Here is a 57,671-nt window from a genome sequence, read left to right on the forward strand (position 1 = left end):
AATATGTTTTTGTTTCCTGCCAAAATTGGTTCATCTGAATTCCTTTACTGTTTTTAAATAAAGATAGTATAAAAACTGGTTTTCAAACTGATTTAAATCTACAAAATGTGATTCGGTTTCCTAAACATCCGTTTGAGCCTAGTACCTTCTTGAATTTAAAACTTCGGAAAATATCTGGAAAAATTTCAAAGAACAACACGTTAAAAAAAGAGGTAGCAAACTCTAAATTAAAGCCTTACTCTATTGAAACAAGAGACAAAAACAGCAAAATAGTTGTGTAAAAAGCACTATTATTTTCATAATTTTTGGATTTTAAAAAATTTATTCGACACTAAAATTCGTTTTAGAAAACAAAAACAAAATCGCAACTAATTTATTAATAAGCACTTATAAATTATTTTTCTTCCCCTTTTACTTTTAAACCAAAGGTCGTATTTCAACCTTGAAAAACTCAGTCCGTCCAATTCTGGTGGTACGGCACGTGATTTGATGTATTTTTGTAGGCCCATAATTGTGTTCTTCACGAATTAAAATTTGACTTATGAAAAAATTATTTTCGCCAATACTAATTGTTATTTTTACAATACTATTTACTGCCGTTTCCTGTAAAAAGAAAAGCAATACTGATTTGCCTATAAATCAAACGAGTACAAATACCATTGAAGTTGCTTTTGACAGTACGCAAATCAAAACCTTCTTTGAAAAATATCCAAAACTGAAAAATTATCAGGGCGATGTAGAAAAATTATACCGCAAACATCAATTTCATTACATCTGGTTTGACAAAGATGGACTTAATGAATTTGCAGGTTTGTTGTACAATAAAGTGAACAATTTGACTGTTGAAGGAATCGAAACCGTGATTCCTTACAAGAAAAAATTAGATGATATCTATGACAATCCGGAGGAAAATCAGAAAGCGAGTATTGACACTGAACTGTTGAGTTCTTCGCTGTATTTTTTTTATGCTGATAAAGTATACGATGGTATCAGCACTCAAAAAACGAAAGATTTAGGCTGGTTTTTGCCAAGAAAAAGACAATCGTATGTCAATTATTTAGATTCATTGTTAATCAATCCTTCGCTTATCAACAAAGATGAAAAAGGGGTTTTGAAACAATATTACCTGCTTAAAGACGTCTTGCAGGAATACCGTAAAATAGAAAAAAAAGGCGGATGGAAGACCATTGCGTTAGATCCAAATGTCAAATCGTACAAACCTGGTGATAGTGCCGCTACAATTTCGCAAATCAGAACGCGTTTATTGATTACAGGTGATCTTAGCCGAGATTCTAAAAGTGCTGTATATGATGATGAATTAGCTACAGGAATTTTGAAATTTAAAAAGAGAAGTGGCAATACCATTAACAAAACAATTCTGCCGGAACATATCAATTATATGAACGTTCCCGTTGCAGCCCGTATCAAAACCCTTATGGTCAATATGGAACGCTGTAGATGGATTTCGAATGACATTACCAAATCCAAGGAACTAATTGTTGTGAATATTCCAGCTTATGAACTGACTTTTTTCAGAAACGGAATCCCGGAATTACGTTCCAAAGTTGTGGTGGGAAAAACGATGCATAAAACCGTTATTTTTAGTGCCCCAATGAAATATATTGTTTTTAGACCGTACTGGAATGTGCCCGCAAGTATTCTAAAGAAAGAAATTCTTCCTGCCATCGAAAAGAATCCAAATTACTTGGCCGAACATGATATGGAGTGGAAAGATGATTATGTGAGACAAAAACCCGGCCCGGAAAATTCATTGGGACTTGTAAAGTTCTTATTCCCTAATTCGAATGCGATTTATTTGCACGATACGCCATCCAAAAGTTTATTTGGTAAAGAAGACCGTGCGTTCAGCCACGGATGCATACGTGTAGCCAAGCCAAAAGAACTTGCTGCGATGATTATGAAGAACGATAAAAAATGGAATCCTGAAAAGATAGAAACAGCAATGAACGGTGGGGAGGAATACTGGTACACGCTTAAAAACAAAATTCCAGTCTATATTGGTTATTTTACTGCTTGGATAGATGATGATGGCGTAGTTCATTTCTATGAAGATATATACAACAAAGATGAAGCATTGGCAACTTTACTGTTTGATAAATAAAAGACAACCTTTTTCTCCAATGAATAACTACAAAAAAAATGACGCTCTCTTGTAAAGACAGCGTCATTTTTTTGTTTGCCAAAAGGCAACTATTTAATATGCTTTCTGTTTTTCGAAAGCGGTGTCCAACATTTTTTTAATTTTATCCAATGCACCTTGAAATGCTTTCTCTGTAGTATCAGCGTGATTGGTAACCGCTACAGGTTGCATGTTTATTGGACGGGCTTCGATAAGGCATCGTTTGTCGTTGACTCCGAATTTATCACTGTTTTCGTCTGCAAGATGCACTTCTAAGCGGGTTATCTTATCTTCAAAACGCGCCAAAGCTGTTGCTAATTCCTCCGCAATATACGTTTTCAAACGAGCGTGTCCTTCTACATTGTTGTCTGTGTTGATCTGTACTGTCATGTTTTTATTTATTTAATGTTGTCTTTCAAATTTACCGATTGCAGTACAAAAAAACGACTGAATTAATAAAACATTGGGAAAAGAAATAGCAGAAAAATGGAATTTAAGGAAGGGAATGAATTGCTAACGGCTCGTATGTTTTTGGAACGTTGTTATGACATGACTCAATCAATTGCAAAACAATCAAAAGCATTACCCAAGATTAGAGATTTTAGTTGGGATGTTGTTTGTAGAAAGCCCTTTTTCTTTCAATGTGTGGACGCGGAAAAGATTTCCACGTTAGCATTATTTAGGTAGATGTTAGCCATTTAGTAATTATTGATTTTTGATCTGGACAACTCTTTTATTAGATATAAAAATTATCTTGTCACAAACCTTATTAAGGTCAGCGAATATTAAAAATCAGATTTTTCTAGTTAATGCAATCAAATATTAAAAAAAGAACTAATTTTCAAACTAGTTTAAATAATAGATAAACAAGAAGGAAAGACTAAATAAAACTTATCCAAAAAATAAGAATAAATGAAAAATATTGAAGTTGTAGCCGCTATAATTATATATGAAAATAAAATTTTATGTGTTCAGCGAGGTGAAAATAAACTGGATTACATTTCAAAAAAATACGAATTCCCCGGGGGGAAAATCGAATTGGGTGAAACCAGAAAAGAAACAATAAAAAGAGAAGTATTAGAAGAGTTAGAAATGGAAATTGAAATTCAAGAAGAATTCTTAACCGTTACACATGAATATCCCGACTTTATTTTAATAATGCATAGTTTTATCTGCAAATGTGATAATCCAAAACTAACTTTAACAGAGCATATTGATTATAAGTGGTTAAAAAAAGATGAATTAGAATATTTAGATTGGGCTGCCGCTGATATTCCAATTATGAAAAAATTAATGACTTACTAAGATGAGTCCAATAAACATTAAATTAACTCAAAGCTTACAAACTGGTTTTATTAATCAAAACGTATCTTCTCACAAGGAATACTTACCACAATTATTGGTAAATGATAAAACTGAAGGAAAAAAAATTCTATCTACAATTATTAACGAATTAAATAATTGCGAAGAATTTTGGTTTTCGGTTGCATTTATCACTACTAGTGGTGTTGCTACCTTAATAGAAACATTAATTACCCTTGAAAAAAAAGGAATTAAAGGAAAAATATTAGTTTCTCAGTACTTAAATTTCACTCAACCTGAAGCTCTAAAAAAAATTTTACAATTTAAAAATATTGAACTAAAAATTGCTGTTGATAATGCATTCCATTCAAAAGGTTATTTGTTTAAGAAAAAGGATATTTACAATTTAATAATTGGTAGTAGTAATTTAACCGCTTCAGCACTTTGCACCAATATAGAATGGAATTTAAAAATAACAGCAACACCGATTAGTCATATTATTTTCAATGCTATTAAGGAATTTACTACTGAATATGAAAAAGCATTATCTGTAGATATTGCATTCATTGATAATTATGAAATATTGTACAAAAAACAAATTGACTATACTAAATCACTTAAAAAGAAATTATTTATTTCTAATATAAAAGAAATAACTCCAAATTTAATGCAGGAAGAAGCGTTAGCCAACATTGAACAATTACGAATTCAAGGAAAAACTAAAGCTCTTTTAATATCAGCAACAGGCACAGGAAAGACCTATTTATCTGCATTTGATGTAAAAAAAGTTAATCCTAAAAAATTCCTCTTCATTGTACACAGACTAAACATTGCTAAAGCCGCCAAAAAAGGTTACGAAACAATTTTTGGCAATTCAAAATCTATGGGGATATACTCCGGAAATCATAAAGAATTAGATGCCGATTTTATATTTTCAACCATCCAAACAATTTCTAGAGATTCACATTTAAAACAATTTAATCCAAATCATTTTGAATATATCGTAATTGATGAAACACATAGAGCAAGTGCTGAATCCTATCAAAAAATATTGAATTATTTCAATCCTAAGTTTTTATTAGGAATGACGGCAACACCCGAAAGAACAGATGGACTTGATGTTTTTAAGCTTTTTGATTACAACATAGCTTATGAAATACGTTTACACAGAGCATTAGAAGAAAAAATGCTTAGTCCATTTCATTATTATGGAGTTACAGATATAACGGTTGATGGAAAAATATTAGATGAAGATTTTAATTTCAATTTTCTCGTTTCTGAAGAACGAATAGACCGAATAATTGAAAAAGCTAATATTTATGGTTGCGATAATGACAAAGTCCGTGGATTAATTTTTTGTTCCTCGAATAATGAATGTCTAGCTTTATCAAATGGTTTTAATCAACGAGGCTATAAAACTATTGCACTTTCAGGTGATAGTTCCGAAGAACAAAGAGCTCAATCAATAAAAAATCTTGAATCAAATGAGAAAGAAAATCAATTGGATTATATATTCACTGTTGATATTTTCAATGAAGGTATTGATATTCCAAGTGTAAATCAAATAATAATGATTAGACCTACTCAATCTGCTATAGTCTTTATACAACAACTTGGACGTGGGCTAAGAAAGATTGACAATAAAGGATATTTAACGGTAATAGATTTTATTGGGAATTATAAAAATAATTTTTTGATTCCTATTGCATTGTATGGAGATACAACTTATAATAAAGATTCGATAAGAAAACTCATCTCAAGTGGCAGTGATTTAATCCCTGGAACATCTACAATCAATTTCGATCAAATTTCAAAAGAAAGAATATTTGAATCCATAAATTCTGCTAACATGACATTGAAAAGAGACTTGGTAAAGGACTATACTCTTTTGAAGTTTCAGTTGGGACGTATTCCTATGATGATCAACTTTTTAGAACATGGTTCTAGAGATCCGTTCCTGTATGTAAGATATTCAAAGTCATATTTAAATTTCGTGATAGAATTAGAAGATAATTTAAAATTGCATATTGACATCAGGGAAAAGAAACTTCTTGAGCTTTTTTCAAATGAAATCAATAATTCGAAACGCATAGAAGAGAGTCTAATTTTAAAGCACTTAATTCATTCAAAAAAAATAGACATTGAAAATTTTAAATCCCAAATTAAAAAGGAATATGGATATTTAATCTCTGACGAAACTATTGATTCTTCTTTAAATAATTTAAATTTTAAATTCATAACTGAAAACAAAGACAAGAAACTTGTTACAGTCAATAAAATTTATGGGTTTAGTATATTAGAAAAAGTAGGTGATAAAATTATTATTAATGAATCGTTCTCAAAAACTTTAAATAATTCAATCTTTTTTCAATTCTTAGAAGACAATATTGACTACTCGATTAAAACATTTAATAAATTATTTAAGAAGAATAAATTCATTGAAGGCTTTGTCTTATATAGGAAATATTCAAGGAAGGATGTTTTTAGAATATTAAATTGGGAAAGTAATCCTTTAGCACAAAATGTTGGTGGATATTTGATTAATTCAGACAAAACAAATTGCCCTATTTTTGTAAATTATCATAAGGAAAAAAGTATTTCTAGCACTACTAAATACGAAGATCGTTTTATAAGTAATTCAGAATTTGAATGGATGTCTAAATCAAAACGCACTTTAAATAGTCCTGATGTTAAATCAATACTAAATCACAAAAGCGAGTTGCGTTTACCTTTATTTATTAAAAAAAACAATGATGAAGGGACAGAATTCTATTTTATGGGAGATATGAAACCTACAGAAAACGGATTTGTCCAAACTACTATTCCTGATGATAACGGAAAACTAGTATCTGTAGTTAAAATTAACTTTACAATGAATCATCCTGTTGAAGATTCGATCTACGAATATTTGACAAATGGTAAAGATATAGAATTAAATTCACAAGAAATCATTGAACCAATACCTGTTGTTGAAATCAATTTATCTCCTTTTAGAGTCTTACCTTCCGATGAAATTAATCAATATGTAAATTGCATTCCATTATACGATATTAAAGCAGCTGCCGGTAATTTTAGTGACTTGCAAATTAATGAGGAAACTGAATGGATTGAATTAAGCAAACCTTTTAAATATAATTCAGATTATTTTGTTTGCAAAGTAATTGGAGAGTCAATGAATAAAATAATCCCAAGCAATTCTTGGTGCCTATTTAAAAAAGACACAGGTGGCTCTAGAAATGGAAAAATTGTCTTAGTTCATCAAAGTAACATTCAAGATTCCGATTTCGGAAGAGGTTTCACAGTGAAATCATACGAAAGTAAAAAAAGTATAACGGAAGAAATCTGGTCACATAATTCTATAATATTAAAACCACAATCATATAACCCTACTTTCAAAAGCATCGTATTAGTAGATGATGATGATTTGATTGATTTAAAAGTAATAGGGCTTTTTGTAGAGGTCTTAAATTAACAAAATTGTCACAAAAAAACGCTACTCTTTCGAATAGCGTTTTTTGAATTTCTTATCAATTTATGATGTGAATGCTTTGCCACGTACCTCGCAACTCCTCGCATTGACAATCGTCTGGAGAATCGAATGCCCTAGCCCTGATAGCAGTGAAAATCCTTTTTCTTAACGCTGTCAGGGTTTTGAACCCTGACAGCGTTGAAAAAGATTGTAACGGATAGCAGGAAATAGCTCCTGAAAAAAATTCAGTATAAATTCAGAATAAATCCTGAAATATCCGGTGGCGTCGGGACAGAATAATCCCTATTATTCCAACTCTGGCAATAACACCACTCCCATATTATACAAGGTAAAGGCCTGAATATCGACATTTTCCTGAATGGTCGCCGCAACGGACTTTCCGGCGCCGTGTCCTGCATTGATGTCAATACGGATTAGGGTTGGATTTGTTCCGGTTTGTTTTTCCTGTAATTCGGCAGCAAACTTGAAACTGTGTGCCGGCACTACTCTATCATCGTGATCGCCCGTCGTTACCATCGTCGCCGGATATTGTATCCCTTTTTGTATGTTGTGTACGGGAGAATAACCTTTGATGTAGTTGAACATTTCCTTGCTGTCCTGCGCCGTTCCGTAATCATACGCCCAACCTGCTCCTGCTGTAAAGGTGTGGTAGCGCAACATGTCCATCACTCCCACTGCCGGCAAAGCAACTTTCATCAAATCCGGACGTTGCGTCATGGTAGCACCCACTAGCAATCCTCCGTTTGACCCACCACGAATGGCCAGGTATTGTGAAGACGTATATTTCTGAGCAATCAAATATTCAGCTGCTGCGATGAAATCATCAAATACATTTTGTTTTTGCATTTTGGTCCCGGCATCGTGCCATTTTTTCCCGTATTCGCCACCACCACGTAAATTTGGCACGGCATAAACGCCTCCGTTTTCCATCCAAACGGCATTGGCAATACTGAAACTTGGTGTCAAACTCACGTTAAACCCTCCATAACCATACAACATGGTTTGATTTGTCCCGTCGAGCTTCAATCCTTTTTTGTGGGTGATAATCATCGGGATTTTGGTTCCGTCTTTAGAGGTATAAAACACTTGTTTGGACTCGTATTTCTCACTGTCAAAATCTACTTTTGGTTTTTGATACACCGCTGAAGTTCCGGTTTGTGGTTCGAATGAAAAAGTAGAACCCGGTGTAATGTAATTCGTGAAGGAATAATACAATGTTTTCTCTTTTTTCTTTCCGCCAAAACCACCGGCGGTTCCTACGCCCGGCAATTTAATTTCACGCAGCAGTTTTCCGGAATAATCGTATTGTTTTACTACTGAAACGGCATCTTTCATATAATTAGCAAAGAAATACCCGCCACCTGTTGAAGGAGACAACACATTCTCAGTTTCTGGAATAAAATCTTTCCAGTTTTCCGGTTTCGGGTTGTTGACATCCACGGTAACGATGCGTTTGTTGGGCGCATTCCAGTCGGTTTCTATGAATAATTTTCCACCTTCGTTTTCAATGATGTTGTTGTCGCTCTTGAAATTATCCACAATCGTCACAATAGGACTGTTGGGCTTTGTCAAGTCTTTGATGTATAATTCGTTTCCATACGTAGAATTTGACGCGGTGATAACTAAATAACGATCATCTTCCGTAACTCCACCACCTACGTATCGGCGTTTTTGGTCGGCACCAAAAACCACTTGGTCCTGTTTTTGTGCGGTTCCCAACTTGTGGAAATACAATTTATGCTGATCGGTTTTCGCCGATAATTCGCTTCCTTTTGGTTTGTCATAACTGGAATAGTAGAATCCTTCATTTGCTTTCCAAGACACACCGCTGAATTTTACATCGACTATAGTGTCTTCGATAATTTTTTGAGTGATGGCATCCATGATAATAACTTTTCTCCAGTCGCTTCCCCCCTCTGAAATGGCATAGGCTACTTTAGAACCGTCTTTGGAAAAATCCAAGCCGCCAAGCGAAGTAGTTCCGTCTTTAGAAAACGTATTGGGATCCAAGAACACCTTTTCGGTTCCTTTGGCATCTTTTCTGTACAACACCGATTGATTTTGCAAACCGTTATTTTTATAATAATATGTGAAATTTCCTTCTTTGAAAGGCGCTCCTATTTTTTCATAATTCCACAGTTTTTCCATCCTTGCTTTCAGTACATCACGAAACGGAATTTGAGCTAAATAACCATAGGTCACTTCGTTTTGGGCTTTTACCCAGGCACCGGTTTCCACTGATTTGTCGTCTTCGAGCCAGCGGTATGGATCCGGAAGTTTAGTATCGAAATACACATCCACGGTTTCCCCTTTATTTGTGACAGGATAGGTTATGGGTTTTGGATTTGGATTTTGGCCAAAAGTCGCCATTGCAGATGATACAGCCATTATTAAAAAAGTGTTTTTCATATGTTGATATTTATTGTTTTTCATCGGTCATTTGTAATTGTTTCACCTGTTCGTTATGCTCGAGTCGCATATCATCATTGGGGTTTTCGACCCAATTACCGTCATGCTCATTTCATTAGATTCTGTTTTAGGTTGTTACAAAAATAGGGAAAATAGTTAGTCTTGTAACGGTGAGAAAGTCTTAAATAAAACTAAAAAACGCTACTCTTTCGAATAGGATTTGGGATGAATGAGATTGCTACTATTTTTTTCTTACCACGAATTGCTCGAATTATGCTCTAATTATGGTTTTGGTTAGAGTTGTGGATTTCAGAACTAATACAATTGTGTCCGCACTGCGGACATAATTCAAACTAGCCCACAGAAGCCGCTTACTGAACTGATTTACAGTGGTTTTGCAGGTAGATGATTCTCATCTTCAACTCAATATTTTTGTGCAGACGTTAGATTATTCACTCTCTTTTCCTTGCTCAAAATTCTGTAATTCAATATTCATAGCTTCCAACAACTGTTGTTCCGTTGGCAGGTATAATTTATATTGACTGGCTACAATATTTTTTTCGTTTTCCGGCAGCGTGAATTTCACGACACCTTCATTTTTATTGGCACAAAGCAAAATACCAATAGTTGGATTTTCACGAGGCAGTTTTTCTACTCGGTCGTAATAATTGACATACATCTGTAGTTGACCAATATCCTGATGCGTGAGTTTATCTGTCTTGATTTCGATAATGACGAAGCATTGTAATATTCGATTATAAAAAACTAAATCTGTAAAAAATTCATCGCCGTCAATGTGTATTCTTTTTTGTCTCGCGACAAATGAAAAACCATTTCCCAGTTCCAATAAAAAATCTTGCAAATGCGTAATTATTGCGCTTTCTAAATCTCTTTCGTAATAAGCCGCTTCCCGTTTTAGTCCCAAAAATTCTAAATACATCGGGTCTTTTATAATCTCTTTAGCATCCGAAGGCAGTTTTTCATTTTTAGCTACAGCAAGTACGCTTTCTTTATCATTGCTGATTAAAAGGCGTTCGTATAAGCTACTGTTGATTTGACGTTCGAGTTGTCTTGATGTCCAATTATTCTTTACACTTTCCGCAACATAAAACTCTCTTTTATATTGATTGTCAATTGTCAAAAGGAATTTATATTGTGTCCAACTCAATTGCGTCCGCAGTGCGGACGCAATTGGAAACATTCGATAAAACTGTCGGTATCTCTCTAATTGCCTCACTGAAAAACCACTTCCATATTCTGGTTGTAATTGTTGCGAAAGAAATTTAATTAAATACGTTCCATAGACCGCACGTTCCTTTCCGTCTTGTTCTTCCAAGAAAATACGTTGCCCAATATACCAATACATCAAGGTTCTTTCATTGTCCACCGCTTTAATCGCTTTGTCTTTCGAAGCTGCTATAATGGCTTTAATATCAGGAATTACAGATTGGTTTTGTAGCATTATTATTTTGGTTTATATAATTCATTCGATTCTGTACACAATAATACGAAAAAAGCACTGAAACAGTAATAAATGCTTTTTGTTCTTAAACCAAAAAAAACGCTACTCTTTCGAATAGCGTTTCTTGGTTTTTTTCGCAAGCAAATAAATTACAAATTAAAATTCACACCCAAAACGATGTTTCTTCCAATGTTTGGAATACCATCTGTTTTTAGGCGAGAAAGATGCGCAATGTATCTTTTATCAAATAAATTATTCCCGTTGATGTTAACATCAAAAGCGGTTTTACCCAGTTTTACAGTTCCGCCAAAACCTAAATTCACTAAGTTATATCCATTTGATTCTGTTTCAAAACCGCTTACATTTTTTTGATTGAACGTACTGGAAACATTTAAGGTTGCAAAACCATCTTCTAACCAGTTTTTGATTTTGAATTCGGTTCTAATGGTGTTGTTCCAATTGTTAGCCGGGATTAACGGTAAGTAATCTCCGTTTTGCTTCTCGCCGGTTACAGTTTCCAAACTCGTTTCAAAATGCAACCAATCCAATGGATGCGGATGAAAATGCAGTCCGATTTCGCCTCCATACAATTTAGCGTTATTCTGAATATAATCAAAAACAGCGTTCTCTGCAACCATTTCTCCAGTTGGTGAGGTGTAGATATAATTGTTGATATGATTGTAAAATCCGTTTACAAAAAACTCAAAATGATCCGTTTTGTATTCTAAATTTAAATCCGTTTGCACATTTTGCTCGGTTTCTAAATCGCTATTTCCTACTTCATAGCGATTCGTTCCTTCATGAACTCCATTAGAAGTTAATTCGGCTAAATTTGGCGCTCTAAATCCTGAAGCTACATTCAAACGCAACGTCAAATCATCGGCCAGATTGGTTTTGTAACCCAACGATGCATTAAAACTGTCGTACGATTTATTAATGGCTTCAAAGGAACCTTCTTCGCCTGCGATTCCTTGTGCATCCGTAATAATATTTCTATTATCGAAACGCAAACCGGCTTGCAACACATTCGTATTCCACTCATAATTAGCGGTCCCAAAAACACCAAAATCATTGGTAACCGCATCCGGAATTAAATATTCTTCCCCTGAATTTGTATTGGTTTGGTGCATTCCCTGAACTCCAACAATGGTTTCTATTTTTCCCATTTTTGGTAGATGGTATTTTGCATTATAATTGAATGTCTTTAATTTCATGTGTAAAACCGCCACCTCGCTGTCTTCAAACTCGCTTCGATCATTGGCAATATACCCTAAGTCGACATCCAACTTTGATTTTTCGAAAAAGAAAACATTGTTTATACTCAACAAATGATTAAAAATTCCTTGTTTTGGAAAACCAGTTTTCTTGCTAGACGTTTGCTCCGCAATTCCATCTTCTGGAATTCCTAAATCTAATTCATTGTAATTGTAACGCAGTACACTTGAGAATTTGGCATTGCTGTAGCCAACTCCTGTTTTGAAATCGGTTTCATTGTAACGGGTATTTGTCACTCGGTCACCATCGGCACCCGAGGTCGAAGACCGAACTGGCGAAGCACTTTTATAATCAGAATGGGTGTTGTAACTTCCCCGAGCCATGAATTTCCAATTATCTGTGGAGGTTTTCAAACCCAAAGAGGAATTGCTTCCCGCGGTATTCGAGAAATATTTTTGACTGAAGTTTGTTTTAAAAGTATTCGCATCAGCAAATTTTTCGGGGTTAAAATACAAAACGCCTCCCAAAGCATCGGAACCGTACAATAAAGAAGCCGGTCCTTTAATCACCTCAACACTTTCTATTCCAGAATCGTTCAATCCCAAACCGTGTTCGTCACCAAACTGTTGGTTTTCTATTCGAACGCCTTGCGAATACACCAAAACACGATTGCCGCTCAAACCACGAATTACCGGTTTCCCAATGGACGTTCCGGTAGAAACCTGAGAAACTCCGGGAATAGTCGCCAATCCTTCAATTAAAGTGGCAGTTCCTTTCCGTTGTAAATTTTTGATGCTTTCGTGCTCCACTTTCATTACATTTTGCGATTGTATTTTATTGAAAGCGGTTGAAACAATAACTTCATCCATTTCGAAAATTGCTTCCTCAAGGATAACATCAAGTGTGGTTTCGTTTTGAAGACTGTTTATGGTTTTATTTTGGGTTGCAAATCCTAAGAAAGTAAAGCTGATTTTTACGTTTCTATTTGGAAGATTTGAAAATGCATATTTTCCGTTTTCATCTGTTGTGGTTCCTTTATGCAATTCTGATGCATATACTGAAACACCCTTTATGGGTTGGTTCCTTAAATCGGTTACGGTTCCCGAAAGAGTATTTTGCGCTTGAAGCATTGCCGAAAACCCCAAGAATAGGGCTATAATAAATTTTTTCATTGAAAATGATTGTATAGTTTTTCCTCTCCCCAGCCCTCTCCAAAGGAGAGGGAGCCGAGACCGGAATTATTTAGTAAATAAAACGTGTAAAAAGTGCTGAAATAAATTCAGCAGAAGCTGAAATAAATTCAGCTTACACTATTTACGGGTGGACCTCGGAGGGAATACAAACTGCCGGAAAACGAAATAACCGTCTCCGCTGCAGTAAAAAAATAAGGGATTTCTTCAATACTGGCGTACAATTGATAAGAGAAATCTTTTGGAGTGGTGTAACTTCCCAAAGAGAATTCACAAACGTAACAATGATCTAATTTGTGGTGTTGGTGCGTTATCTCTGTACCGGTAACATTGTATTTATGGTGGCATTGCTTTTCGGAAAGCTGTTTTTGCAAATGCTCATAGGTGTGCAATGACTGAAACAGCATTGAGAACAAGACTGTAACAATCAGAGAAAGACCTACTATGAGTTTATTCTTTTTCATTCGAGCCAAAGGTAACAAAAACAGGAAAAAAGAAAACCATTTGTCTCACAAAATATATTTTTGCGAAACAAATGGTTTCATTTTAAAAATAAAAATCGATTTAAACCAATTTGGCTGCAATCAAATATTCTGCAATTTGTATTGTGTTAGTCGCTGCTCCTTTTCTCAAGTTGTCCGCAACAATCCACATATTCAAAGTGTTTTCCTGGCTTTCGTCACGACGAATTCTGCCTACAAAAACGTCATCTTTTCCTTGTGCATACATTGGCATTGGGTACGTATAAGTGTCATTATTATCCTGAACCACTACGCCATCGGTATGATGCAAAATGTTTCGTACTTCGTTTAGGTCAAAATCATTCGAGAATTCTACGTTTACCGCTTCACTGTGTCCGCCTACAATTGGCACACGAACTGCAGTAGCCGTGACAGCAATTGTATTATCGCTTAAGATTTTTTTGGTTTCACGAACCAGTTTCATCTCTTCTTTAGTGTATCCATTTTCTTCAAAAGAATCACATTGTGGAATCGCATTTCTGTGAATTGGGTACTTATACGCCATCTCACCTGAAACACCTGCGTATTCATTTTCCAATTGCTGCACTGCTTTTACGCCAGTTCCAGTGATAGATTGGTAGGTAGAAACAATTACGCGTTTGATGTTGTATTTTTTATGCAAAGGAGCCAAAACCAATACCATTTGTATCGTAGAACAGTTTGGATTTGCAATGATTTTATCTGCTGCAGTCAATTCTGATGCATTGATTTCAGGAACGATTAATTTTTTGGTTGGGTCCATTCTCCAAGCCGATGAATTATCAATAACAGTAGTTCCTGCCGCCGCAAATTTTGGAGCCCACTCTAATGATGTATCTCCACCTGCAGAAAACAAAGCAATATCTGCTTTCATGTCTACCGCCGTTTGCATGCCCACTACTTTATATTTTTTGCCCTTATACTCAATTTCTTTACCCACCGATCGCTCAGAAGCAACCGGAATTAATTCTGTTACAGGGAAATTTCTTTCTGCCAAAACTTTCAACATCACTTCGCCAACCATTCCGGTAGCGCCTACAACTGCTATTCTCATCTTATATTTTATTACTGAATATTAAATTTGAAGTACAAAAGTAACTAATATTGAAATCAAAACAAGTGGCTTCACAAAAAATAACAAAATGTTATATTTATAACAAATGCTATTAAGAGTAATTATTTGGCTTTAGAATTCCATCGCCAGTCTCAAAATCTAAGGAATAATTTAATAAAGATAAGCATGAAGAAAAATCGCCTTAACTGCGACAGGATTTAGTCCTGAAATTAATTCAGGAAAAATTAGAATAGATAGTGTAGCGGAAATTACTTTTTCAATAAATCTCTAATCTGAGTCAATAATTCTTCTTGAGTTGGCCCAGCAGGAATAGCTACAACAACCACTTCTTTTTTCTTCGCTTTTTCGGCGGCTCTTAATATTACAAAAACAAAAAATGCAATAATAACAAAGTTAATAATAGCTTGGAGTAAATTTCCATAAGTAATCACAGCAGCCCCAGCCTTTTTTGCTGCAGCCAAATCAGGATAACTGTTCCGATCCAAAGTGATGAATTTTTGGGTAAAATCGATACCGCCAGTTATCAAACCTACGATAGGCATTATGATATCATCAACAGCGGATCCAACAATTTTGCCAAATGCACCAGCAATAACAACCGCAGTTGCTAAACTTAAAACGTCTCCTTTCATCAAAGAAGCTTTAAAATCCTTGAAAAATCCCATAATTTATTTAATTTTAGGGTTACTATTTATCTTTGCAAAATGAATTTAATAAAAATTTTACCCCAATTAACCGTCTTTTGCCCAATACTTAATTACTCCCTGTAAAATACCCGTTTCACTCGTTGAGAAATACTCGTTAGAATTTCATAGGGAATTGTGTTTAGTTTCTGCGCCATATATGTCACCGTTGGGCTTTCGCCAAAAACAATCACCTGATCTCCTTCTGCACATTCTATATCAGTGACATCAACCATCAGCATGTCCATACAAATACTGCCAACAATGAAAGCTTTTGATTTGTTAATTATTACATAACCTGAACCGTTTCCCCAGCCTCTGGAAATACCATCGGCATATCCAATAGGAATCGTGGCAATTTTTGTGGGTTTATCCGCAATAAATCGTCTGCCATAACCAACACTTTCGCCAGAAGCAATACGTCTGACTTGTGAAATTACCGATTTTAGTGTACCCACGTTTTCCAACTTCTTCTGCTCTTCAACATCATTTGAAACACCGTAAAGTCCAATTCCCAACCGAACCATATCGTATTGTGAATCTGAATAATTGCTGATTCCCGAAGTATTCAAAATATGTCGCAAAGGTTTTATTTGTAATTCTGTCATCAATTTACACGATAATTTTTCAAATAAATCAATTTGTGAATGTGCAAAATCCTTGAATTCCAAGTCATCACTTGTGGCCATGTGAGACAAAATACTTTTTACCTTAACAGTTTGATTTCCTCTTAAAGTCGCAATCAAATCAGCAATCGTATTGTCCTCAAAACCCAAACGATGCATTCCAGTATCGAGTTTAATATGTATCGGAAATTGATTTAAATTCTTTTGTTCTGCAATCTTAAGGAAAGCATGAAGTCCTTTTAAACTATAAATTTCAGGTTCTAATTGATGCTGAATAATCGCAGGAAAACTGGTCGTTTCCGGATTTAAAACCATAATAGGCAAATGAATTCCAGCACTTTTCAGCGAAATTCCTTCATCGGCGAAAGCCACACCGAGATAATCCACTTTGTGATGTTCTAATAATTTAGCGATTTCAAAACCGCCATTTCCGTATCCAAAAGCCTTCACCATAACCATAATCTTCACATTCGGCTTCAATTTCGATTTAAAGAAATTCAGGTTATGACTAATCGCATTCAGATTGATTTCCAGAACGGTTTCATGTGTTTTTTCCTCTAATAAAGAAACGATTTCTTCAAATTGAAACGTTCTCGCTCCTTTGATTAGAATAGTTTCATTGGCAAAATTCAAATCATCGAATTTTGAAATAAACTCGGCTGTATTTTTATAGGTGATGCAATTGGCAAACTTTTTTTCGAATGCCGTAATGGTTTCTCCAATCCCGATAACACGATCAATTTTATTCGAAATAATCAACTGCGAAACTTTAGTATACAATTCGTCATTGGATAAACCACTTTGAAAAATATCCGAAAGAATCAACGTTTTCCTCTTGTATTGCTTCTGACTTTCGAGAAAATCCAACGCTATTTTCAAGGATTGAAAATCCGAGCTGTAACTGTCGTCAATAATACTACAGTTGTTGATTCCGTTCTTGACCTTCAAACGCATTTCTACCGGATACAACAATTCCATTCGGTTTTGAATGGTTTCTTCATCGTATTTAAAATACAACAAAACCATTACACACGAAATTGCATTTTCGACCGATGCCATATCCTGAAAAGGAATTTTTATATCAAAACGTTGCTTACCAAATTGAACATTCAAAAAGGTCTTGTCTAAAGCACTTTTTTTTGAAACAAAAACATCAGCATCTTTGCAGTCAAAACTCCACGAAAAAATTTTCATTTCGGGATTGATAAAGGTATTGATGATTTCATTTTTATTGTAAATTAAAACTTGAGCATGCTCAAAAAGTTTTAATTTTTCCGCTATTTTATTTTCTAAATTTACAAAACCTTCATCGTGCGCAGAACCAATGTTAGTCAGAATCCCAATCGTAGGCTTGATTATTTTCTCCAGTTTTTCCATTTCATAATGAGTGGAAATTCCGGCTTCAAAAATCCCCAAATTGTGTTGCTCATTGATTGCAATCACGGACAACGGAACACCAATTTGTGAGTTGTAGCTCTTTGGACTTCGAATTATGTTGTAATCAGGGCTCAATAAAAAATTAAGCCATTCTTTAACTATCGTTTTACCATTACTTCCCGTCAATCCTATAATAGGGAAATCAAAAAGACTGCGATAGTTTGCTGCAAATTGCTGTAAAGCAGTCAGCGTATTTTCGACAACAAAGAAATTAGCTTGACCTTCACATTCCAACGGAATATGTGTAACCACAAAATTCTGAACGCCAATTGCAATTAAATCCTTAATGTATTGATGCGCGTCATTATTGGCTCCGACCAATGCGAAAAATAAGGTCTGCGGTCCGTTTTGCAAAGAACGGCTGTCTATAGCAATAGCATCAATAGTCAAATCAGTGTTGTTACCAATGAATGTAGCGGGGACATCTTGAATGCTTTTTAGAATTTTCTGGCTCATGGAATTAGAAAGAGATTGAGGTAGATTTTTTATAGAGATTACTTTTTTAATAGTTTGTATATTTGTAAAACTTCCTCAAAAATAACACTTCTTTTCAAAACGATGACTTAGATCCACTATAATTATGAGCAATTCCGTTTATTTAAGAAAAAGAAACAATAGCAATTGCTTTACTAATTTTCGCAGATTACTTATATTTGTTTTTAGATAAAAATCAGCAGTTTTGAAAAAAATACTCCCATTGTTTTCCTATGTTTTCCATCCGATATTCATACCGGTAATGGCAACACTATTTTATCTTTTTTATAATGGGACTGATTTTGTAAGTCAGGAAAAACTATTTGTTTTTTTTCAAGTTGCGATTGTAACAGTATTTATTCCTGTCCTGGCATTCCTGCTTTTGCGAGCAACTGGAAATATGGATTCGATTATGGCGTTTAAAATATCCCAACGCAAAATTCCATTAGTACTACATTCTTTTTTGCTTATTTTTTTGGTACGAAAAAGCATTACCATAGACCGATATCCTGAACTGCACTTTTTTTTGTTGGGGGCACTTTTGAGCACAATCTTAGCACTTATCCTTTTGTTTACAAATATCAAAGCGAGCCTTCACATGATAGCAATCAGTTCCTTGACGGTATTTATAATTGGATTAAGTATGCATCTCCAAATTCAGAGTACGTTTACTATTGCAACACTGATTTTGCTGAATGGTTTTGTGGCCTCATCCCGGTTAGAAATGAAAGCACACACCAATAATGAACTGATTTTAGGTTTTTTTCTGGGAGCAATACCTCAGTTGCTTTTGCTGGTTCTGTGGTTATAAAATGTAGAATATGATCCCAAAATTTAAAGATCGCATATCAATGGATTCGTCGTTGACCTTCGCGGACTTAAACAACGAATTCAACCCATAATACGCATATAAATTAATCGTGTTGTAACCCGATGAAATATAAGCGCCATACTGAAATTTACTGAAATCTTTATTTCCAGTAACCGACACTTTACCAGTACTTCCATCATAAACAGACTTACCATACAATAAATAACTAAACTTTATTCCGGTGTAAATTCTCCAAAATTTATGACTTTCATAAGTAGAACTCCTCCATCTAAATTCAACAGGTACATCAACAGAGAGTAAGGAGAATTTGTTTTTATTGTACTTTGTATTCGGATCGATAAGGGCATAAACCGGCCCTGCATCCGTTGGCGAAATAATTAAATTCTGATTGTAATTATTATATGTAAAACCAAAACCCGAAGCTATGGCAATAGTTCTGTTTTTATTAATGGGCATATCTCTCAGAAAACCCGCTGAAAACCCGGAAGAAAATTTATTTTGAGACAAGCCTGTTGGCTTATCGACCAGCGTATTATACGTTATCGCAAAATAAAACTGATCTTCTCTATATAAGGAATCAACTTTTACAATTGGAGCCTCAACACCAGTTGTGTTTTCTTGCGAAAAAACATTAAAAACAAATAAAAGCAGGAAACAACTAAGAACTATTCGCATATTGTTTTTTGTTTTAAAATGGCTTGTTGCGCAAAAACAAAAATTGTGGTTTTTTATTTCGCGTGATCGCTTTACAAATATACCATTTTGTAGTATTTCTTACAGCCAGAAAGCATAATTATTGATTTTTACATCCTTCTCAAAGTTGAATAAAAAAAATCCTGCTAAAATTACTTAGCAGGATTGTCATTTTGCAGAGAGGAAGGGATTCGAACCCTCGATATGTTGCCATATACACGCTTTCCAAGCGTGCGCCTTCAGCCACTCGGCCACCTCTCTATTTTATAAGATTGCAAAGAACACGAAAAAAAATGAGTTAGAAAAGTAAAATCTAAAATTATATCATTTCTCCACGTAAAGAAGTTTCAAAAATAGTTTTGAAATCCTTTGCTTCAATATTTTGACCTAACAAATACATTAATTTTGTGATTGCGGCTTCGGTTGTGATGTCTTTTCCAGAGATTACTCCAATTTTCTTCATGCCCGTACTGGTCTCATATTGCCCCATACTGACGCTTCCAGCAGAACACTGGGTAACATTGATAATGTGCAAACCTTCGGCAATTGCTTTCCTTAATAGGTTTAAAAACCAATCCTCTGTAGGTGCATTTCCAGCTCCATACGTTTCTAAAACAATTCCTTTGAGATTTGGAATATTTAAAATAGCGGATAAAACAGCTTCACTGATACCTGGAAACATTTTTATAATCGCTACGTTGTTATCCAAGTTTTTATGAACCTTGAATTCTTTATTTTCATTTTTATACAGGAATAATTCGGAATTTAATTTTAAATGTACGCCAGACTCCACCAATTCAGGATAATTGGGAGATGTAAATGCTTTAAAATGTTCCGCATTAATCTTTGTAGTTCTATTCCCTCGATATAATTTATATTCAAAATAAAGACATACTTCGCTGATAACTGGTTCATCATTGTTTCGTAAAGACGCAATTTGAATGGCGGTGATTAAGTTTTCTTTGGCGTCTGTACGTAAATCTCCAATCGGTAATTGCGAACCGGTAAAAATTACGGGTTTCGATAAATTTTCAAGCATAAAACTCAATGCCGAAGCCGAATAGGACATCGTATCCGAACCATGAAGCACAACAAACCCATCAAATGAAATATAGTTATCCTCAATAATGATCGCAATTTTAGCCCATTTTTCAGGATTCATATTCGAGGAATCAATTGGATTTTCGAAAGAAATGGTTTCGATTTCACAATCCAATTGTTTCAACTCCGGAATGCGCTGTAATAATTTACTAAAATTGAAGGCCGTGAGCGCTCCCGTCTCAAAATCTTTCCTCATACCGATGGTTCCACCGGTGTAGATTAAAAGTATTTTGGCTTTATACAACATCGTGGTATTTTAATTTATTGACAACCGGATTCGCATACATAGCCAGAAAACCGTCTAAGGCAATTGGATTATCATGATCTATCCGCATTTCAAGTCTGCGTTCGAATAATGATTTTTCATTTTCGGTATACAAATGCGAAAAGCGATTGGTCTTGTTTACAATGTCATAAGCAATAAAATTCGTAGGCCACAATTTATAATTGCTCAATATGGCATCGTCAATCACTTGTGCCAATGCTAATATTTGCTTGTTGCAATTACCATTCTCGGAGCTTATTGAATCAATTTCAGCGTCTAGAACCTTCCCAACATGGATATGGATTCTTTTTTTCTGACCCAAAGCTCCACTAAGAATCGTCATGAAATCTTCGTTTTTTTCTTTAATGTAAACTTCATTATTGGCTTCAGCCATCAATTGAGGCATTTTTAAAGCATCTGTGGGATCATATTCATACGAAATAGAAACGGGTACAATTTTTATTTTCTTGAAATAATCCATCAAGTTCTTTTCATCAGAACCCATTCCAAGCATTTTCAAAACGCCAGGATTGGTCTCGTCATTGCCGTCTTTTGTTCTTCCTTCGCGTTGAGCAATCCAGACAGAGCGGTTTTCATGCAGCAATAAATTACCAATATATTCCGACAATAACTTTGAACTTTGCAGCATTTCTCTTGGCGTTAAGCCACGTTGCACCAGAAAGTTCCGATTCAGTTTTGCTAACGTATTCAAAAATGCTTTTTTGACTAAATTATCGCCAATTGCTGAAGCAGTCATCACTAAACCATGCTCAAATAAAGCCGTGTTCAACAACGTTGTGTCTAAAAGAATATCGCGATGATTGGATATAAATAAGTAAGAAGTATTAGGTTGTAAGTTTTCAAAACCGCAAGTAGTAAGTCCTTCGGAGCTTTTTTCTAAAACTTTTTGAACCGATTTGTAAATGAAATTACATTGAAAATCACGTATGGAATGTGTTTTTCCGAGTTGTTCTTTCCAAACTTCATCCGCAACTTCCGGGAAAGTGAAATTCATCAATGCTTTCATCATTGGATGATTAACAACATTCTGAAGTGCTTCGTTTATTTCAGAATCATAAAATGGCCGAATAGCGTCAAATTTCTGCATTTTGGTTCTCAGTTTTTGTGTGGGCAAATGAACAAAAAAAATATCAAAATAAGGTGAATTCTAATTTAAATCCCAAAAATAGCTTTCGAATTCTCCGTGGTTATCGCCGCAATTTCATTTGCCGAAAGGCTGTAAATCTGGGCTAGCTTCTCTACTACGTTTAAAATATAGCTGCTTTCATTTCTTTTACCTCGGAAGGGGACTGGCGCTAAGTAGGGAGAATCTGTTTCCAGAACAATGTGTTTAAGATCAATTTGGTTTAGGAACTGGTCGATTTTTCCGTTTTTAAAAGTCACCACACCACCAATGCCCAACTTCATATTATATGAAATTGCTTGTAACGCCTGCTCATAGGTTCCTGAAAAACAATGAAAAATACCAAATAAATCAACTGATTTTTCTTCCTCTAAAATTTCAAAAATTTCGTCGAAAGCTTCTCGGCAATGAATCACAATGGGTAATTTATAGTGTTTCGCCAACTGAATTTGTCTTTTGAAAGCGATTCGTTGCTGTGGCAAATGGGTTTTGTCCCAATACAAATCGATTCCAATTTCGCCTATGGCGTAGAATTTCCTTCTGGCCAATTCGTTTTCTACATGTTGTAATTCTTCGAGATAATTGTCTTTTACATACGTTGGGTGTAAACCCATCATTAAAAAAATAGTATTGGGATGATTTTTCTCCAAATCATACATCGCTTCCGTGCAGGTAGAATCGATTGCGGGAATAAAAAAACGCGAGACACCGGCATCAATGGCGCGTTGTATCATTTCGTTCCGGTCTTGATCAAATTCCTCTGAATATAAATGAGTATGTGTATCGGTGATGGTTATAGTTGCTTTCAAGTGTAAAGTTTAAGAGCACAAAATTACATGAATAAATGTTGTCGAAAAAATGGTTTTAAAAAGATTCGTACAATTCCTTAAGCAACTCCATGTATCTTTGTAAACAGTTAAAAATTACTGAAATAAATTCTGCATAAATGAAGAACCTCCACGATATTCTCAAAAAAGAAAACTACAAAAAAGTAAAATTTAAAATTACTAAAACGCAACATCTTTTGATAAAAGCAAAAATAAATGGTGTGACAGGGAATTTTATTCTTGATACAGGAGCTTCAAACAGTTGTGTGGGATTTGAAAGTGTCGATTTATTTTTATTGGATGCAAAAAAATCAAAGACGAAAGCCGCTGGCGCAGGAGCCACCGGAATGTTTACGCAACTGGCTTTAAAAAATCAATTGCAGCTTGGTTCCTGGAAAAATTCTAATTTCGACCTCGTTATTTTTGATTTGTCTCATGTAAATGAAGCGCTAACGCAACACAAGGCCAAACCTGTTCATGGTATTATTGGCGCTGATATTTTGATGAAAGGAAAGGCGATTGTCGATTATTACAACCATTATTTGTATTTGTTAAAATAGAAAATCCTGTTTAGCACATACTAAACAGGATTCTTTTATATTCTAAAACCTTAGAATTACAATTCAAACGCTTTTTTAGGATTGTTGTCTAACAATAATTCCATTGGGTTTTCTAAAGCTTCTTTCACAGCAACTAAAAATCCAACTGACTCACGACCATCAATAATTCTGTGATCATAAGACAAAGCTACGTACATCATTGGGTGGATTTCCACTTTTCCGTTTACTGCAATTGGACGCTCAATAATGTTGTGCATTCCTAAGATTCCAGATTGTGGAGGATTGATAATTGGCGTACTCAACATACTTCCAAAAACACCACCGTTAGTAATTGTAAAGGTTCCACCAGTCATATCATCAACTGTGATTTGTCCGTCACGTGCTTTAAGCGCTAATCGTTTAATATCTGCTTCAACACCACGGAAAGTTAAGTTTTCCGCATTGCGAACTACGGGAACCATTAATCCTTTTGGTCCTGAAACCGCAATTGAAATATCGCAAAAGTCGAAAGCGATCTTATGATCACCATCCATCATTGAGTTTACATCTGGGAATAATTTTAACGCTCTGGTTACTGCTTTCGTAAAGAAAGACATGTATCCTAAACCAATTCCACCGTGTTTAGCTTTGAATGCATCTTTGTATTCATTACGAATCAAGTTGATTGGCGTCATGTTTACTTCGTTAAAAGTAGTTAACATAGCCGTTTCGTTTTTAGCGGCAACTAATCTCTCAGCCACTTTACGACGCAACATCGATAATTTAGTACGTTCCGATCCACGAGAACCACCTGTAGGAGTTCCCATTGAAGGCACAGCATTTACGGCATCGTCTTTAGTGATTCTTCCGTCTTTTCCCGTTCCGGTTATAGAAGCTGGCGCTATATTTTTTTCGTCTAATATTTTTCTTGCTGCCGGAGATGGAGTTCCTGAAGCATACGTTGCTACTGGAGCTGCCACTACCGGAGCCGCTTTTGGCGCTTCTGCTTTAACTTCAGCTTTTGGCGCTTCAACTGTTTTTGTAGCTTCAGCAACTGGTGCATCTCCAGCTGGTTTTGCTCCGGCAGTATCAATATGACACACTACTGCTCCTACTGCTACTGCATCGCCTTCTTCTGCTTTTAAAGTAATGATTCCGCTGGCTTCTGCTGGCAATTCTAATGTTGCTTTATCAGAATCAACTTCAGCAATTGCTTGGTCTTTTTCTACATAATCTCCGTCTTTTACCAACCAAGTTGCAATTTCAACTTCCTTTATAGATTCCCCTGGTGATGGGACTTTCATTTCTAAAATCATGTTCTATTATTTTAAATTATGAATTTTAAGTTTTAAATTGTTCTCGAACAACCTATGTTTATTGTGTGAACTGTTTTTTAGCCCTGATTGCAGTGAAAATCCTTTTTATTTTTTTTGAAAAATAAAAAGATTGCAACGTAAAGCAGGTTCCTGGCTCCTAAAAATAATTATTTTAGTGAGATTACTTTGCCACGTTCCTAGCAATGACTATCTATATAAATTTTTATCAAAAACCATTCGCAAAGCATCGGCCTGACGGCGTTTTGCTCTTGTATAACTTCCTGCTGCCGGAGCCGCGTATGCTTTTAGTGACGCCAATCTCCATTTTACTAAATCGAAATTCATCAACATAAAGCTGTACGCTCCCATGTTTTTTGGCTCTTCTTGTGCCCAAACATAATCGTCAGCATTTGGATATTTAGCAATAATTTCTTTTAATTGATCCACCGGCAATGGGAATAATTGTTCGATTCTAACGACCGCAACATCATTTCTACCAAGATTTTCTCTTTCGGCAGTAATATCATAATAGAATTTACCAGTACAGAAAACTAGTGTTTTCACCTCGTCTTTATTCACTGTTTGGTCATCGAATGTTTCCTGGAAAGATCCGTTTGCAAATTCTTCAACGGTAGAAACCACTCTTGAATCACGCAACAAACTCTTTGGTGTAAAAACAATAAGCGGTTTACGGAACGTTGTTTTCATTTGTCTTCTCAACAAGTGAAAGAAATTGGCTGGCGTTGTACAATCCGCAACATACATATTATGTCTGGCGCAGAGTTGCAAATAACGCTCCATTCTAGCCGAAGAATGCTCTGCTCCTTGTCCTTCATAACCGTGAGGCAATAGTAAAACGATTCCGTTCTGGTTATTCCATTTGTCTTCTCCACAAGAGATATATTGGTCAATCATAATTTGGGCTCCATTACTGAAATCTCCAAATTGTGCTTCCCAAATGGTTAATGTATTTGGGTTTGCCAAAGCATATCCGTAATCAAATCCTAAAACTCCGTATTCAGATAACAGTGAATTGTAGATATTGAACTTTCCAGTTGTTCCTTCTAAATTACTTAGTAAAGTTACTTCTTCTTCTGAATCTTCCACTTTTACAACGGCGTGACGGTGAGAAAATGTTCCGCGCTCCACATCTTGTCCGGAAATACGAACATCGTATCCTTCTTTTAAAAGTGAACCATACGCTAAATGTTCAGCCATAGCCCAATCCAGCTTATTCGTTTCGAAAAACATTGTTTTTCTGTCGTTGATCAGTTTTTGTATTTTGCTGATGAATTTTTTGTCTGAAGGTAAGTTACAAATTACGTTTGCTACCTCAGTAAGTCCTGCCACAGGGAAAGTAGTATCAACTTTTTTTAGCATTTCCACATCAGAAACTTGTTCAAAACCTTTCCATTCATTTTTCATGAACGGTGTGATGATAGTTAAATCTTTTTTACGGGATTCTTCTAAGTTTATCTCCAAGTTTGATTTGTATTCTTGCTCCAATCCTTTTACAAAAGTGGAATCAATTACTCCCTCAGCAAGTAATTTCTCCATATAAATGTCCCTTGGATTTTTGTGCTTGGCAATAATTTTATACAATACCGGTTGGGTAAAACGAGGCTCATCACCTTCGTTATGTCCGTATTTTCTATATCCTAATAAATCTATAAACACATCGCGACCAAATTGCATTCTGTAATCCAATGCAAATGACATTGCGTGAACTACGGCTTCCGCATCATCCGCATTTACGTGTAATACCGGTGAAAGTGTTACTTTGGCAACATCCGTGCAATACGTAGAAGAACGCGCATCAAGGTAATTAGTTGTAAATCCTACTTGATTATTGATTACAATATGAATTGTACCACCGGTTTTATAACCGTCTAGTTGTGCCATTTGCACTATTTCATAAAGAATTCCCTGAGCAGCAATTGCGGCGTCTCCGTGAACGGCGATTGGCAATACTTTTGAGAAATCGTTAGGAAAATATTTGTCTTGTTTTGCTCTTGTGATTCCTTCAATTACTGCACCTACAGTTTCTAGATGCGAAGGATTTGGCGCTAAATTGATATTAATTTTTTTACCAGTACTAGTAACTTTATCAGCTGTAAGTCCTAAATGGTATTTTACGTCTCCGTCGAAATATTCCTGGTCGTAATCTTTACCATCAAACTCTCCAAATATGTCTTGGGTTGATTTGCCAAAAATATTGGCCAAAATATTCAATCGGCCACGATGTGCCATTCCCATTACAAATTGTTCCACTCCTTTTTCAGCTGCTTTTTCTATTAAAGCATCTAAAGCCGGAATGATTGATTCTCCACCTTCCAAAGAAAAACGTTTTTGACCTACATATTTTGTATGCAAGAAGTTTTCAAAAGAAACGGCTTGGTTCAGTTTATTCAGAATTGATTTTTTTTCATCCAAAGAAAATTTAGGCTGATTATCATTGACACCTAACTTTTTCTGAATCCACTCCACTACTTCCGGTTTACGGATATACATATATTCCACCCCAATGTGCTGGCAGTATATTGTATCAAGATGTGTTATGATTTCCTGAAGCGTGCAAGGCTGAATATTAATCACCTTTGCAGCATCAAAAATAGTGTATAAATCTGCGGAGGAAAGTCCGAAATTTGTGATTTCTAACGTTGGTGATGACATACGTCTTTCTCGAACCGGATTCGTTTTAGTAAACAAATGACCGCGAGAGCGATACCCATCTATTAATTTCAATACGTTGAATTCTTTTTGAAGCTTTTCAGAGATCAAACTTACATCCGTATTATTAGAGGCAAAATTCGCTATTTGTTCCACAGGGTTTTCCTCATTGTAAGTTGTCATCCCAAAGTCAAAACCTTGAAAAAAACTTCTCCAACTTGGCTCGACGCTATCTGGATTCTCTAAATATTGATCGTATAATTGTGCGAAAAATTCTGTGTGTGCTGCGTTTAAAAATGAAAACCTATCCATAATATTTAGTGAATATACCTTTTTTGTTAAAATAGTCTTGCAAAAGTACGATAATACAATAAATTTATAATTTAATTTAAGATACTTTTACATTGAATATTGTTAAAAAACTAAAACTTATGACTAAGAATTGCTTTTTGAAGGAATCCAAATCATTTTTCACACTAATTGCCGTTTTTTTTTCATGTTGCTTATTTGCACAACAAGATGATTTGCAATCAGAAACGGAGAATGAATTTTGGAGAAATGTCCAATTTGGAGGCGGAATTGGTTTAGGATTTGGTTCCGGTTATACTGATATCTCTTTGGCGCCCAGTGCTATTTATAATTTCAATAAATACGTGGCTTTTGGTGTTGGTGCGCAATATAAATACTTAAAGCAAAAGGATTATTACGCTTCGCATTTGTATGGGGGAAGTTTAATCGGATTGTTAAATCCAATAAATCAAATCCAACTTTCGGCTGAACTCGAACAATTAAGAGTCAATGTAAATTTGGATGGGTCCAATAGCAATTCACAAGATTATTGGAATACCGGATTATTTATTGGTGCCGGTTACCGATCCGGAAATGCGACAATTGGCGCCCGTTATAATGTTTTGAACGATAAAAACAATATTTACGGCAGTGCCTTTATGCCATTCTTCAGAATGTATTTTTAATTATCTGCTATGAAAAAAACCTTTCAATTATTCTGTATATTGTTTGTAAGTTACAGTTTTGCTCAAAATAATATATTACAATCTGGCCCTATGGTGGGTTATTGCGAAATGACGGAGGCGGTGATTTGGCTTCAAACCAACAGAAAAGCTTCGGTGAAAATAGCTTATTTTGCCCTTGACAATCCTAGCAAAATTTTCTATTCTGAGGTCTATTCGTCTTCAAAAGAAGTTGGCTTCACGCACCATATTATTTTAGATCAATTAAGTCCCGGAAAAAAATATAAGTATGAGGTTCTCATAAATGACAAAAAAATCATGTTGCCATACGAAACTTCTTTTTCATCAAAAAAATTATGGGAGTGGCGCGAAGATGCTCCTGATTTTACAGTAGCAATTGGGAGTTGTTCCTATTTTAACGAAACTCCTTTGGACAGACCGGGAAAAGCCTATGGAAGTGAGTATGGAATTTTTGAAAGTATTGCCAAAAAAAATCCAGAAATTATGATATGGAGTGGCGACAATATTTATCTCAGAGAAGCGGATTGGGATAGTAAAACTGGGATTTATCATCGCTATACTCATTCAAGGTCAATAAAAGAAATACAGCCTTTGCTGGCAAAAACACAGAATTTTGCCATTTGGGATGACCATGATTTTGGTCCGGATGATAGCGATGGCAGTTTTTACAACAAATTTCTGACTCAAAAAGCGTTTAAAGATTTCTGGGCAAATAAAAGTTACGGCATGAATTCAGCGCAAAACGAAGGTATTTATTCGACCTTTAGCTGGGGTGACGCTCAATTCTTTTTATTGGATGACCGGTTTTTCAAAACTCCAAACAACAGAATCACCGGCGAAAGAACAGTTTTAGGAAACACACAATTAGAATGGCTGATTAATGCCTTAAGCTTTTCCAAAGCCAGTTTTAAAATAATTGTAATTGGCGGGCAAGTATTAAATTCAGTGGCAGAAAAAGAAAACTACAGCAATTATCCTAAAGAGAAAGAACGATTGTTAAAAGAAATTCTTGATAATAAAATAAAGGGCATTCTGTTTATAAGCGGTGACCGACATTTTACTGAATTCTCTGAGGTTCCTCGAGACAATACCTATCCGTTATACGACTGGACTGTTTCGCCGTTAACTTCTGGCGTTGCATCTGAAAATATCTTAAAGGAAAACAACATTTACAGAATAAAAGGCAGTTTGATTGCGCAACATAATTTTGGAACCCTTTCTTTTTTAGGTTCAAAAGAAAATCGCCAAATGAAATTAACTGTTTTTGATACTGCAGGAATTGAATTATGGAATAAAACAATCTCAAAAAAAGACTTACAATAACTAATACTTGTTCCTAAACCACACTTTTTGCCATTCTCTTTTTAGAATTAAAAAAGATACCTGTTCGGCAAGAACTACTAAATCTGATCCGTCCAGTTTTTTTATTTCTTCTTCAGAAACATCAATTATGTAAAGTAAATTGAGGTATTCGGCAAACTTGTATTGAATGAGTCGATAGATTTTTTCATGCAATAGCAACTTCAATTCGTCAGGTGTACTATTCAAAGAACAATCAATTGCTTCGTTAGCGAGATTGAAATCCTTATTCATTTGTTCGATTAATTTCAAATATAAGTTTTCGCCTTCTGCTTCAGTAAGTAGTAAATCGGTATTTTTTGGAACTATAAACATATCTTTAAAATTTCAATGGCAATATCAATAGCAATTTTCAATATTGTTGTTATGGTACAATTTACTTTTTGTTAATTTTAAATATCAACTTTCAAAGTCAACGTTGCTATTGATTTTTGAAATTGAAATTGAATTACACTTTCCTTCCCATTAAATTTTCACCAAAAGCTTTCAGCATTTCTTTTTTATCGGTACCAATATTCATTTTATCTAAAGTACGGAAAGCCTTCAAAGTAAAATCCTGAATCGCATCCTGCGTTGCCTTTGACGCACCAGAACTATTAAAAAGCACTTTCACTCTCTCTATTTTATTGGTATTATCTTCAGGCTGAACTGAAAACAAGCTTCTCAATTCTTTTGCTTCCTCATCTTTTGAAAAATCAACTGCTTTGAGATATAAATATGTTTTTTTGTTTTCGATGATATCTCCTCCTACTTGTTTTCCAAAGGTTTCTGGATTTCCAAAAGCATCTAGAAAATCATCCTGTAATTGAAAAGCCAACCCTAAATTGAGTCCGAAATCATAAATCAAATTTGCGTTTTCTTCAGAGGTCTCCGCAATAATTGCCCCCATTTTCATGGCTGCAGCTACTAAAACAGCAGTTTTATATTCAATCATTTTCAAGTATTCCGAAATAGTAACATCATTACGCTCTTCAAAATCAACATCCCATTGTTGACCTTCACAAACTTGGAGTGCAGTTTTGCTGAAGAGTTTAGCTAAAGCTTTAAAAATAATTGGTTCGTACTGTTCGAAATATTGGTATGCTAAAATCAGCATTGCATCACCCGATAAAATCCCCGTGTTCAAATTCCATTTTTCATGAACCGTTTCATGCCCTCTTCGCAAAGGCGCATCATCCATAATATCATCATGTACCAGCGAAAAATTATGAAAAACCTCAACAGCCAAAGCCGCCGGTAACGCTTTTTTATAATCTGCGTCAAAAACCTCAGCACTCATTAATGTAAGTACTGGACGCATTCGTTTACCGCCAAGATCTAATATATAATGTATAGGCTCATATAAATTTCTAGGTTCTTTGGTTTCATATTGTGATTGCAAATAATCCGAAAGGAACTCCTGATACTGGTAAATAGAATGCATAAAATAAATTTTTTGGCTAATTTACAGTATTCAATTTGCATTACAAACTCCGTTTCATTATCAAATGTTAAATAAATCAAAATACGTTGGAAACTATTTTGGTATTCAAAGTTTCCATCTTACATTTGCAGTCGAATTTAACCGTTCAAAGCCTAACAGAATTTTTTGAGCGGTTGTACGAATCGATTAAATTTTTAATACACCCGAGAATTATGAAAACTAAATGGACAATTGACTCGAATCAATCTGATGTTCTGATTAAAATGAGACACTCTATAATTGCTTATTTAGCGGGTACAATCAACAAATTCAGCGGACACATAGACATAGAAAATAATGAAATTGAAGACGCATCGATTGAGTTTTCTTTGGATGTAAACAACAAAGACACTAAACTGGAACAAATTGACACGCATTTAAAAATTAATGATTTATTTAATGTCAACGAATATCCAATCATCAGCTTTAAGTCGACTTCATTCGAAAAAGTAAATAAGAATATCAATTTTTTAAAAGGAAATCTGACTATCAAAAACATTACTAAAGCAGTTGAACTAGATGCGGAATTCATTGGAATCAATGCTTACAATGGGGATCAAAAGGCAGGATTTGAAATAACCGGAAAAATTAACCGTAAAGATTTTGGGCTAACCTTTAATTCATTCACTCAAACTAGCGGATTAGCTCTGGGTCAGGATATTAAACTGATTGCCAATTTAGAATTTACCGTTTAAAACTTCAACCGTAGTCGAATGTTAAATAATTACAAAATTAATGGAAACTATTTCAGTGCTAATAGTTTCCTTTGTACATTTGTACTCCATTTTCAAACTTAATTAATTGATTTAAAGCATAATAAACTATTTCAGATTACAAAAAATGAAAGAAAAAATTATAAATAAAGCAAAAGATATGTTTTTGAAACTAGGTTTCAAAAGCATCACTATGGATGATATTGCTGGTGAAATGTGTATTTCAAAAAAAACAATTTATAAATATTTTGCCAACAAAGAATTGTTGATACAAGAAAGCACACAAGTGCTTCACAAGGAAGTTCATGAAATTATCACCGAAATTATTTCTAGAAACTACAATGCTATTGAGGAAAACTTCCAGATTAGGAAAATGTTTGCCGATATGTTTAAATCAACTGATACTTCCCCAATTTATCAACTGAAGAAACATTATCCGGAAGTTTACGAAACGGTTTTAGAGTATCAAGTTCAAGAATGTGAAAGCTGTTTCAAGCAAAATATCGAAAAAGGAATTGCTCAGGGCTTGTACAGAAAAAACCTAAATATTGAAGCCTACATCAAACTTTATTATGCATTGATTTTTAGCATAAACGAAAACACCCGCTCTGAAAGAGAGGCTTTTGCACTAGAAATGGAGGCTTTAGAATACCACACTCGAGCAATGGCAACAGAAAAAGGAATTGCCGAACTAGAAAAAAACTTACTTAATCCAATTACATAATAATGAAAAAAACAGTTCTATTAATAATTTTGACATTTGCGCTTGGTGCCAATGCACAAAATGTAAAATCGCTTACACTGAAAGAAGCTATCAATTACGCTTTAGAGAATAAAGCCGATGCTAAAAAAGCAAAACTGAAAGTGGAAAACAGCGAATACCAAATTCAGGAAGTACGCTCCAGAGCTTTACCACAAATTTCAGCTAACGGTAATCTGACTTACAACCCTGTTTTACAGACAACTGTAATTGATGGAGCAAATTTTGGTCAACCAGGAAGTACTATTCAAGCTAATTTTGGTCAAAAATGGATTTCAACTGCTGGCGTTTCTGTGACACAAGCGTTATTTGACCAATCCGTTTTTACCGGCTTGAAAGCAGCGAAATCTACCAGAGAATTTTATCAAATCAATGAACAACTAACCGAAGAACAAGTAATTGAGCGCGTGGCCAATAATTATTATCAGGTGTATGTGCAAAGACAAAAACTTACAGTCATTGATAGTACATATAAAAATACTACCAAAGTAAGAAACATAATTAAAGGACAATTTGACAACGGATTAGCTAAAAAAATTGATTTGGATCGAATTTTAGTTAAAATTTCAAACATCAATACGCAACGCCAACAAGTGTTGAACGCAGTCCAAATCCAAGAAAACGCGTTGAAATTCTACATGGGAATGCCAATAGAAACTCAAATCGTGATTCCTAATACTGCTTTCGAAGTGAGTCCGCAATCATTGTCTGAAGTTCCGAACACGTCAAACAGAACAGAATATTTGCTTTTGAAAAAACAAGAACAATTGTTGACTTATCAAAAAAAGGCTGTTGAAGCTGGTTATTACCCAACAGTATCATTGAGCGCCGGGTACAATTATATTGGTCAAGGTCCTGTAATGCCTATTGGAGGAAAACCGGCTGATGGCGTATATTGGTCAGATTTCTCCTCAATTGGTTTAAATTTAAAAGTGCCTATTTTTACTGGATTTGGTACCCGTGCTAAAGTAAGACAAGCTGATATCGATTTACAATCCATAAAAGAAGATCTAAACGATACAAAATTATCCCTTGACCTGGCTTTCGCCAATGCAAAAACTCAAATCGACAATAGCCTAACTATCATTAACAATCAAAGAGAAAATGCGCAATTAGCCAAAGAGGTTTTAGATAACACCAGAAACAATTACATTCAAGGATTAGCTTCTTTAACTGATTTATTAGATGCTGAAAACTCATTGACTGAAGCGCAAAACAACTACACATCAGCCATATTAGACTATAAGCTGGCAGAAATACAATTAATCAAATCAAAAGGAGAATTAAAATCACTTATAAATAACTAAAAAAAATGAAAAAAAACATACTAATCGTTGTAGCAATCGTAGCCACTTTAGGCGTGATCGGATATGTATTGATGAATAACAAAAAAGAAAACGAAGCTAAAACTGCTATTGTCGCAGAGAAAAATGCCAGAATTTCTGTTAAAGTTGCAACGGTAAAAACTGAAGAAGTTTCGCTCGATTTCTCTGCCAATGGAAATTTCGCACCACTACAAGAATTAAGTTTTTCTGCTGAGAAATCAGGAAGAGTAGTTCGCGTTTTAGTTGATGAAGGCGACAAAGTGCGCATTGGTCAAACGTTAGCAATTGTAAGAAGCGAACAAATTACGGCTGACTTACAAACGGCACAAGCTTCTTATCAAAATGCTTTGACCGATTACGGTCGTTTTGAAAATGCTTTTAAAACGGGTGGTGTCACAAAACAACAATTAGACCAAGCGAAATTGAATTTAGTAACTTCAAAATCAAGATTGCAACAAGCGAAAGTAAATATTGGTGATACCAATATCAAGGCGACAATAAACGGAATTGTAAACAAGAAATATATTGAACCGGGATCTGTTCTTGGTGCCGGAACACAAATGTTTGACATTGTAAATGTTTCAAAATTGAAATTGAAAGTCAACGTCAATGAAAATCAGGTTGCAGGTTTAAAATTAGGCAATACGATTACCGTAAAAGCAAGCGTGTATCCTGATGCTACCTTCTCCGGAAAAATTTCGTTCATCGCTCCAAAAGCGGACGCAAGTTTGAACTTTCCGGTAGAAATAGAAATTGCTAATAATGCTGCAAATGATTTGAAAGCCGGTATGTACGGAACTGCCGAATTTTCTGCAAATCAAGGAAAAAAATCTTTGATGATCGTTCCTAGAAATGCTTTTGTAGGAAGTGTGAGCAGCAATGAAATATTTGTAATCGAAAACGGAACTGCTAAACTGAAAACGGTTACAGCCGGAAGAATTCTTGGTGATAAAGTAGAAATTTTAAACGGGCTTTCAGAAGGCGAAACTGTAATTGTTACCGGTCAAATCAACCTTCAGGACGGATCTAAAGTGGATGTTATAAAATAAGTCGAAAAGTCGAAAGTCTTAAAGAAATCGCTTCAAGCCTAAAGCTTTCAGACACAAAATATAAATATATGAAATTAGCAGAAATATCCATAAAACGTCCTTCATTAGTCATCGTACTATTTACGATACTAACTTTAGGAGGACTGTTCAGTTACAGCCAATTGGGCTACGAATTAATTCCAAAATTCGAAACCAATGTAATTACTGTTGCCACTATCTACCCTGGAGCGTCTCCAAGTGAAATAGAAAACACGGTAACAAAAAAAATTGAAGATGCCGTTGCTTCATTAGAAAACATCAAAAAATTAGATTCTAAATCATACGAAAGTTTGTCTACGGTTTCTATCACTTTGAATTCCGGTGCCAATGTTGACATTTCAATGAATGATGCGCAACGAAAAATAAACTCCATCATCAGCGAATTGCCGGACGATGCTGAAGCGCCTTCTTTGACTAAATTCTCCCTAAGCGATTTACCAATTATGACTATTGGTGCCAACGGAAAAATGGATGAAGCCGCTTTTTATGACTTAATAGATAAAAAAATAGCTCCTGTACTTTCTCGTGTAGCCGGTGTGGCGCAAGTAAATATCATTGGTGGACAGGAAAGAGAAATTCAAGTCAATCTTGATGCAGTAAAAATGCAAGGATACGGACTTTCTGTTCCGCAGGTACAACAAAATATTTTAACTTCCAATCTTGACTTTCCAACAGGAAATATTCAAACAAGAGAACAAAAAATCTTAATTCGTTTAGCTGGAAAATACAAAAATGTTGAAGAACTAAAAAACTTGGTAGTGTCCTCAAAAAACGGAATTCAAGTTCGTTTAGGCGATATTGCTGATGTTCAGGATACGCAAAAAATCACTGAAAAAATAGCCCGTGTCGATCAAAAAAGTGCGATTATTTTACAAATTGTAAAACAATCTGATGCAAATGCAGTTGCTGTAAGTGAGGAATTATTAAAAGCAATTACTGCTCTTGAAAACGATTATAAAACCACTCAACTTAAGCTGGAAGTTGCAAAAGACAGTACGGTTTTCACACTGGAAGCAGCTGACTCTGTAGTACACGATTTGCTGATAGCAGTGTTCTTGGTGGCTTTTGTAATGTTGTTTTTCTTGCATAGTATTAGAAATTCATTGATTGTAATGGTTTCTATACCTGCTTCATTGATTGCAACTTTTATTGGAATATACTTATTGGGTTACACGCTGAATTTAATGAGTTTACTGGGATTATCACTTGTTGTTGGTATTCTTGTGGATGATGCAATTGTGGTTTTGGAAAACATTTACCGACACATGGAAATGGGAAAAAGCCGAATTCGAGCTTCCTATGATGGAACCGCAGAAATTGGCGGGACAGTAACCTCAATCACATTAGTAATCGTTGTTGTGTTTTTACCAATTGCAATGAGCTCCGGATTGGTTTCTAATATTATTACACAATTTTGTGTGACCGTAATTATATCAACGTTGTTCTCTTTGTTGGCTTCCTTTACCATTATTCCTTGGTTATCTTCCCGTTACGGAAAATTAGAACATATTGAGGGTAAAAATGTTTTTGGAAGAGTTATTCTTGGATTTGAAAGTTACTTAACCCGATTTATCAACTGGATTTCTGGTTTATTGACTTGGTGTTTGGACCATTACAAAACTACTCTGGCAATTGTTCTGTTCATTTTCTTTAGTTCTATCGCGCTTGTGCCGGCAGGATTTATTGGTGGAGAATTTTTTGCCGCATCAGATAGTGGTGAGTTTTTAGTTCAAATTGAAATGCCAAAAGACGCTTCATTGGAACAAACCAATTTCATGACTCAAAAAGCAGAAGCTTTCTTGGAAAAAGAAGAATATGTGAAAAGTCAAATTACAACCGTGGGTCAAACCAGTGAAGGTTTAGGAGCATCACAAGCTACCGCATACAAATCAGAGATTGACGTCAAAATGATCGAGCAAAAAGACCGTTCTGATGAAGCCTCAGTATACGCTGCGAAAATAAAACGTAAACTGGAAAAAGTACTGGTTGGTGCAAAAGTAAAAACCGTCCCTGTGGGTCTTTTAGGAACTGCCGAAGACGCGACATTAGGATTAATCGTAACCGGTTCATCTCTTGAAAGCGCCATGGCTTTCGCCAAAAAAGCCGAAGCTGAATTGTATAAAATTCCTGGTGCTACAGAAATTAGATTATCTGTAGAAGATGGAAACCCAGAAATAAATGTACAAGTTGACAGAGATAAAATGGCGGCTTTGGGATTAAGTTTACAAACTGTAGGTATGACCATGCAAACTGCGTACAGCGGAAACACTGACGGAAAATTCAGAGCTGGTGAATATGAATATGATATCAACATCAAATACAACGCTTTTGACAGAAAGAGTATTAATGATGTGAGCAACTTGATTTTCATTAATGAAAGAGGCGAACAAATCAAATTATCACAATTCGCCACTGTAAAAGAAGGTTCTGGACCCAGCCAGTTAGAACGTAGAGATAAAACGGCATCGGTTACGGTAAAAGGACAAAACGTAGGAGTTCCGGCAGGAACAATTGTCGCGCAATGGCAAGAAAAAATAGACCAAATCAAGAAACCAACTGGTGTAAACTACATTTGGGGTGGAGATCAGGAAAACCAGTCCGAAGGTTTTGGAACATTAGGAATTGCTTTACTGGCCGCTATTATCTTAGTTTACCTTGTAATGGTTGGATTGTACGACAGTTTTGCTCACCCGTTTGTGGTATTGTTTGCTATTCCGCTTTCGTTTATTGGAGCACTATTGGCTTTGGCTTTAACCAATAATACGCTGAATATCTTTACAATTCTAGGTCTGATTATGTTAATTGGTTTAGTATGTAAAAATGCGATTATGCTTGTGGATTACACCAATCAGCGAAGAGCAGCTGGTGAAACTATAAGAACCGCATTGATTCAGGCGAATCATGCACGTCTTCGTCCAATTTTGATGACCACTATTGCGATGGTATTTGGTATGGTGCCAATTGCACTTGCAAGTGGAGCCGGTGCGGAATGGAAAAATGGATTGGCGTGGGTTATTATCGGAGGATTGATTTCGTCCCTATTTTTAACCTTAATTATTGTTCCGGTAATTTATGAAATCATGGAGAAATTAATTGCTAAATTCAGTAAAGGAGAAAAAGTTGATTACCAAGCTGAAATGGTTGCTGATTATAACCATATTGAACTAAGTGAGGATGGTTTTAATCCAAAACATACCGTTTAAACAGTAATCAATTTAAAATAAAACAAGGGCTTCCAATAGTATTGGAAGCCCTTGTTTTTAATGGTATTTAATTAAAAGCAAAAGATTTAACTAAAACTTCTTACTCACATCTATCCCAATTCTCCAAATGATCAATTGGTTTTCTTTGATGCCTTTTATCGGAGCATAATTGGAATTTTCAGGCATGAGATAAAAACAATCTTTCTCGACTTGCCCACGTTTTACGGTAAATTTTCCTTCAATAACACAAATCGCCACTTAATTGTTTTTCGGTTCCAAACTTCTTTTCGCACTCAGAACATAGTTGTCATTGCTCCCATAGCAGTACTGATATTTCCTATAACTACTGTAAAAAGTAACCAACGGATTTTCACTAAGTTTTTTGATCAAATTAATGATGGCTATTTTAATAGCGTTATTGCATTGCTAACACCCCAAAAAAAACGTATCAAATCCAACAGAAAACATGTTAAAAAATCTTAACATTTGCCTTTGAATAAAATTATTTTTCGCTATTTTTAAAATATAAAGTACTGTATTTAAACGTTTTAAATTTAAAAAGAAATCTTCAATTTAAAAACACAACATCTTGATTCAAAAGTTTGGCATACTACTTGGATATTGCTTATCAAATAAAACAAAAAAGCGAAAGCCGAAAAGCTCAAGAGTAGGCAAAATTCAAAATAGATGTATCATGAAAAAAATTACCTTTTTAGTAGCTAGTATCTTCGTATTTGGAGGTAATGTAGCGACAGCCACAGAAAAAATAGATTTTTCTGTAGAAAGAAGATCTGCAGTAGATTTTAGAGATGCCGACCCGATTGTGTTCATAGAAAGAGGAATTGAGTTCTTCGTGTTTCATGACGGACAATTTGATTTTAATACACGTCCTTCAATCAGTTCAAATGACGGTATGTATTATAAAATGGGTAAAAAAAACGGTTTCAATACAACATACGGTGCGCCCTCAAATAGCAGGAACGGAAATTATGGCGTAAAAGTAGAACACGACAATTTGGGCAGAGTAAGACGTATTGGAAATGTGTTTATCAACTATGACTCAAATGATAGAATAAAACGAGTAGGTTCTGTCTACATGACATACAACCGTTATGCGTTGGAACAAGTAGGCGGATTACAAATTATCTACAACCGTCGTGGTCAAATTGTTGATATGGTTGGAACTGTAAAAGGTGGCAGAGGATATCAATATGCCCAAAACAACAGTTACGACAACGATTATGATTATGATCATAACCAAAACTCCAATGATCAAGAGCACTACTATTATAAAAACAATGGTACGAAAGCCAAAATTGAAGACACTAAAGTATCCAATAATACTGCAATTGTAATAAACAGAAGATGATTGTTTGGTTTGGATGATTGGTTTGAAAAATCCCGTTGGTATTCGTATCAGCGGATTTTTTGTTTGAACAATTGAGAACTACTAAAGATTCCCAATAATCTTGTCCATAACCCAGCTTGTATGCGATCCTGTTAAACCCGTGGAAGGATGCTTACTATTCCCCAAAAGGTCTTCTCGCATTTGCTTTACATGATACATCTGAATATTTTCAGGATGTTCAATAAATAATTCCGTTTGCCCCAGTTCGTTAGAAAGCAGTATCGGTTCATTTTCAAATACAGAAAACGTTATTTTTCCTTTGCTCCCAAAAATCTCCACTTTATCTTCCCGTTCATAGCAACCAAAATTCCAACTTCCAGAACCCGTAATTCCAGAGTCATGAACCCAGCACGCAGTCACGGCATCTTTAGCAGAATACAATCCTTGCTGATTGAGACTAAAACCAGAAACCTCTTTTATATTTCCTAAAAAATGAATAAACAAATCCAGCCCATGACTCGCTAAATCATCAAAATAACCGCCTGTAGCAATAGCGGCATCGGTTCGCCAATTATAATCTCCGGATACATCTGTAGAATTTGCCGGTTTACTCAAATGCCATCTTATGTGTCTGATTTCACCAATGCTATTGGTATCAAGCCAAGTTTTAATCTGTTCAAAACGAGGTAAAGTACGTCTGTAATAAGCAACAAACAAAGGAATGTTTTTTGTGGCAAAAGCATTATGAATTGCTAGACAATCTTTATAGTTTGGCGCCAAAGGTTTTTCGATACAGCATATTTTTCCGGCTGCTGCTACCTTGAGTCCGTAAAATTTATGGACATCCGGAGGCGTGGCAATGTAAATCGCATCGATTTCAGGATCATCAATCAAATCATCAGCATTGGTGTAATACGTACTTATTCCGTGTCTTTTAGCATAATCTGCGGCTTTTACCGCATCTCTTCGCATTACTGCTACCACCTCAAAGCCATCCGTTTTCTGGTATGCAGGACCACTTTTCAGTTCGGTAACAGCACCACATCCCAATATTCCCCAACGAATTACTCCTGTACGTTCACTCATAATAAATAATTTTTCATTACTTCTGACGATTGTGCGCGACTGTAAATGTTTCGCAAAATAATTAAACCATTCAGACATTGAGTTTCATTTAGATATAACGCTTCATGGAACTTAGTTTCTGAATGGTTTGAAATTTTATTTTTAATCACATCCATCGATTCCACAACTCTTGCCATCAGTAGCTTTCAATACTGTAAGCTTTGAAACAAATTTGCCTTCTTCCCATACTTTTTCCAATGTATTCACAAATGTTTCTACATGTTGAGCCCCAGAAACGGAATATTTGTTATCGAAAACAAAAAAAGGAACCCCTTGAACACCGATCGCTTGCGCCTCTTTAATGTCCTCTTGCACTTCATTTGCGTAGGCATCAGAATTTAGCACTTCATCAATAGCTTCGGCATTTAGTCCTGCCACCAGTCCTAACGCTTTCAAAGTATTCAAATCATTAACGTTCTTACCATCGGTCAAATAGGCTTTAAACAATAATTCTTCTAAGTCATTGGCCAGATTGTGTTTTTTAGCCAAATGCAACAGTCGGTGCGCATTCAAAGAATTGGCCAAAATAGATTTCTCGAAATGAAAATCCAATCCTGAATTTTTAGCATTTTCGGTCATACTGTCCAGCATATTTTGAGCCCAATCACTATCTTTTCTGTATTTTTCTGCCAGATGTTCTACCATATTATTCTCCGGAGACGCTATGAAACCGGCGTCTAACTGAAAACTTTTCCATTCAATTTCAACAGCATCTTTATGTTCAAAGAGCGCTAAAGCACCTTCTATCCTCCTTTTTCCTATGTAACAATATGGACACATAATATCCGACCAGATTTGTATTTTTAATGTATTTCCCATGTTTTTAAATTTAGTAAAAGATTAAATCATTTGTATACAAAAATAATCAATTCAGTTTTGAGATTTTTGAGTTTTAATATTTAATTATATATAACTGAATAGTAAATATTTATTTGAATCACAAAAGCGCTTTTAAACCAAAAAAACCACCAAAATTGCTTTTGATGGTTTCCGATATATTTTTAAAACTTTGGTCTAAGCCAACAAATCCAAAACTAAAGAAGGAAATAACCCTAATGCGATATTCAATACAATCGCTACAACTGCTACCGCATAAATTAAGAATGGTTTTCCTGTTCGTTCTTCATTTGATTCTTTAGTATACATCGCCAAAATCAATTTGAAGTAGTATCCAACGCTTATAATAGAATTCACAACTGCAACAATCACTAAAGCTAAATAACCCGTTTGAATCACTTCGTTGAACAAAACCAACTTAGCAAAGAAACCAGCGAAAATTGGAATACCAGCCATAGAAAGTAAAGCCGCTGTAAGAATAGCTGCTAACAACGGATTGGTTTTTCCCAGTCCGTGGAAGTTAGTAATATCTTCGTTATTTCTATTTTTACAAACGTATAAAATCACACTAAAAGCAGCGATACCAGATAAAGAATAAGCGGAGGCATAATACAACAAACTTCCTGCAGAAGTGGATAAACTTAATAAAGTCATTAACATAAAACCAGCATGAGAAACTCCTGAAAAGGCCAACATTCGTTTCACATTCGTTTGTCTCAAAGCCATAATATTTCCAACTGTCATTGAAGCCATAGAAAGGACAACAACAACTATTTTGAATGCTTCAGAAATATCAGCATTCATAACCGATAATAATTTGTATAATGTTGCCATCGCAACTACTTTTGCTAAGGTGCTCATTAATGCTGTTGTCAAAGCAGGAGAACCTTCATAAACGTCCGGTGCCCAAAAATGAAAAGGAACTGCAGCAATTTTAAACAACATCCCAATCGTTACCAATACAATCCCAATTGGAAACCAAATTGGTAATTCAGCAGACTGCGATAATTCACTGATTTCGGTAACATCAAAACTTCCCATCGCTCCGTAAATTAAACAGATACCAAACAAAATAATTCCCGAAGCAAAAGATCCCATAAGAAAATACTTCATTCCCGCTTCGTTACTTTTTAAGTTCATACGGTCACTTGCCGCAAGAATGTAAAGTGATATTGATAATACTTCGATTCCTAAAAAGAACATCGCCAAGTTTCCAAAAGAGACCATTGCAACCGATCCCGCTAATAAGAAAACTTTTATGGCAATAAAATCTGATATTTTTGATTGGTGATTTTCGTAAAAATTATGACTTAAAGCCACCAAGAAAATAGTAAGTATGATAAACAAACCAGAAAATGTAGTTGAAAATTTACTTACAACAATCATGTTATTATAGTAACTTTCTGTCGAATTAAATTCAGAGATGGTTAGGCCAAGAACACCTAACAATCCGATGATTGTTATAGGCACAATGGCTTTTCTTAAATTAAAAATTTCAAATAAAAGGCATAAAACACCTAATCCTATTATAGCTATTAATGTATTCATTGTTTTATTTGACTAGTTAATTCTATTAATTTGAGTTAAAATTTCTTGAAGACTTGGTGTGATCAAATCTATAATTGGTTTTGGATACATTCCAAAAAAGAATAAAACGGCAATTATTATTACTAAAGTTGTTCCTTCGCCGAAAGTTACATCTGCAAATATTTTTGTATTGGTTTCGCCCAACATCGCGTGTTGAAACATTTTCAACATATAATACGCTCCTAAGATTATGGTTGTTCCTCCTAAAATCGCAAACCAAATATTAATTTGAGATAAGCTGTATAAAACGGTAAATTCTCCAACAAAGTTAAAAGTAGAAGGCAACGCTACCGAAGCCAAAACCAAGATTAAAAACATGGAAGTGAATTTTGGTGTCTGGGAACGAATACCACCCATTTCAGCAATTGCTCTGGTTTCATATCTTCTGAAGATAATCTCAGCAACAAAGAACAATCCAACAACTACAAAACCGTGAGCGATCATTTGTAAAACAGCTCCACGCAATCCGTCTAATGTTAATGTATACGCTCCAGCTGCAATTAAACCAACGTGTGCCAATGAAGAATACGCTAATAATTTCTTTAAATCCTTTTGTCTCAAAGCAACGATCGACCCATATATTACACCAGCTATACCTAAACCAATAAATATAAACATGTATTCTTTAGCAGCAAGCGGCGCCAATGGCAATTGCCAACGGATGACGCTGTACAATCCCATTTTTAGCATAATACCAGATAAAAGCATGGTTCCAACAGTTGGCGCTTTTTGATACACACTAGCCTGCCAAGTATGGAAAGGAATTAATGGGATTTTGATGGCATATGCTAAGAAGAAAGCCAAGAATATCCATAATTGTTCCGTTGCTGATAAATTCAACTTGTATAAATCTTCAATTAGCAAGCTTCCCGCTTTTTGATACAAATAAACAAATGCCACTAACATAAATAAGGATCCTGCAAATGTGTAGATAAAAAATTTAACTACTGCTTTTTTACGTTCTGCAGCATCTCCATTACCCCAAATTAATGCGATAAAGTAAATAGGAATAAGAGATAATTCCCAAAAAATGTAATATAAAAGCCCATCAGATGCCAAGAATGTTCCTGCCATTGCAAATGACATAAACAAGATTAATGCATAAAATGATTTTGAATTTTTATAGTCATTCCCAAAAGAAGAGAAAATAATAATTGGAGTCAAAACTGTAGTCAGTAAAAGCATCGCCATTGATAATCCATCCGCTTTCAATGCAAAAGAAATATTAGGCTGCATAATCCACTGGTTGATGAAACTGATGTTTTCACCTAAATTATAGTGATTTAATAATACAATAGAACAGGCTGCAGCAGCCAGACCAAAGAACAAAGCCACTTTTGAAGCTAATTTATCGCCTGCAAGAAAAGTTGCAAACGCACCAACTAAAAGTATAATTAATATTAGAGATAAATTCATAGTATAAAATTATTGAGCTAAAAATAAATAAGAAACAATGGCACAAAGCCCTAGTACGAAAACCAGAAGATAAAGCCCGATACTTCCGTTTTGAATTTTCTTTCCTTGAAAACTTATTTCATTGGTTACTTTTCCGAATCCAAAAACCAAAGCTGACAAAGTCGTTTCAACATTGTCTCTGAAAAAACGTGACATTACATTAATCGTTTTTACAAAAATAGCATCATAGATTTCATCTACATAATATTTATTGTAAAGCACTTTTGAAAAACCTGTAATTGCAGCATCTTCGCTAGGAACTGCATTTTGTTTGATGTATTTGGCGTAAGCAATACCAATTCCTACTAATCCGCCTACAACGGCAATAGCCATCAAGATATATTCTGTAGTTCCTAAATGGTGTTCTGCGTTTGCTAATTTTGGTAAAATTGGCGTTAAATATTCATTCAACCAACTGTTTCCTGGTAAACTAATCAAACCACCTATTGTTGCCAATATTGCTAAAACAATTAAAGGAAAAGTGATCAAGGAAGGGCTTTCATGTAAATGATGCTTTTGTTCCGCTGTCCCTCTGAACTCTTGAAAGAACGTTAAAAACATTAATCTAAACATATAGAAAGCGGTCATGATAGAAGCAACCGAAGCCACAACCCATAACGGAATGTTAGTATGAAAAGCCACTAATAAGATTTCGTCTTTCGAGAAAAAACCCGAGAATAATGGAACTCCTGAAATTGCTAAAGAAGCAATCAACATCGTTGCAAAGGTAATTGGCATCGCTTTTTTCAAGCCACCCATTTTACGCATGTCTTGTTCCCCATGCAATGCGTGAATCACAGAACCCGAACCTAAGAACAAACAAGCTTTGAAGAAAGCATGTGTGATTACATGAAAAACGGCCACTTCGTAAGCGCCTAAGCCTAAAGCTAAGAACATTAATCCCAATTGAGAAACGGTAGAATAAGCTAATACTTTTTTGATATCATTTTGAACCAATCCAATTGTTGCGGCTACCAAAGCAGTAACGGCTCCAACTATCGCAATTATAGATTGAACATCTGGTGTCAAATCAAACAAGAAATTCAATCTTGTAATCATAAAAATCCCCGCAGTAACCATCGTAGCTGCGTGAATCAATGCAGATACCGGAGTTGGACCCGCCATCGCATCCGGCAACCAAGTATACAATGGAATTTGAGCCGATTTACCACAAGCCCCAATAAATAAAGCAAAAGCAGCAATAGAAAGCCAATACATATTAAGATCAGTTGCACTGGCAATAGCCGTTTTTAAAGTAGCATAATCTAAAGTAGAAAATAAATTTCCAATAATGAAAATTCCAACTAATAATCCTAGATCGCCAATACGATTCATGATAAATGCTTTCTTTGCCGCATCATTAAATTCTTGGTTTTTATACCAAAATCCAATTAACAGATACGAACAAAGACCAACGCCTTCCCAACCAATGAACATCACTAATAAATTACTTCCTATTACCAATGTGATCATAAAAAATACAAACAGATTCAAATACGCAAAGAAGGTATGCATTTTCTCATCGTCATGCATATAGCTGATCGAATACAAATGAATCAAAGAGCCAATCCCGGTCACAAAAAGCAACCACAAAAGCGACAGTTGATCTAAAAGAAAACCGAAACTTACTTTGAAATTACTAATTTGAATCCAATCAAATAAATCAATACTGATCGATTGTTTAGTTTGGTTTATCTGTAAGAAAAAATAAATTGTAACAGCAAAAGAAATCGCAACAGAAAGCGTTCCGATAATTCCAGAAATAGATTTCCCTAAAGTTTTTCCGAAGAAAACATTTATTAAAAATCCTAAAAAGGGTGCAAATAATAAGACTAAAGCTAAATTGGTATCCATTGAAATTTATCCTTTTAAGTTTTTTAGATTATCGATAGTAATTGAGCCTAAATTTCTAAATATTGAAACTAATATTGCCAATCCAACAGCAACTTCAGCAGCGGCAACTGCCATCGAGAAAAACACAAAAACTTGTCCTTGGGCATCCTGATGATAAGTAGAAAATGCCACGAACAAAAGATTCACTGCATTCAGCATTATTTCGATTGACATAAATACGATAATGGCATTTCGTCTGTACAACACTCCAAAAACGCCAATACAAAAAAGTATTACGCTAAGGAATATGTAGTTTTCAATACCAATTTGGTTTAAAATATTGTTCATATTACTTTTCTAATTTTTCTTTTTTAGACAATAAAACAGTACCGATCATAGCAACCAAAAGCAATATAGAAGCAAATTCAAAAGGAACCATATATTCATTTAGGAGAATCTTACCCAATACTTTTATAGATTGATAATCTTCGCCAGTCGAAGTGTATTCACCAACAATGGGTTTTGAGTTTATAAATATTGTTATCAAAACCAAACATATCAAACAGAAAGAAACAATTGCGCCCAGTCTTGTAATCCTGGGTCTGTAAACCTCCCGTTGCTCATTCAAATTCATTAGCATGATGGTGAATAAAAACAAAATCATAATCGCTCCAGAATAAACAATAACGTGAACCATTGCCAAGAATTGCGCATTCAATAATAGATAATGACCTGCAATCGTAAAGAAACAAATCACTAAATAAATAGCACTGTGTATTGGATTTTTACTGAAAATTGTCAAAAATGCAGTTGACAAAGTTATAGCTGATAATACACAAAATATAATAAGTACTGTAGACATTAGTTAGCGTTTTTAAGTTGAGCGTTTTTCATTGCGATATCTAAAGGCATGACCAATTTGTCTTTTCCAAAAATAAAATCTTCTCTTTCATAACTGGAGGGAACCAATACTTTGGATGTAGTCAGGTAAATAGCGTCTTTTGGACAAGCCTCTTCACACAAACCACAGAAAATACAACGCAACATATTGATCTCATATATCGACGCATATTTTTCTTCTCTGTACAAATGTTTTTCATCTCCTCTGCGCTCTTCAGCTTTCATTGTAATGGCTTCAGCAGGACAGGACAATGCGCATAAACCACAAGCCGTACAGTTTTCACGACCTTGCTCATCCCTTTTCAATTGGTGTTGACCTCGGTAAACAGGACTCATTTCACGAACTTGTTCCGGATATTGAATAGTTACTTTTCTGGTAAACAAATGCTGAATCGTAATTATCAAACCTTTGACAATCGCAATAAGATACATTCTTTCCCAAAAAGTCATCTCCTTGTTAGAGACCAGCTTTTTTCTTCCCGATAAGGATATACTTTCTATTGACATTTTTTATTTTTATTTGAAGCTTAATCCTGCTATTCGTTTCAATCTTTATTGTTTTTCAAAAAAAAAACAATAAAGGATTTCCACTGCTATCAGGGCTAGGCCTTTTCGGTATTAATTAAAATCCTAAATAAGTAGCAATTTCTGCTCTCAAAATTACAATTCCAGTGATGATAATATTAATAATCGCCAATGGAATTAATATCCTCCAACCCAAATGCATCAATTGATCGTATCTGAATCTTGGAATAGTCCAACGAACCCACATATAGAAAAATATGAATCCACACAATTTGATAAACAAAGCAGCAAATCCTAAAATATTGGCAATATTTACTCCCCAATTTTCAACAACCCAACTCATTCCAGGATAATTATAACCTCCAAAGAATAAAACTGCTAAAATCGTAGAAGAAATAAACATATTCGCATATTCAGCAAATAAATAAAATCCCATTTTCATCGATGAATATTCGGTGTGATATCCTCCAATAAGTTCTGTTTCGCATTCCGCTAAGTCAAAAGGAGTTCTGTTTGATTCTGCAAAAGCACAAATTAAAAATATAATAAAAGATAACGGTTGGTAAAACACATTCCAATTCATTCCCGCTTGCTGTTCAGAGATCTCTCTTAAACTCAACGTTCCGGTCATCATCAATAATGCAATTATGGACAATCCCATGGCAATCTCATACGATACCATTTGCGAAGCAGCTCGAACGGCACCAATCAATGAAAATTTATTGTTCGACGCCCAACCACCAATCATAATTCCATAAACACCCACGGAAACAACACCAAAAAAGTATAACAATCCAATGTTTAAATCAGTGGCCTGCAGTAAAATATCTCTTCCAAACAAATGCAGTCTGTCTCCCCAAGGAATTACGGCACTCGTCATTAAAGCAGTACTCATAGCAATTGCCGGGCCTACAAAAAACAAAAATCGGTTCGGAGTGTTTGGCTCAAATTCTTCTTTCGAAAATAATTTTAAACCATCGGCAAGCGGTTGAAACAGTCCAAAAGGACCGGCTCTATTCGGTCCAACACGATCCTGAAGCCAAGCGGCTACTTTTCGTTCAGCCCAAGTGGAATACATTGCCATCAACATTGTCAAAGCAAAAACTGCAACAATAATGACACTTTTTTCTATGATAATTGTACTATCCATTATTACCCAAGCTTTTTTGATTAATGATGTCTTCTTCGGTCAATGGAATTTCGGCCATGCTTATTTTCTTGCGGTCTTCTTCTCTACCTAAAAGGATATGATCTTCGGTAGCGATTTCTACTTTTTGTAATTTTCTGTTGTATTTATTTTGATTGATCACCGAATCTTTTTCGAATGCTCTCGGTCCTTCAATCGTCCAATCTGCAATTTCTTTGTGATCAAAACGACATCCATTACAAATAAATTCATCTACTTCATGATACTCATCTTTTCTTCCTGTTACACGTTGGATTTCGTCACCAAACATCCAAACGGTAGTTTTTCCAGAACAACTAGGGCAATCTCTGTGTGCATTATAAGGCTTGCTAAACCAAACTCTAGATTTAAATCTAAACGTTTTATCTGTTAAAGCGCCTACAGGGCATACGTCAATCATATTTCCAGAAAACTCATTATCAATCGCTTTTGAGATACAAGTCGATATATTCGAATGATCGCCTCTATCCATTACTCCGTGTACCCGATCATCAGTTAATTGATCCGCCACCATTACGCATCGGTAACAAAGAATACAACGGTTCATGTGCAATTGAATATTTGGGCCAATGTTTTCAGGTTCAAATGTTCTTTTCTCTTCTATAAAACGACTTTCTGATTTCCCGTGTTCAAAGCTTAAATTTTGCAAATCACATTCCCCAGCTTGGTCACAAACGGGACAATCTAACGGGTGATTGATCAATAAAAACTCTGTAACCGATTTTCTGGCTTCAGTTACTCTTTCAGAAGATTTGCTATTCACTTCCATTCCATCCATACAACCGGTTACACAAGAAGCCATTAATTTTGGCATTGGTCTTGGGTCGGCTTCACTTCCTTTTGCAACTTCCACTAAGCAGCAACGGCATTTTCCGCCGCTTCCTTTTAGTTTAGAATAATAGCACATCGCAGGGGGAACTACTTCTCCACCTATCATGCGTGCTGCCTGAAGGATTGTGGTTCCTGGTTCTACTTCTATTGACTGTCCGTCTATTGTTACTTTCATTTTTAAAGTCTTAACGTCTTAATGTCGAATATCTATCGACCTTATTTTTTTGATCTAATTTTTAATTTTTGAAATGTTCATTATATATATTTACCACTTCTTCCCTTTGATATACTTTATAAAAATTATTTGAATCCATCCATTTTTGATGTAATTCTGGATAATCAGATATTACTTCTCCTAATGATTTTCTTTGGTTGAATGCTGCTAGTTTATTAAATTTGTTTTCTTTGTAAACGAAAACATCAAAGCCTGAATTTGGACCACCACTATATAGGTCAGCCTTGTATAACTTATAATACGAGATTCTTCCTTTAATAACTTCATGGTAAAAATAGTTATATCCATCTTCTTGAAAACTGACAAACTTAAAATCACCAAATTTAGTTCCTTTAATAATAAAAGAATTTAATTGACTTGGTTCAAAACTGATTTTTTCTCCTTTTTCATCCAATATTTTTACTTTTTTTCTAACAGAATTTGCATAAAACATTGAGTCATTAAACAGATTTGTTTCCACAAAAAAATTGCATTTTATCGTGTCGTTAACATTAGTTACAACATAACCATTAAATTTTTGAGCATAAAAATTAATGCTTGTTAATGCTAACACAAAGAGTAATAATGTTTTTTTCATATTAAAACTTTATACGATTACTTTAGAAACCAAATACTTTACCTTTTCAAAAGGTTCAGTAATAAAATGATCTCTGTTTTTTATTTTTTCAGGGAAACGAATGTGGTATTCAAACTCATCTCTAAAGTGACGAATCGCTGCTGCCACTGGCCAAGCTGCCGCATCACCTAATGGACAAATTGTATTTCCTTCTATTTTGCTTTGAATGCTCAATAGCAAATCAATATCTTCTTCACGACCGTGACCATTTTCTATTCGGTGTAATACTTTTTCCATCCAGCCGGTACCTTCACGACAAGGGGAACATTGCCCACAACTTTCATGGTGGTAAAAACGAGAGAAATTCCAAGTATTACGAACAATGCAAGACGTATCATTATAAACGATAAATCCACCTGATCCTAACATAGAACCAGTTGCAAATCCACCGTCACTTAACGATTCGTATGACATCAAACGATCTTCGCCAGCGGCAGTTTTATAAATTAAATGAGCAGGTAAAACGGGAACTGAACTTCCTCCCGGCACAAAAGCTTTTAAAGGTCTGTCAGAACTCATTCCGCCTAAATATTCATCAGAATTCATGAATTCGTAAACACTTAAACCCAATTCAATTTCATAAACACCCGGGTTTTTAACATGCCCTGACGCTGAAATTAATTTGGTTCCTGTAGAACGTCCAATACCAATTTTAGCATATTCCGCACCTGAATTATTAACAATCCAAGGCACAGCGGCAATCGTTTCTACGTTATTCACAACCGTTGGATTTGACCAAAGTCCTGAAATAGCAGGAAATGGTGGCTTTATACGAGGATTTCCCCTTTTTCCTTCCAAGGATTCAATTAACGCTGTTTCTTCACCACAAATATAAGCACCCGCACCACAATGAACATAAAGTTCTAAATCGTATCCTGAACCTAATATATTTTTACCCAAAAATCCAGCAGCTTTTGCTTCATTAATGGCTCTTTCTAATATTTTATAAACCCACATATATTCCCCACGGATGTAGATATAAGATAGGTTTGCACCCAATGCATAACTGGAAGTAATCATTCCCTCAATCAATAAATGAGGAATAAATTCCATCAAATAACGATCTTTAAAAGTTCCCGGCTCTGATTCATCCGCATTACAAACTAAATGTCTTGGTTTTCCTGATTTTTTATCAATAAAACTCCATTTCATGCCAGCAGGGAAACCCGCTCCACCACGACCACGTAATCCGGAAGTTTTCACTTCTTCAACCACTTCATCAGGCGTTAAGGTTTTTAATGCTTTTTCAACAGAAGCGTAACCTCCGTTCTGACGATAAACTTCATAGGTTTTAATTCCCGGAACGTTTATTTTATCTAATAATATTTTTTGTGACATATTATTTATCGTGTAAAACTATTTTATTGTCTTTGCAATCTACAATCAACTGGTCGATTTTTGCCGCCGTCAAATGTTCTTTGTAAAAATCGCCTAACTGCATAATTGGAGCGTAACCGCAGGCCCCCAAGCACTCCACACCTCTAACTTCGAAGAGACCGTCTGGAGTAGGTTCCCCCACTTTTACCCCTAATTTTTCACAGGTATAGTCCATTAAATCCTCCACTCCATTCAAACAACATGGTGAAGTTTGACAAAATTCGAACATGTATTTCCCACTTGGTTTTTGGTTGTACATCGTATAAAATGATACTACTTCGTAAACTTCAATTGGCTTGATTAAAAGAATTTCAGCTACTTTGTCCATTAATTCAATACTCAACCAATTCTCGTGAGCATCTTGAACTTCATGTAAAACAGGCAACAAAGCTGATTTTCTTTTATCTTCAGGATAATGACTTATCAATTCATTGATGCGAGTAATCAATGCTTCGGTCATATTTATTTCTTGTTTGTGATACGTTCTTTCCATTTTTATTTTTTTTGCCGCGAAGGCGCAAAGTCACAAAATTTTATTTTAAAATCTAAAATCGGTAATCAATAATCTGAAATCTTTATGCGTCTAACTCTCCGGCAATAACATTTAAACTTGACAAAATAACAATTGCATCCGATAGTAATGAACCTTTAATCATTTCTGGATACGCTTGATAGTAAATAAAACATGGTCTGCGGAAATGTAATCTGTAAGGAGTACGACTCCCATCAGTCACCAAGTAGAAACCTAATTCTCCGTTTCCACCTTCAACAGGATGGTATATTTCGGCAACTGGAACAGGAACTTCTCCCATAACAATTTTGAAATGGTAAATCAACGATTCCATACTCGTGTAAACATCTTCTTTTGGAGGAAGGTAATAATCTGGAACATCAGCATGGAATTCATTTCCTTCCGGCATTTTTGCCAATGCTTGACGAATGATACTCAAACTCTCCCAAACTTCGGCGTTACGAACACAAAAACGATCGTAAGTATCTCCAGATTTTCCAACAGGAATAATAAAGTCAAAATCTTCATAAGAAGAATATGGTTGCGATACACGCACATCATAATCAACTCCGGCAGCACGTAAATTTGGACCTGTAAAACCGTAAGCCATCGCTTGTTCAGCAGTTATCGCTCCTACATTTACCGTTCTGTCAATAAAAATTCTATTTCTTTCGAATAAGTTTTCAAATTCTTTCCAAGCTGCAGGAAATTCTTCTAAAAACACATCTAATTTTCTAAAAGCTTCTGGTGACCAATCTCTTTCAAAACCACCAATTCTTCCCATATTAGTAGTCAAACGCGCTCCACAAATTTCTTCATAGATTTCATAGACTTTTTCTCTAAATTGGAACACATATAAAAATCCGGTATACGCTCCGGTATCCACACCAAGGATTGAATTACAAATAATATGATCCGTGATTCTCGCCAATTCCATTACAATCACTCTTAGATACTGCGCTCTTTTAGGAACTTCAATATCCAGCAATTTTTCTAAAGTCATCCACCAGCCCATATTGTTTATAGGCGATGAACAATAGTTCATTCTATCAGTAAGAGGAGTGATTTGGTAAAAAGGACGATTTTCCGCGATTTTCTCGAACGCTCTGTGGATATAACCAATGGTTGGCTCCGCTTCCAGAATTCGTTCTCCATCCATCAACAATATATTTTGAAAAATACCGTGTGTTGCCGGATGAGTAGGTCCTAAATTCAGAATTGAAAGTTCGCTTCCATCTTCATTTAATTGGGCTGCAATTCTTTTAGCATACCGATGCTCTGGTGGTAATAATAGTTCTGACATTTATTTAATGTGAAAAATTATAATAATAAGTATTTTTAATAATTGTCGGTTGTTCGTCCAAAGAAACGGTCATCTTTATCCGTTCTTCCGCTGTCTTCCATTGGAAATTCTTTTCGCATTGGAAAAGAAATCATTTCATCCATATTCAAAATACGTTTTAACTGTGGATGACCGATGAAGTTTATTCCATAAAAATCAAACGTTTCTCTTTCCATCCAGTTCGAACTCAAGAAAATGTTTGATATCGTTTTTATTTCTGGGTTTTCACCGTTGATAAATGCCTTGATTTTAATCCTTTTGTTTTCGTACCAATTGTGCAAATGATACACAATCGCAAATTGATGATCAACATCATTGTCAGGATAATGAATTCCACATAAATCAGTTAAAAAATGAAAACGTAATGTTGGGTCATTTTTCAAAAAAAGAATTACCGCCGTAATTTTATCAGCAGCGACTTCAAATGAAAATATATCTTTTTCCTGTTTAAATTCAAAAACTTCCGAATCAAATGTTTCGACTAATTTTTCTTGGATTTGTATTGTTTCTAGCGCCATTATTTATTTGATATTATATGAAGCCAATAATTCTTGGTACTCCGGAGAACTTCTTCTTCGCACCGATTCATTTCTTACTAATTCCTGTAATTTCATAACACCATCAACAATTTGCTCTGGTCTTGGCGGACAACCAGGAACATATACATCAACCGGAATTACTTTATCGATTCCTTGCAAAACAGAATAGGTGTCAAAAATTCCGCCAGAACAAGCACATGCACCCACCGCGATTACCCAACGAGGTTCTGACATTTGTTCGTAAACCTGTCTTAAAATAGGCGCCATTTTCTTAGATATTGTTCCCATGACCATTAGCATATCCGCTTGACGAGGAGAAAAACTCACTCGCTCTGAGCCAAATCGAGCCAAATCATAATGAGAAGCCATCGTAGCCATAAATTCAATCCCACAACAAGAAGTTGCAAAAGGCAAAGGCCACAACGAATTTGCACGAGCCAATCCTACAACATCATTCAATTTTGTAGCGAAGAAACCTTCACCAACAACACCTTCCGGAGGGGCAACCATATTTATATTTGAATCACTCATTTTTTATTATTTAGAATCATAAAATTTGAATTATAAATTACAATGACCTCATTTATAATTTATAACTCAACATTTAAAATAAATCTTTATTCCCACTCCAACGCTTTCTTTTTGATGATGTAGAAAAACCCCACCAGAAGCAAAAGCATAAAAATTACCATTTTAACCATTCCTTCCATTCCCAGCTCTTTGAAATTAACAGCCCATGGATACAAGAAAATTACCTCAACGTCAAACAAAACGAATAATATGGCAACTACAAAATACTTTACTGAAAATGGAATCCTTGCGTTACCAACGGATTCGATACCACATTCGAAGTTCTTATCTTTGATTTCAGAAGATCTTTTTGGACCTAATTTTCCAGAAACGAATATTGTTCCTACAACAAATCCTACAGCTAGAATAAACTGCATTAAAATAGGAATATAATTTAACTGATCGGATTGCATAGTACGGATTTTTGAATGAGAATAAGCGACAAAGATACCTTTCAAATTATTAAATAGCAATTAAAACTTAAAAATACATCTAAACTACATCGTTGTAAATTTACAATTTTTATTAATTATAAATAAGGAAAGATTTTAATCTTAGGAAGTGTTTAACGTTTATAAAAATTAATAATCGTAAAAAGAAGGGTCATTGATGTTGAAAAACGATTAAATATTTTAAAAAAAAAACGTTCCGAAATAAATCGGAACGTTTTAAACATTCGTAGGCAAAAAAATAATTTTTTCTGCTTAGATAACTGCTACTTTCGCAGCAACTTTTCCTTTTCTTCCTTCTTCTTCTTCATAGCTAACTCTGTCACCTTCGCGCAATTCTTCCGCGTTGATTCCTGATGCATGAACAAAAATGTCTTTTCCTGTTTCTTCGTCTGTAATGAATCCGTAACCTTTAGATTCATTGAAAAATTTAACTGTACCTGTACGCATTGTAATAGTAATAATAATTTATAATGGAGCAAATGTAATATTTAATATAATACGAAAGCCATTCTTCTCTTTTTATTTTGAAAAATATTGATATTCAACGTTTTCTGACAAATTTAATCGATAAACGACAATTACGCCAATTTTATATGCAGCTCTTTTAACTGTGATTCGGCTATTATAGATGGTGCATCAATCATAACATCTCTTCCTGAATTGTTTTTCGGAAAAGCAATAAAGTCCCGAATCGTTTCCTGACCGCCTAAAATCGCAACTAATCGATCCAATCCAAAAGCTAAACCCCCGTGTGGCGGCGCACCAAACTGAAAGGCATCCATTAAGAATCCGAACTGTGCCTTAGCTTCTTCTTCAGTAAAACCTAAATATTTGAACATCAATTGCTGTGTCGCTTTATCATGAATACGAATTGATCCACCGCCAATTTCATTTCCATTCAAAACCATATCATATGCATTCGCACGAACTTTCCCCGGATCAGTTTCTAATAAATGCATGTCTTCCGGCTTTGGCGATGTAAAAGGATGGTGCATGGCATGGTATCGACCGCTTTCTTCTTCAAACTCCAACAAAGGAAAATCAACTACCCAAAGCGGTGCAAATTCGGCTGGATTTCTCAATCCCAATCGAGTTGCTAATTCCATACGCAATGCACTCAACTGCGTGCGTGTTTTATCGGCTGGACCAGAAAGCACAAAAATCATATCTCCCACTTTTGCACCGGTAATTTTTGCCCAATGGGTTAAATCATTTTGGTCGTAAAATTTATCTACTGATGATTTATAGCTTCCATCCTCATTGCATTTTACATAAACCATTCCACTTGCGCCAACTTGTGGACGTTTTACCCAGTCAATTAGTCCGTCAATTTCTTTACGGGTATAATTTCCAACTCCCGGAACTGCAATTCCCACCACTAATTCGGCAGCGTTGAATACCGTAAATTCTTGATGTTGCGCTACTTCATTCAACTCGCCAAATTCCATTCCGAAACGAATGTCCGGTTTATCATTCCCGTACGTTTTCATAGCATAATCGTAGGTAATTCTTGGAAATTTATCTACTTCAATACCTTTTATTTCTTTTAATAAATGTCTGGTGAGTCCTTCAAAAACATTTAAAATATCTTCTTGTTCCACAAAAGCCATTTCACAATCGATTTGTGTAAACTCCGGCTGTCTGTCTGCACGTAAATCTTCGTCACGGAAACATTTTACGATTTGGAAATATTTATCCATTCCGCCCACCATCAATAATTGTTTGAAAGTCTGAGGCGATTGTGGCAATGCATAAAACTGTCCTTCATTCATTCGGGAAGGCACTACGAAATCTCTGGCTCCCTCTGGAGTTGATTTAATTAAGTAAGGTGTTTCTACTTCACAAAAATCCAAATCAGAAAGATATTTTCTAACTTCCATTGCTACTTTATGGCGAAAAAGCAAATTGTTTTTCACCGGATTCCTTCTAATGTCGAGGTAACGGTATTTCATTCGGATGTCTTCTCCACCATCCGTTTCATCTTCAATGGTAAATGGAGGCGTCAAAGCAGCATTTAAAACAGTTAGCTCTGTCACTAAGATTTCGATATCACCGGTTGCCATGTTTTTATTTTTGGCTTCACGCTCAATAACGGATCCTTTTACTTGAA

The 57,671-nt window shown here is 35.2% G+C and carries 50 protein-coding genes and 1 tRNA gene (2 of these 51 cut by a window edge); 13 read left to right on the top strand and 38 right to left on the bottom strand.

Going from position 1 to position 57,671, the window contains the following annotated elements; all coding sequences use genetic code 11:
- Window positions 1-34 carry the 5' portion of an AsmA family protein gene (locus tag BMZ76_RS02455; protein ID WP_091203141.1) on the bottom strand. 2,423 nt of this gene lie to the left of the window's left edge, so only the first 34 of its 2,457 coding nucleotides appear in the window; it begins with the start codon at window positions 32-34; its stop codon lies off the left edge, out of view.
- A 507-nt stretch (window positions 35-541) separates the two neighbouring features.
- Here BMZ76_RS02455 and BMZ76_RS02460 point away from each other — a divergent pair.
- A complete protein-coding gene (locus BMZ76_RS02460) occupies window positions 542-2,122 on the top strand; it encodes a L,D-transpeptidase family protein (protein WP_091203142.1) in 1,581 nt (526 codons plus the stop codon).
- A gap of 93 nt (window positions 2,123-2,215) precedes the next feature.
- On the opposite strand, the gene BMZ76_RS02465 is transcribed toward BMZ76_RS02460, so the two are convergent.
- Entirely contained in the window at window positions 2,216-2,530 is a 315-nt protein-coding gene (locus BMZ76_RS02465) for an HPF/RaiA family ribosome-associated protein (RefSeq protein ID WP_091203143.1), read from the bottom strand.
- A gap of 522 nt (window positions 2,531-3,052) precedes the next feature.
- Here BMZ76_RS02465 and BMZ76_RS02475 point away from each other — a divergent pair.
- Both BMZ76_RS02475 and BMZ76_RS02480 read left to right on the top strand, forming a co-directional pair.
- Entirely contained in the window at window positions 3,053-3,445 is a 393-nt protein-coding gene (locus tag BMZ76_RS02475; RefSeq protein ID WP_091203145.1) for a (deoxy)nucleoside triphosphate pyrophosphohydrolase, read from the top strand.
- Window position 3,446: 1 nt separating this feature from the next.
- Window positions 3,447-6,914 (top strand): DUF3427 domain-containing protein, encoded by a 3,468-nt coding sequence (locus tag BMZ76_RS02480; protein ID WP_091203146.1) that lies wholly within the window; start codon window positions 3,447-3,449, stop codon window positions 6,912-6,914.
- A 303-nt stretch (window positions 6,915-7,217) separates the two neighbouring features.
- Here the strand turns inward: BMZ76_RS02480 and BMZ76_RS02485 are convergent, their stop codons facing one another.
- The 7 genes from BMZ76_RS02485 to BMZ76_RS02515 form a co-directional block, all read right to left on the bottom strand.
- Window positions 7,218-9,320 carry a prolyl oligopeptidase family serine peptidase gene (locus tag BMZ76_RS02485; protein ID WP_244281744.1) on the bottom strand — a complete coding sequence of 701 codons (2,103 nt, stop codon included), beginning with the start codon at window positions 9,318-9,320 and terminating at the stop codon, window positions 7,218-7,220.
- A 469-nt stretch (window positions 9,321-9,789) separates the two neighbouring features.
- Window positions 9,790-10,803 (bottom strand): PDDEXK nuclease domain-containing protein, encoded by a 1,014-nt coding sequence (locus tag BMZ76_RS02490; protein ID WP_091203147.1) that lies wholly within the window; start codon window positions 10,801-10,803, stop codon window positions 9,790-9,792.
- Window positions 10,804-10,952: 149 nt separating this feature from the next.
- Entirely contained in the window at window positions 10,953-13,190 is a 2,238-nt protein-coding gene (locus tag BMZ76_RS02495; RefSeq protein ID WP_091203148.1) for a TonB-dependent receptor, read from the bottom strand.
- Window positions 13,191-13,318: 128 nt separating this feature from the next.
- Window positions 13,319-13,672, bottom strand: a complete 354-nt coding sequence (locus tag BMZ76_RS02500) for a hypothetical protein (protein ID WP_091203149.1) — start codon at window positions 13,670-13,672, stop codon at window positions 13,319-13,321.
- A 100-nt stretch (window positions 13,673-13,772) separates the two neighbouring features.
- Window positions 13,773-14,762: an aspartate-semialdehyde dehydrogenase gene (locus BMZ76_RS02505; protein ID WP_091203150.1), complete on the bottom strand. Its 990-nt coding sequence runs from the start codon at window positions 14,760-14,762 to the stop codon at window positions 13,773-13,775.
- 269 nt (window positions 14,763-15,031) lie between these two features.
- The gene (gene mscL / locus BMZ76_RS02510) at window positions 15,032-15,448 is read right to left on the bottom strand and encodes a large conductance mechanosensitive channel protein MscL (protein WP_091203151.1); all 417 of its coding nucleotides are present in this window, start codon (window positions 15,446-15,448) and stop codon (window positions 15,032-15,034) included.
- A 92-nt stretch (window positions 15,449-15,540) separates the two neighbouring features.
- The gene (locus BMZ76_RS02515) at window positions 15,541-17,985 is read right to left on the bottom strand and encodes a bifunctional UDP-N-acetylmuramoyl-tripeptide:D-alanyl-D-alanine ligase/alanine racemase (RefSeq protein ID WP_091203152.1); all 2,445 of its coding nucleotides are present in this window, start codon (window positions 17,983-17,985) and stop codon (window positions 15,541-15,543) included.
- Window positions 17,986-18,208: 223 nt separating this feature from the next.
- Here BMZ76_RS02515 and BMZ76_RS02520 point away from each other — a divergent pair, with 223 nt between their 5' ends.
- Window positions 18,209-18,814 carry a hypothetical protein gene (locus BMZ76_RS02520; RefSeq protein ID WP_091203153.1) on the top strand — a complete coding sequence of 202 codons (606 nt, stop codon included), beginning with the start codon at window positions 18,209-18,211 and terminating at the stop codon, window positions 18,812-18,814.
- Here the strand turns inward: BMZ76_RS02520 and BMZ76_RS02525 are convergent.
- From BMZ76_RS02525 to BMZ76_RS02545, 5 genes are all read right to left on the bottom strand, one after another.
- Complete coding sequence (locus BMZ76_RS02525) at window positions 18,809-19,510, bottom strand: porin family protein (RefSeq protein ID WP_091203154.1); 702 nt, start codon at window positions 19,508-19,510, stop codon at window positions 18,809-18,811. The two genes, BMZ76_RS02520 and BMZ76_RS02525, sit on opposite strands and share 6 nt — an antisense overlap.
- A 194-nt stretch (window positions 19,511-19,704) precedes the next feature.
- Window positions 19,705-19,789: transfer RNA gene (locus tag BMZ76_RS02530), tRNA-Ser, on the bottom strand.
- 58 nt (window positions 19,790-19,847) lie between these two features.
- Window positions 19,848-20,876 carry an asparaginase gene (locus BMZ76_RS02535; protein WP_091203155.1) on the bottom strand — a complete coding sequence of 343 codons (1,029 nt, stop codon included), beginning with the start codon at window positions 20,874-20,876 and terminating at the stop codon, window positions 19,848-19,850.
- Entirely contained in the window at window positions 20,866-22,002 is a 1,137-nt protein-coding gene (locus BMZ76_RS02540) for a 1-acyl-sn-glycerol-3-phosphate acyltransferase (RefSeq protein WP_091203156.1), read from the bottom strand. Before BMZ76_RS02540 ends, BMZ76_RS02535 begins: the two co-directional genes overlap by 11 nt.
- A gap of 65 nt (window positions 22,003-22,067) precedes the next feature.
- The gene (locus BMZ76_RS02545; protein WP_091203503.1) at window positions 22,068-22,835 is read right to left on the bottom strand and encodes a TatD family hydrolase; all 768 of its coding nucleotides are present in this window, start codon (window positions 22,833-22,835) and stop codon (window positions 22,068-22,070) included.
- A gap of 149 nt (window positions 22,836-22,984) precedes the next feature.
- Between BMZ76_RS02545 and BMZ76_RS02550 the strand changes: the two genes are divergently transcribed.
- Complete coding sequence (locus BMZ76_RS02550; RefSeq protein WP_091203157.1) at window positions 22,985-23,425, top strand: retropepsin-like aspartic protease; 441 nt, start codon at window positions 22,985-22,987, stop codon at window positions 23,423-23,425.
- Window positions 23,426-23,481: 56 nt separating this feature from the next.
- Here BMZ76_RS02550 and odhB read toward each other — a convergent pair whose 3' ends face one another.
- Both odhB and BMZ76_RS02560 read right to left on the bottom strand, forming a co-directional pair.
- The gene (gene odhB / locus BMZ76_RS02555; RefSeq protein WP_091203158.1) at window positions 23,482-24,720 is read right to left on the bottom strand and encodes a 2-oxoglutarate dehydrogenase complex dihydrolipoyllysine-residue succinyltransferase; all 1,239 of its coding nucleotides are present in this window, start codon (window positions 24,718-24,720) and stop codon (window positions 23,482-23,484) included.
- 207 nt (window positions 24,721-24,927) lie between these two features.
- Window positions 24,928-27,702: a 2-oxoglutarate dehydrogenase E1 component gene (locus tag BMZ76_RS02560; RefSeq protein ID WP_091203159.1), complete on the bottom strand. Its 2,775-nt coding sequence runs from the start codon at window positions 27,700-27,702 to the stop codon at window positions 24,928-24,930.
- Between the two features lie 119 nt (window positions 27,703-27,821).
- Here BMZ76_RS02560 and BMZ76_RS02565 point away from each other — a divergent pair, with 119 nt between their 5' ends.
- Both BMZ76_RS02565 and BMZ76_RS02570 read left to right on the top strand, forming a co-directional pair.
- Complete coding sequence (locus BMZ76_RS02565) at window positions 27,822-28,364, top strand: hypothetical protein (RefSeq protein WP_091203160.1); 543 nt, start codon at window positions 27,822-27,824, stop codon at window positions 28,362-28,364.
- A 9-nt stretch (window positions 28,365-28,373) separates the two neighbouring features.
- Complete coding sequence (locus BMZ76_RS02570; protein ID WP_091203161.1) at window positions 28,374-29,705, top strand: alkaline phosphatase D family protein; 1,332 nt, start codon at window positions 28,374-28,376, stop codon at window positions 29,703-29,705.
- On the opposite strand, the gene BMZ76_RS02575 is transcribed toward BMZ76_RS02570, so the two are convergent.
- Together BMZ76_RS02575 and BMZ76_RS02580 are read right to left on the bottom strand one after the other, a co-directional pair.
- Window positions 29,706-30,056, bottom strand: coding sequence for a hypothetical protein (locus tag BMZ76_RS02575; protein ID WP_091203162.1), 351 nt, complete (start codon window positions 30,054-30,056; stop codon window positions 29,706-29,708).
- A 133-nt stretch (window positions 30,057-30,189) separates the two neighbouring features.
- Window positions 30,190-31,164: a polyprenyl synthetase family protein gene (locus BMZ76_RS02580; RefSeq protein WP_091203163.1), complete on the bottom strand. Its 975-nt coding sequence runs from the start codon at window positions 31,162-31,164 to the stop codon at window positions 30,190-30,192.
- 212 nt (window positions 31,165-31,376) lie between these two features.
- Between BMZ76_RS02580 and BMZ76_RS02585 the strand changes: the two genes are divergently transcribed.
- The 5 genes from BMZ76_RS02585 to BMZ76_RS02605 all read left to right on the top strand — a co-directional run bounded on the left by BMZ76_RS02585 (window position 31,377) and on the right by BMZ76_RS02605 (window position 38,292).
- Window positions 31,377-31,898, top strand: coding sequence for a YceI family protein (locus BMZ76_RS02585; protein WP_091203164.1), 522 nt, complete (start codon window positions 31,377-31,379; stop codon window positions 31,896-31,898).
- Between the two features lie 145 nt (window positions 31,899-32,043).
- On the top strand, window positions 32,044-32,640 hold the full coding sequence (locus BMZ76_RS02590; protein WP_091203165.1) for a TetR/AcrR family transcriptional regulator: 597 nt from the start codon (window positions 32,044-32,046) through the stop codon (window positions 32,638-32,640).
- Between the two features lie 2 nt (window positions 32,641-32,642).
- Window positions 32,643-33,983 (top strand): TolC family protein, encoded by a 1,341-nt coding sequence (locus tag BMZ76_RS02595; RefSeq protein WP_091203166.1) that lies wholly within the window; start codon window positions 32,643-32,645, stop codon window positions 33,981-33,983.
- A 5-nt stretch (window positions 33,984-33,988) separates the two neighbouring features.
- Window positions 33,989-35,050 carry an efflux RND transporter periplasmic adaptor subunit gene (locus BMZ76_RS02600; protein WP_091203167.1) on the top strand — a complete coding sequence of 354 codons (1,062 nt, stop codon included), beginning with the start codon at window positions 33,989-33,991 and terminating at the stop codon, window positions 35,048-35,050.
- Between the two features lie 68 nt (window positions 35,051-35,118).
- Window positions 35,119-38,292: an efflux RND transporter permease subunit gene (locus BMZ76_RS02605; protein WP_091203168.1), complete on the top strand. Its 3,174-nt coding sequence runs from the start codon at window positions 35,119-35,121 to the stop codon at window positions 38,290-38,292.
- A gap of 90 nt (window positions 38,293-38,382) precedes the next feature.
- Here BMZ76_RS02605 and BMZ76_RS15825 read toward each other — a convergent pair whose 3' ends face one another.
- Window positions 38,383-38,550, bottom strand: coding sequence for a LexA family protein (locus BMZ76_RS15825; protein WP_167547404.1), 168 nt, complete (start codon window positions 38,548-38,550; stop codon window positions 38,383-38,385).
- 436 nt (window positions 38,551-38,986) lie between these two features.
- Between BMZ76_RS15825 and BMZ76_RS02610 the strand changes: the two genes are divergently transcribed.
- A complete protein-coding gene (locus BMZ76_RS02610) occupies window positions 38,987-39,661 on the top strand; it encodes a hypothetical protein (protein ID WP_091203169.1) in 675 nt (224 codons plus the stop codon).
- 81 nt (window positions 39,662-39,742) lie between these two features.
- Here BMZ76_RS02610 and BMZ76_RS02615 read toward each other — a convergent pair whose 3' ends face one another.
- The 19 genes from BMZ76_RS02615 to aspS form a co-directional block, all read right to left on the bottom strand.
- Window positions 39,743-40,726, bottom strand: coding sequence for a Gfo/Idh/MocA family protein (locus tag BMZ76_RS02615; protein ID WP_091203170.1), 984 nt, complete (start codon window positions 40,724-40,726; stop codon window positions 39,743-39,745).
- 141 nt (window positions 40,727-40,867) lie between these two features.
- A complete protein-coding gene (locus tag BMZ76_RS02620; RefSeq protein ID WP_091203171.1) occupies window positions 40,868-41,584 on the bottom strand; it encodes a DsbA family oxidoreductase in 717 nt (238 codons plus the stop codon).
- A gap of 195 nt (window positions 41,585-41,779) precedes the next feature.
- Complete coding sequence (locus BMZ76_RS02625; RefSeq protein WP_091203172.1) at window positions 41,780-43,150, bottom strand: NADH-quinone oxidoreductase subunit N; 1,371 nt, start codon at window positions 43,148-43,150, stop codon at window positions 41,780-41,782.
- Between the two features lie 12 nt (window positions 43,151-43,162).
- Window positions 43,163-44,605 carry a complex I subunit 4 family protein gene (locus tag BMZ76_RS02630; RefSeq protein WP_091203173.1) on the bottom strand — a complete coding sequence of 481 codons (1,443 nt, stop codon included), beginning with the start codon at window positions 44,603-44,605 and terminating at the stop codon, window positions 43,163-43,165.
- A gap of 9 nt (window positions 44,606-44,614) precedes the next feature.
- Entirely contained in the window at window positions 44,615-46,498 is a 1,884-nt protein-coding gene (nuoL, locus tag BMZ76_RS02635) for an NADH-quinone oxidoreductase subunit L (RefSeq protein ID WP_091203174.1), read from the bottom strand.
- A 6-nt stretch (window positions 46,499-46,504) separates the two neighbouring features.
- Window positions 46,505-46,825: an NADH-quinone oxidoreductase subunit NuoK gene (gene nuoK, locus BMZ76_RS02640; RefSeq protein ID WP_073205053.1), complete on the bottom strand. Its 321-nt coding sequence runs from the start codon at window positions 46,823-46,825 to the stop codon at window positions 46,505-46,507.
- A 1-nt stretch (window position 46,826) separates the two neighbouring features.
- Window positions 46,827-47,339, bottom strand: coding sequence for an NADH-quinone oxidoreductase subunit J family protein (locus BMZ76_RS02645; RefSeq protein WP_091203175.1), 513 nt, complete (start codon window positions 47,337-47,339; stop codon window positions 46,827-46,829).
- Window positions 47,339-47,884, bottom strand: a complete 546-nt coding sequence (locus BMZ76_RS02650; RefSeq protein ID WP_091203176.1) for a NuoI/complex I 23 kDa subunit family protein — start codon at window positions 47,882-47,884, stop codon at window positions 47,339-47,341. Before BMZ76_RS02650 ends, BMZ76_RS02645 begins: the two co-directional genes overlap by 1 nt.
- A gap of 115 nt (window positions 47,885-47,999) precedes the next feature.
- Window positions 48,000-49,052, bottom strand: coding sequence for an NADH-quinone oxidoreductase subunit NuoH (nuoH, locus tag BMZ76_RS02655; protein ID WP_091203177.1), 1,053 nt, complete (start codon window positions 49,050-49,052; stop codon window positions 48,000-48,002).
- The gene (locus tag BMZ76_RS02660; RefSeq protein ID WP_091203178.1) at window positions 49,045-50,094 is read right to left on the bottom strand and encodes an NADH-quinone oxidoreductase subunit G; all 1,050 of its coding nucleotides are present in this window, start codon (window positions 50,092-50,094) and stop codon (window positions 49,045-49,047) included. Before BMZ76_RS02660 ends, nuoH begins: the two co-directional genes overlap by 8 nt.
- A 61-nt stretch (window positions 50,095-50,155) precedes the next feature.
- On the bottom strand, window positions 50,156-50,731 hold the full coding sequence (locus BMZ76_RS02665; RefSeq protein ID WP_091203179.1) for a hypothetical protein: 576 nt from the start codon (window positions 50,729-50,731) through the stop codon (window positions 50,156-50,158).
- Window positions 50,732-50,740: 9 nt separating this feature from the next.
- Window positions 50,741-52,108 (bottom strand): NADH-quinone oxidoreductase subunit NuoF, encoded by a 1,368-nt coding sequence (gene nuoF / locus BMZ76_RS02670; RefSeq protein WP_091203180.1) that lies wholly within the window; start codon window positions 52,106-52,108, stop codon window positions 50,741-50,743.
- Between the two features lies 1 nt (window position 52,109).
- Window positions 52,110-52,640, bottom strand: a complete 531-nt coding sequence (locus BMZ76_RS02675) for a complex I 24 kDa subunit family protein (protein WP_091203181.1) — start codon at window positions 52,638-52,640, stop codon at window positions 52,110-52,112.
- 82 nt (window positions 52,641-52,722) lie between these two features.
- Window positions 52,723-53,961 carry an NADH-quinone oxidoreductase subunit D gene (locus tag BMZ76_RS02680; protein ID WP_091203182.1) on the bottom strand — a complete coding sequence of 413 codons (1,239 nt, stop codon included), beginning with the start codon at window positions 53,959-53,961 and terminating at the stop codon, window positions 52,723-52,725.
- 35 nt (window positions 53,962-53,996) lie between these two features.
- A complete protein-coding gene (locus BMZ76_RS02685; protein ID WP_091203183.1) occupies window positions 53,997-54,518 on the bottom strand; it encodes an NADH-quinone oxidoreductase subunit C in 522 nt (173 codons plus the stop codon).
- 3 nt (window positions 54,519-54,521) lie between these two features.
- On the bottom strand, window positions 54,522-55,070 hold the full coding sequence (locus BMZ76_RS02690; RefSeq protein WP_091203184.1) for an NADH-quinone oxidoreductase subunit B: 549 nt from the start codon (window positions 55,068-55,070) through the stop codon (window positions 54,522-54,524).
- Between the two features lie 86 nt (window positions 55,071-55,156).
- Complete coding sequence (locus BMZ76_RS02695) at window positions 55,157-55,522, bottom strand: NADH-quinone oxidoreductase subunit A (RefSeq protein WP_091203185.1); 366 nt, start codon at window positions 55,520-55,522, stop codon at window positions 55,157-55,159.
- A 291-nt stretch (window positions 55,523-55,813) separates the two neighbouring features.
- Window positions 55,814-56,008: a cold-shock protein gene (locus BMZ76_RS02700; protein WP_007137066.1), complete on the bottom strand. Its 195-nt coding sequence runs from the start codon at window positions 56,006-56,008 to the stop codon at window positions 55,814-55,816.
- 131 nt (window positions 56,009-56,139) lie between these two features.
- On the bottom strand, window positions 56,140-57,671 hold the 3' portion of the coding sequence (gene aspS / locus BMZ76_RS02705) for an aspartate--tRNA ligase (RefSeq protein ID WP_091203186.1). 214 nt of this gene lie beyond the right edge of the window; 1,532 of the gene's 1,746 nt are visible here — the last part of the coding sequence; its start codon lies beyond the right edge, outside the window; it ends in the stop codon at window positions 56,140-56,142.

This window comes from Flavobacterium xueshanense (assembly GCF_900112975.1).
GTDB classification, from domain to species: Bacteria; Bacteroidota; Bacteroidia; order Flavobacteriales; family Flavobacteriaceae; genus Flavobacterium; species Flavobacterium xueshanense.

Coding starts and splice junctions, on each gene's coding strand:
- BMZ76_RS02460 (WP_091203142.1), top strand. CDS start 542: ATGAAAAAATTATTTTCGCCAATACTAATTGTTATTTTTACAATACTA.
- BMZ76_RS02465 (WP_091203143.1), bottom strand. CDS start 2,530: ATGACAGTACAGATCAACACAGACAACAATGTAGAAGGACACGCTCGT.
- BMZ76_RS02475 (WP_091203145.1), top strand. CDS start 3,053: ATGAAAAATATTGAAGTTGTAGCCGCTATAATTATATATGAAAATAAA.
- BMZ76_RS02480 (WP_091203146.1), top strand. CDS start 3,447: ATGAGTCCAATAAACATTAAATTAACTCAAAGCTTACAAACTGGTTTT.
- BMZ76_RS02485 (WP_244281744.1), bottom strand. CDS start 9,320: ATGGCTGTATCATCTGCAATGGCGACTTTTGGCCAAAATCCAAATCCA.
- BMZ76_RS02490 (WP_091203147.1), bottom strand. CDS start 10,803: ATGCTACAAAACCAATCTGTAATTCCTGATATTAAAGCCATTATAGCA.
- BMZ76_RS02495 (WP_091203148.1), bottom strand. CDS start 13,190: ATGAAAAAATTTATTATAGCCCTATTCTTGGGGTTTTCGGCAATGCTT.
- BMZ76_RS02500 (WP_091203149.1), bottom strand. CDS start 13,672: ATGAAAAAGAATAAACTCATAGTAGGTCTTTCTCTGATTGTTACAGTC.
- BMZ76_RS02505 (WP_091203150.1), bottom strand. CDS start 14,762: ATGAGAATAGCAGTTGTAGGCGCTACCGGAATGGTTGGCGAAGTGATG.
- mscL (WP_091203151.1), bottom strand. CDS start 15,448: ATGGGATTTTTCAAGGATTTTAAAGCTTCTTTGATGAAAGGAGACGTT.
- BMZ76_RS02515 (WP_091203152.1), bottom strand. CDS start 17,985: ATGAGCCAGAAAATTCTAAAAAGCATTCAAGATGTCCCCGCTACATTC.
- BMZ76_RS02525 (WP_091203154.1), bottom strand. CDS start 19,510: ATGCGAATAGTTCTTAGTTGTTTCCTGCTTTTATTTGTTTTTAATGTT.
- BMZ76_RS02535 (WP_091203155.1), bottom strand. CDS start 20,876: ATGTTGTATAAAGCCAAAATACTTTTAATCTACACCGGTGGAACCATC.
- BMZ76_RS02540 (WP_091203156.1), bottom strand. CDS start 22,002: ATGCAGAAATTTGACGCTATTCGGCCATTTTATGATTCTGAAATAAAC.
- BMZ76_RS02550 (WP_091203157.1), top strand. CDS start 22,985: ATGAAGAACCTCCACGATATTCTCAAAAAAGAAAACTACAAAAAAGTA.
- odhB (WP_091203158.1), bottom strand. CDS start 24,720: ATGATTTTAGAAATGAAAGTCCCATCACCAGGGGAATCTATAAAGGAA.
- BMZ76_RS02560 (WP_091203159.1), bottom strand. CDS start 27,702: ATGGATAGGTTTTCATTTTTAAACGCAGCACACACAGAATTTTTCGCA.
- BMZ76_RS02565 (WP_091203160.1), top strand. CDS start 27,822: ATGACTAAGAATTGCTTTTTGAAGGAATCCAAATCATTTTTCACACTA.
- BMZ76_RS02570 (WP_091203161.1), top strand. CDS start 28,374: ATGAAAAAAACCTTTCAATTATTCTGTATATTGTTTGTAAGTTACAGT.
- BMZ76_RS02575 (WP_091203162.1), bottom strand. CDS start 30,056: ATGTTTATAGTTCCAAAAAATACCGATTTACTACTTACTGAAGCAGAA.
- BMZ76_RS02580 (WP_091203163.1), bottom strand. CDS start 31,164: ATGCATTCTATTTACCAGTATCAGGAGTTCCTTTCGGATTATTTGCAA.
- BMZ76_RS02585 (WP_091203164.1), top strand. CDS start 31,377: ATGAAAACTAAATGGACAATTGACTCGAATCAATCTGATGTTCTGATT.
- BMZ76_RS02590 (WP_091203165.1), top strand. CDS start 32,044: ATGAAAGAAAAAATTATAAATAAAGCAAAAGATATGTTTTTGAAACTA.
- BMZ76_RS02595 (WP_091203166.1), top strand. CDS start 32,643: ATGAAAAAAACAGTTCTATTAATAATTTTGACATTTGCGCTTGGTGCC.
- BMZ76_RS02600 (WP_091203167.1), top strand. CDS start 33,989: ATGAAAAAAAACATACTAATCGTTGTAGCAATCGTAGCCACTTTAGGC.
- BMZ76_RS02605 (WP_091203168.1), top strand. CDS start 35,119: ATGAAATTAGCAGAAATATCCATAAAACGTCCTTCATTAGTCATCGTA.
- BMZ76_RS02610 (WP_091203169.1), top strand. CDS start 38,987: ATGAAAAAAATTACCTTTTTAGTAGCTAGTATCTTCGTATTTGGAGGT.
- BMZ76_RS02615 (WP_091203170.1), bottom strand. CDS start 40,726: ATGAGTGAACGTACAGGAGTAATTCGTTGGGGAATATTGGGATGTGGT.
- BMZ76_RS02620 (WP_091203171.1), bottom strand. CDS start 41,584: ATGGGAAATACATTAAAAATACAAATCTGGTCGGATATTATGTGTCCA.
- BMZ76_RS02625 (WP_091203172.1), bottom strand. CDS start 43,150: ATGAATACATTAATAGCTATAATAGGATTAGGTGTTTTATGCCTTTTA.
- BMZ76_RS02630 (WP_091203173.1), bottom strand. CDS start 44,605: ATGAATTTATCTCTAATATTAATTATACTTTTAGTTGGTGCGTTTGCA.
- nuoL (WP_091203174.1), bottom strand. CDS start 46,498: ATGGATACCAATTTAGCTTTAGTCTTATTATTTGCACCCTTTTTAGGA.
- nuoK (WP_073205053.1), bottom strand. CDS start 46,825: ATGAACAATATTTTAAACCAAATTGGTATTGAAAACTACATATTCCTT.
- BMZ76_RS02645 (WP_091203175.1), bottom strand. CDS start 47,339: ATGTCTACAGTACTTATTATATTTTGTGTATTATCAGCTATAACTTTG.
- BMZ76_RS02650 (WP_091203176.1), bottom strand. CDS start 47,884: ATGTCAATAGAAAGTATATCCTTATCGGGAAGAAAAAAGCTGGTCTCT.
- nuoH (WP_091203177.1), bottom strand. CDS start 49,052: ATGGATAGTACAATTATCATAGAAAAAAGTGTCATTATTGTTGCAGTT.
- BMZ76_RS02660 (WP_091203178.1), bottom strand. CDS start 50,094: ATGAAAGTAACAATAGACGGACAGTCAATAGAAGTAGAACCAGGAACC.
- BMZ76_RS02665 (WP_091203179.1), bottom strand. CDS start 50,731: ATGAAAAAAACATTATTACTCTTTGTGTTAGCATTAACAAGCATTAAT.
- nuoF (WP_091203180.1), bottom strand. CDS start 52,108: ATGTCACAAAAAATATTATTAGATAAAATAAACGTTCCGGGAATTAAA.
- BMZ76_RS02675 (WP_091203181.1), bottom strand. CDS start 52,640: ATGGAAAGAACGTATCACAAACAAGAAATAAATATGACCGAAGCATTG.
- BMZ76_RS02680 (WP_091203182.1), bottom strand. CDS start 53,961: ATGTCAGAACTATTATTACCACCAGAGCATCGGTATGCTAAAAGAATT.
- BMZ76_RS02685 (WP_091203183.1), bottom strand. CDS start 54,518: ATGGCGCTAGAAACAATACAAATCCAAGAAAAATTAGTCGAAACATTT.
- BMZ76_RS02690 (WP_091203184.1), bottom strand. CDS start 55,070: ATGAGTGATTCAAATATAAATATGGTTGCCCCTCCGGAAGGTGTTGTT.
- BMZ76_RS02695 (WP_091203185.1), bottom strand. CDS start 55,522: ATGCAATCCGATCAGTTAAATTATATTCCTATTTTAATGCAGTTTATT.
- BMZ76_RS02700 (WP_007137066.1), bottom strand. CDS start 56,008: ATGCGTACAGGTACAGTTAAATTTTTCAATGAATCTAAAGGTTACGGA.